The 56,857-nt window shown below is 55.3% G+C and carries 52 protein-coding genes, 1 tRNA gene and 3 pseudogenes (1 of these 56 cut by a window edge); 38 read left to right on the forward strand and 18 right to left on the reverse strand.

The genetic code is table 11. The annotated features are described in order from the left end of the window. From NQ012_RS10355 to NQ012_RS10405, 11 genes are all read left to right on the forward strand, one after another. Positions 1-575: EF-Tu C-terminal domain-related protein (locus NQ012_RS10355; protein WP_257067523.1), on the forward strand; the 575-nt coding region annotated here is incomplete at its 5' end. Between the two features lie 7 nt (positions 576-582). After that, a tRNA-Trp gene (locus NQ012_RS10360) sits at positions 583-658 on the forward strand. A 171-nt stretch (positions 659-829) separates the two neighbouring features. Then, positions 830-1,279: a preprotein translocase subunit SecE gene (secE, locus tag NQ012_RS10365; RefSeq protein ID WP_257067524.1), complete on the forward strand. Its 450-nt coding sequence runs from the start codon at positions 830-832 to the stop codon at positions 1,277-1,279. A gap of 2 nt (positions 1,280-1,281) precedes the next feature. Further along, positions 1,282-1,818, forward strand: coding sequence for a transcription termination/antitermination protein NusG (nusG, locus tag NQ012_RS10370; RefSeq protein ID WP_085366658.1), 537 nt, complete (start codon positions 1,282-1,284; stop codon positions 1,816-1,818). Positions 1,819-1,940: 122 nt separating this feature from the next. Beyond that, a complete protein-coding gene (rplK, locus tag NQ012_RS10375) occupies positions 1,941-2,372 on the forward strand; it encodes a 50S ribosomal protein L11 (RefSeq protein ID WP_085366660.1) in 432 nt (143 codons plus the stop codon). Further along, on the forward strand, positions 2,372-3,067 hold the full coding sequence (gene rplA / locus NQ012_RS10380; protein ID WP_257067525.1) for a 50S ribosomal protein L1: 696 nt from the start codon (positions 2,372-2,374) through the stop codon (positions 3,065-3,067). The genes rplK and rplA overlap by 1 nt, the downstream gene beginning before the upstream one ends. Before the next feature lie 232 nt (positions 3,068-3,299). Continuing rightward, a complete protein-coding gene (gene rplJ, locus NQ012_RS10385; protein WP_257067526.1) occupies positions 3,300-3,800 on the forward strand; it encodes a 50S ribosomal protein L10 in 501 nt (166 codons plus the stop codon). Between the two features lie 51 nt (positions 3,801-3,851). After that, positions 3,852-4,226 carry a 50S ribosomal protein L7/L12 gene (rplL, locus tag NQ012_RS10390; RefSeq protein ID WP_085366665.1) on the forward strand — a complete coding sequence of 125 codons (375 nt, stop codon included), beginning with the start codon at positions 3,852-3,854 and terminating at the stop codon, positions 4,224-4,226. A gap of 256 nt (positions 4,227-4,482) precedes the next feature. Then, positions 4,483-8,661 carry a DNA-directed RNA polymerase subunit beta gene (gene rpoB, locus NQ012_RS10395; protein WP_257067527.1) on the forward strand — a complete coding sequence of 1,393 codons (4,179 nt, stop codon included), beginning with the start codon at positions 4,483-4,485 and terminating at the stop codon, positions 8,659-8,661. A 214-nt stretch (positions 8,662-8,875) separates the two neighbouring features. After that, positions 8,876-13,051 (forward strand): DNA-directed RNA polymerase subunit beta', encoded by a 4,176-nt coding sequence (rpoC, locus tag NQ012_RS10400; RefSeq protein ID WP_257067528.1) that lies wholly within the window; start codon positions 8,876-8,878, stop codon positions 13,049-13,051. A 295-nt stretch (positions 13,052-13,346) separates the two neighbouring features. Further along, positions 13,347-14,687, forward strand: a complete 1,341-nt coding sequence (locus NQ012_RS10405; RefSeq protein ID WP_257067529.1) for an NCS2 family permease — start codon at positions 13,347-13,349, stop codon at positions 14,685-14,687. A gap of 108 nt (positions 14,688-14,795) precedes the next feature. On the opposite strand, the gene NQ012_RS10410 is transcribed toward NQ012_RS10405, so the two are convergent. Then, complete coding sequence (locus NQ012_RS10410; RefSeq protein ID WP_257067530.1) at positions 14,796-15,254, reverse strand: DoxX family protein; 459 nt, start codon at positions 15,252-15,254, stop codon at positions 14,796-14,798. A 153-nt stretch (positions 15,255-15,407) separates the two neighbouring features. On the opposite strand from NQ012_RS10410, the gene queA reads away from it, so the two are divergent. After that, positions 15,408-16,448: a tRNA preQ1(34) S-adenosylmethionine ribosyltransferase-isomerase QueA gene (gene queA, locus NQ012_RS10415; protein WP_257067531.1), complete on the forward strand. Its 1,041-nt coding sequence runs from the start codon at positions 15,408-15,410 to the stop codon at positions 16,446-16,448. A gap of 126 nt (positions 16,449-16,574) precedes the next feature. Then, positions 16,575-17,825 (forward strand): NAD(P)/FAD-dependent oxidoreductase, encoded by a 1,251-nt coding sequence (locus tag NQ012_RS10420; protein WP_257067532.1) that lies wholly within the window; start codon positions 16,575-16,577, stop codon positions 17,823-17,825. A gap of 214 nt (positions 17,826-18,039) precedes the next feature. Here NQ012_RS10420 and NQ012_RS10425 read toward each other — a convergent pair whose 3' ends face one another. Then, complete coding sequence (locus tag NQ012_RS10425) at positions 18,040-19,008, reverse strand: L-lactate dehydrogenase (RefSeq protein WP_257067533.1); 969 nt, start codon at positions 19,006-19,008, stop codon at positions 18,040-18,042. A gap of 151 nt (positions 19,009-19,159) precedes the next feature. Here NQ012_RS10425 and apbC point away from each other — a divergent pair, with 151 nt between their 5' ends. Next, a complete protein-coding gene (gene apbC, locus NQ012_RS10430) occupies positions 19,160-20,239 on the forward strand; it encodes an iron-sulfur cluster carrier protein ApbC (RefSeq protein ID WP_257067534.1) in 1,080 nt (359 codons plus the stop codon). A gap of 106 nt (positions 20,240-20,345) precedes the next feature. Here the strand turns inward: apbC and ygiD are convergent, their stop codons facing one another. After that, positions 20,346-21,164 (reverse strand): 4,5-DOPA dioxygenase extradiol, encoded by an 819-nt coding sequence (gene ygiD / locus NQ012_RS10435; protein WP_257067535.1) that lies wholly within the window; start codon positions 21,162-21,164, stop codon positions 20,346-20,348. Positions 21,165-21,338: 174 nt separating this feature from the next. Next, positions 21,339-21,665: an iron donor protein CyaY gene (gene cyaY / locus NQ012_RS10440; protein WP_257067569.1), complete on the reverse strand. Its 327-nt coding sequence runs from the start codon at positions 21,663-21,665 to the stop codon at positions 21,339-21,341. A 71-nt stretch (positions 21,666-21,736) separates the two neighbouring features. On the opposite strand from cyaY, the gene lptM reads away from it, so the two are divergent. The 3 genes from lptM (at position 21,737) to NQ012_RS10455 (ending at position 24,384) form a co-directional block, all read left to right on the forward strand. Further along, positions 21,737-21,910 carry an LPS translocon maturation chaperone LptM gene (lptM, locus tag NQ012_RS10445; RefSeq protein WP_257067536.1) on the forward strand — a complete coding sequence of 58 codons (174 nt, stop codon included), beginning with the start codon at positions 21,737-21,739 and terminating at the stop codon, positions 21,908-21,910. Beyond that, complete coding sequence (gene lysA / locus NQ012_RS10450) at positions 21,907-23,127, forward strand: diaminopimelate decarboxylase (protein ID WP_257067537.1); 1,221 nt, start codon at positions 21,907-21,909, stop codon at positions 23,125-23,127. Before lptM ends, lysA begins: the two co-directional genes overlap by 4 nt. 453 nt (positions 23,128-23,580) lie before the next feature. Beyond that, complete coding sequence (locus tag NQ012_RS10455) at positions 23,581-24,384, forward strand: ABC transporter ATP-binding protein (RefSeq protein ID WP_257067538.1); 804 nt, start codon at positions 23,581-23,583, stop codon at positions 24,382-24,384. Here the strand turns inward: NQ012_RS10455 and NQ012_RS10460 are convergent. Beyond that, positions 24,380-24,523 (reverse strand): annotated as a pseudogene (locus tag NQ012_RS10460) (lipoprotein signal peptidase); the annotation flags it as partial. The gene NQ012_RS10455 and the pseudogene NQ012_RS10460 overlap by 5 nt on opposite strands. Positions 24,524-24,657: 134 nt before the next feature. On the opposite strand from NQ012_RS10460, the gene mlaE reads away from it, so the two are divergent. Genes mlaE through NQ012_RS10485 form a run of 5 tightly spaced genes read left to right on the forward strand, consistent with a single transcriptional unit; the run spans position 24,658 to position 27,743 of the window. Beyond that, positions 24,658-25,434 (forward strand): lipid asymmetry maintenance ABC transporter permease subunit MlaE, encoded by a 777-nt coding sequence (gene mlaE, locus NQ012_RS10465; protein WP_257067539.1) that lies wholly within the window; start codon positions 24,658-24,660, stop codon positions 25,432-25,434. Between the two features lie 5 nt (positions 25,435-25,439). Further along, positions 25,440-25,949: an outer membrane lipid asymmetry maintenance protein MlaD gene (gene mlaD, locus NQ012_RS10470; RefSeq protein ID WP_257067540.1), complete on the forward strand. Its 510-nt coding sequence runs from the start codon at positions 25,440-25,442 to the stop codon at positions 25,947-25,949. Positions 25,950-25,998: 49 nt separating this feature from the next. Beyond that, on the forward strand, positions 25,999-26,598 hold the full coding sequence (locus tag NQ012_RS10475; RefSeq protein WP_257067541.1) for an MlaC/ttg2D family ABC transporter substrate-binding protein: 600 nt from the start codon (positions 25,999-26,001) through the stop codon (positions 26,596-26,598). Between the two features lie 3 nt (positions 26,599-26,601). Then, positions 26,602-26,880 (forward strand): STAS domain-containing protein, encoded by a 279-nt coding sequence (locus NQ012_RS10480; RefSeq protein ID WP_257067542.1) that lies wholly within the window; start codon positions 26,602-26,604, stop codon positions 26,878-26,880. After that, the gene (locus NQ012_RS10485; RefSeq protein ID WP_306440854.1) at positions 26,865-27,743 is read left to right on the forward strand and encodes an MlaA family lipoprotein; all 879 of its coding nucleotides are present in this window, start codon (positions 26,865-26,867) and stop codon (positions 27,741-27,743) included. The genes NQ012_RS10480 and NQ012_RS10485 overlap by 16 nt, the downstream gene beginning before the upstream one ends. A gap of 147 nt (positions 27,744-27,890) precedes the next feature. On the opposite strand, the gene NQ012_RS10490 is transcribed toward NQ012_RS10485, so the two are convergent. After that, positions 27,891-28,895, reverse strand: coding sequence for a quinone-dependent dihydroorotate dehydrogenase (locus NQ012_RS10490; RefSeq protein ID WP_257067543.1), 1,005 nt, complete (start codon positions 28,893-28,895; stop codon positions 27,891-27,893). Positions 28,896-29,146: 251 nt separating this feature from the next. Here NQ012_RS10490 and NQ012_RS10495 point away from each other — a divergent pair, with 251 nt between their 5' ends. From NQ012_RS10495 to NQ012_RS10510, 4 genes are all read left to right on the forward strand, one after another. After that, positions 29,147-29,809, forward strand: coding sequence for a histidine phosphatase family protein (locus tag NQ012_RS10495; RefSeq protein ID WP_257067544.1), 663 nt, complete (start codon positions 29,147-29,149; stop codon positions 29,807-29,809). Between the two features lie 455 nt (positions 29,810-30,264). Then, on the forward strand, positions 30,265-31,689 hold the full coding sequence (locus NQ012_RS10500; protein WP_257067545.1) for a YadA-like family protein: 1,425 nt from the start codon (positions 30,265-30,267) through the stop codon (positions 31,687-31,689). 71 nt (positions 31,690-31,760) lie between these two features. Next, a complete protein-coding gene (locus tag NQ012_RS10505; RefSeq protein ID WP_257067546.1) occupies positions 31,761-32,222 on the forward strand; it encodes an outer membrane protein assembly factor BamE in 462 nt (153 codons plus the stop codon). Positions 32,223-32,257: 35 nt separating this feature from the next. Next, a complete protein-coding gene (locus tag NQ012_RS10510) occupies positions 32,258-32,677 on the forward strand; it encodes a murein L,D-transpeptidase (protein WP_257067547.1) in 420 nt (139 codons plus the stop codon). An 89-nt stretch (positions 32,678-32,766) separates the two neighbouring features. Here NQ012_RS10510 and NQ012_RS10515 read toward each other — a convergent pair whose 3' ends face one another. Further along, positions 32,767-33,570 (reverse strand): carbon-nitrogen hydrolase family protein, encoded by an 804-nt coding sequence (locus tag NQ012_RS10515; RefSeq protein ID WP_257067548.1) that lies wholly within the window; start codon positions 33,568-33,570, stop codon positions 32,767-32,769. A 116-nt stretch (positions 33,571-33,686) separates the two neighbouring features. Here NQ012_RS10515 and NQ012_RS10520 point away from each other — a divergent pair, with 116 nt between their 5' ends. Continuing rightward, positions 33,687-34,004 (forward strand): porin, encoded by a 318-nt coding sequence (locus tag NQ012_RS10520; protein WP_257067549.1) that lies wholly within the window; start codon positions 33,687-33,689, stop codon positions 34,002-34,004. Between the two features lie 242 nt (positions 34,005-34,246). Here the strand turns inward: NQ012_RS10520 and betA are convergent, their stop codons facing one another. From betA to NQ012_RS10535, 3 genes and pseudogenes are all read right to left on the reverse strand, one after another. Next, positions 34,247-35,941 (reverse strand): choline dehydrogenase, encoded by a 1,695-nt coding sequence (gene betA, locus NQ012_RS10525; RefSeq protein ID WP_257067550.1) that lies wholly within the window; start codon positions 35,939-35,941, stop codon positions 34,247-34,249. Between the two features lie 450 nt (positions 35,942-36,391). Then, on the reverse strand, positions 36,392-37,855 hold the full coding sequence (gene betB / locus NQ012_RS10530) for a betaine-aldehyde dehydrogenase (RefSeq protein ID WP_257067551.1): 1,464 nt from the start codon (positions 37,853-37,855) through the stop codon (positions 36,392-36,394). 50 nt (positions 37,856-37,905) lie between these two features. Then, positions 37,906-38,121, reverse strand: a pseudogene (locus tag NQ012_RS10535) (lipoprotein signal peptidase). 88 nt (positions 38,122-38,209) lie between these two features. On the opposite strand from NQ012_RS10535, the gene NQ012_RS10540 reads away from it, so the two are divergent. From NQ012_RS10540 to NQ012_RS10565, 6 genes are all read left to right on the forward strand, one after another. Then, a complete protein-coding gene (locus NQ012_RS10540) occupies positions 38,210-38,893 on the forward strand; it encodes a 2,3-diphosphoglycerate-dependent phosphoglycerate mutase (RefSeq protein ID WP_085366961.1) in 684 nt (227 codons plus the stop codon). A 183-nt stretch (positions 38,894-39,076) separates the two neighbouring features. Then, on the forward strand, positions 39,077-39,598 hold the full coding sequence (locus tag NQ012_RS10545; RefSeq protein WP_257067552.1) for a PepSY domain-containing protein: 522 nt from the start codon (positions 39,077-39,079) through the stop codon (positions 39,596-39,598). Between the two features lie 136 nt (positions 39,599-39,734). Beyond that, positions 39,735-40,409: a response regulator transcription factor gene (locus NQ012_RS10550; protein WP_257067553.1), complete on the forward strand. Its 675-nt coding sequence runs from the start codon at positions 39,735-39,737 to the stop codon at positions 40,407-40,409. Between the two features lie 148 nt (positions 40,410-40,557). Continuing rightward, positions 40,558-41,877 (forward strand): sensor histidine kinase, encoded by a 1,320-nt coding sequence (locus NQ012_RS10555; RefSeq protein WP_257067554.1) that lies wholly within the window; start codon positions 40,558-40,560, stop codon positions 41,875-41,877. A gap of 277 nt (positions 41,878-42,154) precedes the next feature. Next, entirely contained in the window at positions 42,155-42,910 is a 756-nt protein-coding gene (locus NQ012_RS10560; RefSeq protein WP_257067555.1) for a J domain-containing protein, read from the forward strand. Positions 42,911-43,052: 142 nt separating this feature from the next. After that, positions 43,053-43,649, forward strand: coding sequence for a class I SAM-dependent methyltransferase (locus NQ012_RS10565; protein WP_257067556.1), 597 nt, complete (start codon positions 43,053-43,055; stop codon positions 43,647-43,649). A 517-nt stretch (positions 43,650-44,166) separates the two neighbouring features. Here the strand turns inward: NQ012_RS10565 and NQ012_RS10570 are convergent. Then, entirely contained in the window at positions 44,167-45,765 is a 1,599-nt protein-coding gene (locus NQ012_RS10570) for an isocitrate lyase (protein ID WP_257067557.1), read from the reverse strand. Positions 45,766-46,233: 468 nt separating this feature from the next. Then, positions 46,234-47,106, reverse strand: coding sequence for a lipid A biosynthesis lauroyl acyltransferase (locus tag NQ012_RS10575; protein WP_257067558.1), 873 nt, complete (start codon positions 47,104-47,106; stop codon positions 46,234-46,236). Between the two features lie 271 nt (positions 47,107-47,377). Between NQ012_RS10575 and NQ012_RS10580 the strand changes: the two genes are divergently transcribed. Continuing rightward, positions 47,378-49,156: an extracellular solute-binding protein gene (locus NQ012_RS10580; protein ID WP_257067559.1), complete on the forward strand. Its 1,779-nt coding sequence runs from the start codon at positions 47,378-47,380 to the stop codon at positions 49,154-49,156. A gap of 213 nt (positions 49,157-49,369) precedes the next feature. Further along, complete coding sequence (locus NQ012_RS10585; protein WP_257067560.1) at positions 49,370-49,819, forward strand: universal stress protein; 450 nt, start codon at positions 49,370-49,372, stop codon at positions 49,817-49,819. A gap of 310 nt (positions 49,820-50,129) precedes the next feature. Here NQ012_RS10585 and NQ012_RS10590 read toward each other — a convergent pair whose 3' ends face one another. The 5 genes from NQ012_RS10590 to minC form a co-directional block, all read right to left on the reverse strand. After that, positions 50,130-50,885 (reverse strand): ABC transporter permease, encoded by a 756-nt coding sequence (locus NQ012_RS10590; protein ID WP_257067561.1) that lies wholly within the window; start codon positions 50,883-50,885, stop codon positions 50,130-50,132. A gap of 267 nt (positions 50,886-51,152) precedes the next feature. Further along, positions 51,153-52,082, reverse strand: a complete 930-nt coding sequence (locus NQ012_RS10595) for a hydrogen peroxide-inducible genes activator (protein ID WP_085366805.1) — start codon at positions 52,080-52,082, stop codon at positions 51,153-51,155. Beyond that, on the reverse strand, positions 52,079-52,348 hold the full coding sequence (minE, locus tag NQ012_RS10600; RefSeq protein WP_085366804.1) for a cell division topological specificity factor MinE: 270 nt from the start codon (positions 52,346-52,348) through the stop codon (positions 52,079-52,081). Before minE ends, NQ012_RS10595 begins: the two co-directional genes overlap by 4 nt. A 2-nt stretch (positions 52,349-52,350) precedes the next feature. Continuing rightward, on the reverse strand, positions 52,351-53,163 hold the full coding sequence (gene minD, locus NQ012_RS10605; RefSeq protein ID WP_085366803.1) for a septum site-determining protein MinD: 813 nt from the start codon (positions 53,161-53,163) through the stop codon (positions 52,351-52,353). A 37-nt stretch (positions 53,164-53,200) separates the two neighbouring features. Then, positions 53,201-53,902 carry a septum site-determining protein MinC gene (gene minC, locus NQ012_RS10610; protein WP_257067562.1) on the reverse strand — a complete coding sequence of 234 codons (702 nt, stop codon included), beginning with the start codon at positions 53,900-53,902 and terminating at the stop codon, positions 53,201-53,203. 86 nt (positions 53,903-53,988) lie between these two features. Here minC and NQ012_RS10615 point away from each other — a divergent pair, with 86 nt between their 5' ends. The 3 genes and pseudogenes from NQ012_RS10615 to NQ012_RS10625 all read left to right on the forward strand — a co-directional run. Continuing rightward, the gene (locus NQ012_RS10615; RefSeq protein WP_257067563.1) at positions 53,989-54,852 is read left to right on the forward strand and encodes a Rossmann-like and DUF2520 domain-containing protein; all 864 of its coding nucleotides are present in this window, start codon (positions 53,989-53,991) and stop codon (positions 54,850-54,852) included. Between the two features lie 166 nt (positions 54,853-55,018). Next, positions 55,019-55,192: a transposase-like zinc-binding domain-containing protein gene (locus NQ012_RS13195; RefSeq protein WP_445013497.1), complete on the forward strand. Its 174-nt coding sequence runs from the start codon at positions 55,019-55,021 to the stop codon at positions 55,190-55,192. A gap of 21 nt (positions 55,193-55,213) precedes the next feature. Continuing rightward, a pseudogene (locus NQ012_RS10625) lies at positions 55,214-55,999 on the forward strand (IS256 family transposase, variant Zn-binding type); the annotation flags it as partial. Positions 56,000-56,054: 55 nt separating this feature from the next. Here the strand turns inward: NQ012_RS10625 and NQ012_RS10630 are convergent. Further along, positions 56,055-56,857, reverse strand: the 3' portion of a protein-coding gene (locus NQ012_RS10630; RefSeq protein WP_257067565.1) for a TerC family protein. The gene runs 181 nt beyond the window's last position; the window shows 803 of its 984 coding nt (coding positions 182-984); its start codon lies off the right edge, out of view — the gene reads right to left on this strand; the stop codon is at positions 56,055-56,057.

A 56,857-nucleotide genomic window follows, 5' to 3' on the forward strand; every position in this document is an offset into this window, starting at 1 on the left:
AGCGTGCCGTAGACAAACCCTTCCTGCTGCCGATTGAAGACGTATTCTCAATTTCCGGCCGCGGCACCGTGGTAACCGGCCGTGTAGAGCGCGGTATCATCAACGTAGGCGACGAGATCGAAATCGTTGGTCTGAAAGCCACCCAAAAAACCACCTGTACCGGTGTGGAAATGTTCCGCAAACTGCTGGACCAAGGCCAGGCCGGCGACAATGTAGGCGTACTGCTGCGCGGTACCAAACGTGAAGAAGTAGAGCGCGGCCAAGTATTGGCCAAGCCCGGTTCCATCACCCCGCACACCAAGTTCAAAGCCGAAGTGTACGTATTGAGCAAAGAAGAGGGCGGTCGTCACACCCCGTTCTTCGCGAACTACCGTCCGCAATTCTACTTCCGCACCACCGACGTTACCGGCGCGGTAACTTTGGAAGAAGGCGTGGAAATGGTCATGCCGGGTGAGAACGTAACCATCACCGTAGAACTGATTGCTCCGATTGCGATGGAAGACGGTTTGCGTTTTGCGATTCGCGAAGGCGGCCGCACCGTAGGTGCCGGCGTGGTATCTTCTATCATCGCTTAATTATTAGAGGCCAGTAGCTCAATTGGTAGAGTATCGGTCTCCAAAACCGAGGGTTGGGGGTTCGAGACCCTCCTGGCCTGCCAATAAAAAAATTAACCGGCCTTTGTGCTGGTTAATTTTTTACCGTTTGAAACAGGTCATTATTTTATAGCTGATACTTTCAGGCAAATAAATTTCATTGTTTATTTGTTCGGATTGCTGTTTGATGTAACGGAAGGTTGTGTTGCTGCCTTTCACTGAATATTGGAAAAGAGATGGCTGAAAATATACCGCAGGATAAGGAAGAAAAGCCCGGCCGGCTTGTGCGGACGGAAAGTAAGTTATCTGAGCGTAATCATGGTTCTGGTTCCAAGGGGCCTGATATTTTCAAGCTGGCAATCGCGGTCGCATTGGTTGCGGCGGGATTGTGGGCTTTTTATAGCGTGCAAAATTTGTCGGTATATGTGCGGGCGTTGTTCCCCGTGGCCGGTGTGATTGCAGGCTTGTTGATTGTATTTTATTGGTGTGACTTCGGCCGCCGTTTGATTGCTTATATACGCGATTCGGTTGCCGAGTTTAAAAAAGTTGTCTGGCCTCCCCGTAAAGATGCTGTTCGGACGACATTTTTTGTTGTGGTTTTTGTGGCTGTGTTGTCGTTGTTTATCTATGCGGTGGACAGTTTGATTTCATGGTTATTTTTTGATTTGTTGCTGAAGAGGGGATAAAAATGTCTAAACGTTGGTATGTTGTACAGGCTTATTCCGGCTTTGAAAAAAACGTGCAAAAAACTTTGAAAGAGCGTATTGCGCGTGAAAATATGGGTGACTACTTCGGGCAGATTCTTGTGCCGGTGGAAGAGGTGGTTGATATTAAAAACGGTCGCAAAACCATTAGTGAGCGTAAGTTTTTCCCCGGATATGTGTTAATTGAAATGGAAATGACCGATGATTCCTGGCATTTGGTAAAAAGTACGCCAAGGGTTTCCGGTTTTATCGGTGGAACCGCTAACCGCCCGATGCCGATTTCTCAAAAAGAAGTTGATGCTATTTTGCAACAAGTTCAAACCGGTGTAGAAAAGCCGAAACCTAAGGTTGAATTTGAAGTCGGGCAGCAGGTTCGAGTAAATGAAGGCCCGTTTGCCGACTTTAACGGTATTGTTGAAGAAGTAAATTACGAGCGTAACAAACTGCGTGTCTCGGTGCAGATTTTCGGTCGGGAAACACCTGTTGAGCTTGAATTTAACCAAGTGGAAAAAATCCAGTAGCAATCGGTTAAATTGTCGGTAAACAGATTGATATTATATTTTTTACAAAGTATAATGTTCGGTCTGTTTTTTGGGGAGCGAAGCTTTTTCGCGCTATACCCGTTTATTAGGAGCTATTTAAAGTGGCAAAGAAAATTATTGGTTACATCAAACTGCAGATTCCTGCAGGTAAAGCTAACCCCTCTCCTCCGGTTGGTCCGGCGTTGGGTCAGCGTGGCTTGAACATCATGGAGTTTTGTAAGGCATTTAATGCCGCGACTCAATCTATGGAGCCGGGTTTGCCGATTCCTGTGGTGATCACGGCATTTGCAGACAAATCATTCACATTTGTGATGAAAACTCCGCCTGCTACTATTTTGCTGAAAAAAGCAGCAGGTTTGCAAAAAGGCAGTTCAAATCCGTTAACCAACAAAGTGGGTAAAGTAACCCGCGCACAGTTGGAAGAAATTGCAAAAACCAAAGAACCCGATCTGACAGCTGCCGACTTAGATGCTGCTGTTCGCACGATTGCCGGTTCCGCCCGCTCTATGGGCTTGGATGTGGAGGGTGTGTAATGGCTAAGATTTCCAAACGTTTGAAAGCATTGCGTGCCTCCGTAGAAGCCAACAAGCTGTATGCGATTGATGAGGCGATTGCTTTGGTGAAGCAGGCTGCCACTGCGAAATTCGACGAGTCTGTTGACGTTTCTTTCAATTTGGGTGTGGATCCCCGTAAATCAGACCAAGTTATCCGTGGCTCGGTTGTATTGCCCAAAGGTACCGGTAAGGTAACTCGCGTTGCTGTATTTGCCCAAGGTGCGAATGCCGAAGCGGCTAAAGCGGCCGGTGCGGATGTAGTAGGCTTCGAAGATTTGGCCGAAGAGGTGAAAAAAGGCAATCTGAATTTCGACGTGGTGATTGCTTCTCCCGATGCTATGCGTATTGTCGGCCAGCTGGGTACGATTTTGGGTCCCCGTGGTTTGATGCCGAACCCGAAAGTGGGCACCGTAACGCCGAATGTGGCTGAGGCAGTAAAAAATGCCAAAGCAGGCCAAGTGCAATACCGTACTGATAAAGCAGGTATCGTGCACGCAACCATTGGCCGTGCTTCTTTTGCCGAGGCTGACTTGCGTGAAAACTTCGATGCTTTGTTGGATGCCATTGTGAAAGCCAAACCTGCCGCCGCCAAAGGCCAATATTTGCGTAAAGTGGCTGTGTCCAGCACCATGGGTTTAGGCGTGCGCGTTGATACTTCAAGCGTAAACAGCTAAAAATTTTCAGACGGCCTATGCGGCTGTTAGGGTGTAGGCCGTCTGAATTTGGGCTACTTAATTTTTAAGTAGATGTCCAAGACCGTAGGGATCGCAAGATTTAATCGTAACTGCCCTACGCAGACGGTAGTCCTGAATCGAATAATCAAGTATTTCTTGTGAAATGTCTTTTTAGGTTGCCGCGCTGGTGAAATACGATTGTATTTCTTTGTTTAACAGTGGGAGGTAGACCTTGAGTCTCAATATTGAAACCAAGAAGGTGGCCGTTGAAGAGATTGGTGCAGCGATTGCCAATGCACAAACTCTGGTGGTTGCCGAATATCGCGGTATCAGTGTTGCCAGCATGACAGAGCTTCGTGCCAATGCCCGTAAAGAAGGCGTGTATCTGCGCGTTCTGAAAAATACATTGGCCCGTCGCGCAGTAGAAGGTACTTCATTTGCCGGTTTGGCAGACCAAATGGTTGGTCCGCTGGTTTATGCCGCTTCTGAAGATGCCGTAGCTGCTGCAAAAGTGCTGCATCAATTCGCGAAAAAAGACGACAAAATCATTATCAAAGCCGGTTCTTACAATGGCGACGTGTTGAACGCCGCCCAAGTAGCCGAGTTGGCATCTATTCCGAGCCGCGAAGAGCTGTTGTCCAAACTGCTGTTCGTTATGCAGGCGCCTGTTTCAGGCTTTGCCCGCGCCTTGGCTGCCCTGGCTGAGAAAAAAGCTGCTGAAGAAGCCGCTTGAGCATTTTGTTTCGATTGAAATTTTTAATACAATATTTGGAGTTTAAATAGCATGGCTATTACTAAAGAAGACATTTTGGAAGCAGTTGGTTCTTTGACCGTGATGGAACTGAACGACTTGGTTAAAGCTTTTGAAGAAAAATTCGGCGTTTCTGCTGCTGCCGTTGCTGTTGCCGGTCCTGCCGGTGCCGCTGCCGGTGCTGCCGCTGAAGAGAAAACCGAATTTGACGTAATCTTGGCTTCTGCCGGCGACCAAAAAGTTGGCGTGATCAAAGTGGTTCGTGCAATCACCGGCTTGGGCTTGAAAGAAGCCAAAGACATGGTTGACGGCGCTCCCAAAACCGTTAAAGAAGGTGTTTCTAAAGCTGAAGCTGAAGACATCCAAAAACAACTGGAAGAAGCCGGCGCGAAAGTCGAAATCAAATAATCCCGTTGTGGCGAATAAAGGCTGGCAGATTCTGCCAGCCTTGTTTTGCTTTTTATTGGCGAAAGTTAAAATATTTACATTTATTAACATTAAATTCCTGCTTTTATTGAAAATAAATGTAAATATTTTAAGGTGCGGTGATTTTTGCAAAAAAAACAGCTTGAATACGCAACCGCCCCTATTTCCGAGTGCTGCCGGGCTTGCGGCAGCTTCAATATCTTGATTTTAAAAAGCCCTCCCTATCCTGGAGTTTTCTATGAGTTATTCTTTTACCGAGAAAAAACGTATCCGTAAGAGTTTTGCCAAGCGGGCCAATGTGTTGGACGTGCCGTTTTTGCTGGCAACTCAGCTGGATTCTTATTCCAAATTTTTGCAGTTGGACAAACCGTTCGACCAGCGCAACGATGACGGCCTTCAGGCGGCCTTCAACTCTATTTTCCCGATTGTGAGCCACAACGGTTATGCGCGTTTGGAGTTCGTGCACTACACCTTGGGCGAGCCGTTATTTGATATTCCCGAATGTCAGTTGCGCGGCATCACTTATGCCGCTCCGTTGCGCGCACGCATCCGTTTGGTGATTTTGGATAAGGAATCTTCCAAGCCCACGGTAAAAGAAGTGCGCGAAAACGAAGTGTATATGGGTGAAATCCCGTTGATGACGCCCAGCGGTTCGTTTGTGATCAACGGCACCGAACGTGTGATTGTGTCGCAGCTTCACCGTTCGCCGGGCGTGTTTTTCGAGCACGACCGCGGTAAAACACATTCTTCCGGCAAGTTGTTGTTTTCTGCGCGTATTATTCCCTACCGCGGCTCTTGGCTGGATTTTGAGTTCGATCCGAAAGACTTGCTGTATTTCCGTATCGACCGCCGCCGCAAGATGCCGGTAACCATTCTGCTGAAAGCCTTGGGCTATAACAACGAGCAGATTCTGGATACTTTCTACGACAAAGAAACTTTCTATCTTTCTAAAAACGGCGTGCAAACCGATTTGATCGCAGGCCGTCTGAAAGGCGAAACCGCCAAACTCGATATCGTTGATAAAGAAGGCAATGTATTGGTTGCCAAAGGCAAACGCATTACCGCCAAAAACATTCGCGATATCAGCAATGCCGGCCTGACCCGCTTGGACGTTGATCCCGAAAGCCTGTTGGGTAAAGTGTTGGCGACCGATTTAATCGTGCCCGACACAGGCGAAGTGTTGGCCGTGGCCAATGACGAAATCACCGAAGAGCTGTTGGCAAAATTCGATATCCACGGCATCGAGAAAATCGAAACCCTGTATATCAACGAATTGGATCAGGGCGGCTACATTTCCAACACCTTGCGTACCGACGAAACCGCCGACCAGCAAGCTGCGCGCGTGGCGATTTACCGCATGATGCGCCCGGGCGAGCCGCCCACCGAAGAGGCGGTGGAGCTGTTGTTCAACCGTTTGTTCTTCAATGAAGACAGCTACGATTTGTCGCGCGTAGGCCGTATGAAATTCAACACCCGCACCTACGAGCAGAAGCTGAGCGAAGCACAGGCCGAGTCATGGTATGGCCGTTTGCTGAACCAAACCTTTGCCGGCGCGGCTGAAAAAGGCGGCTATGTATTGAGCGTGGAAGACATCGTGGCTTCCATCGCCACCTTGGTCGAGCTGCGCAACGGCCACGGCGAAGTGGACGACATCGACCACTTGGGCAACCGCCGCGTACGTTCGGTAGGCGAACTGACCGAAAACCAGTTCCGCAGCGGCTTGGCGCGTGTGGAGCGTGCCGTGAAAGAGCGTTTGAACCAAGCGGAATCGGAAAACCTGATGCCGCACGATTTGATTAACGCCAAACCCGTTTCCGCTGCAATCAAAGAATTTTTCGGTTCCAGCCAGTTGAGCCAGTTTATGGACCAAACCAACCCGTTGTCGGAAATCACCCACAAACGCCGCGTATCGGCGCTCGGCCCGGGCGGTTTGACCCGCGAACGCGCAGGCTTCGAGGTGCGCGACGTACACCCGACCCACTACGGCCGCGTGTGTCCGATTGAAACGCCCGAAGGTCCGAACATCGGTTTGATCAACTCGCTGTCGGTATTTGCCCGTACCAACGAATACGGTTTCTTGGAAACCCCCTACCGCCGCGTGGTGGACGGCAAGGTTACCGACGAAATCGACTACTTGTCGGCCATTGAAGAAGGCCGTTATGTGATTGCACAGGCCAACGCCGAATTGGATTCAGACGGCCGTTTGACCGGCGACTTGATTACCTGCCGCGAAAAAGGCGAAACCATTATGGCCACCGCCGACCGCGTACAATATATGGACGTGGCAACCGGCCAGGTAGTGTCTGTGGCCGCTTCGCTGATTCCGTTTTTGGAACATGACGACGCCAACCGTGCCTTGATGGGTGCGAACATGCAACGTCAGGCCGTGCCGTGCCTGCGCCCCGAAAAACCGATGGTAGGTACCGGTATCGAGCGTTCGGTAGCCGTTGACTCGGCCACCGCCATCGTGGCCCGTCGCGGCGGTGTGGTGGAGTATGTGGATGCCAACCGTATCGTCGTGCGCGTGCATGATGACGAAGCCACCGCCGGCGAAGTGGGTGTGGACATCTACAATCTGGTGAAATTCACCCGCTCCAACCAATCGACCAACATCAACCAGCGCCCCGTGGTTAAAGCGGGCGACGTGCTGCAACGTGGCGACGTAGTGGCCGACGGCGCATCCACCGATCTGGGCGAACTGGCTTTGGGTCAGAACATGACCATCGCCTTTATGCCGTGGAACGGTTACAACTATGAAGACTCGATTCTGATTTCGGAAAAAGTGGCCGCCGACGACCGCTACACCTCCATCCACATCGAAGAGCTGAACGTGGTGGCGCGCGACACCAAATTGGGCGCGGAAGACATTACCCGCGATATTCCCAACCTGTCGGAGCGTATGCAAAACCGTTTGGACGAATCGGGCATCGTGTATATCGGTGCCGAAGTGGAGGCAGGCGACGTGCTGGTGGGTAAAGTGACCCCCAAAGGCGAAACCCAGCTTACCCCCGAAGAAAAACTGCTGCGCGCCATCTTCGGCGAAAAAGCATCCGACGTGAAAGACACCTCGCTGCGTATGCCCACCGGTATGAGCGGCACCGTAATCGACGTGCAGGTGTTTACCCGCGAAGGCATCCAGCGCGACAAACGCGCCCAGTCGATTATCGATGCCGAGCTGAAACGCTACCGCCAAGACTTGAGCGACCAGCTGCGTATTTTCGACAACGACGCTTTCAGCCGTATCGAGCGCATGATTGTCGGCCAAAAAGCCAACGGCGGCCCGTTGAAACTGGCCAAAGGCAGCGAAATCACCGCCGAATATCTGGCCTCCCTGCCGAGCAAGCACGATTGGTTCGACATCCGCATGAGCGACGAATCGCTGGCCAAACAGCTCGAACTGATTAAAGTCAGCTTGCAGCAAAAACGCGAAGAAGCCGACGAACTGTATGAAATCAAGAAGAAAAAGCTGACCCAGGGCGACGAGTTGCAACCCGGCGTGCAAAAAATGGTGAAAGTGTTTATTGCCATCAAACGCCGCCTGCAAGCCGGCGACAAAATGGCCGGCCGCCACGGTAACAAAGGCGTGGTATCGCGCATTCTGCCGGTGGAAGATATGCCATACATGGCCGACGGCCGCCCCGTGGACATCGTGTTGAACCCGTTGGGCGTACCGAGCCGTATGAATATCGGCCAGATTCTCGAAGTGCACTTGGGTTGGGCGGCGAAAGGCATCGGCGAGCGCATCGACCGTATGCTGGCCGAGCAGCGCCAAGTAGGCGAAATCCGTGCCTTCCTGAACCAGCTGTATAACGGCAGCGGCAAGCAGGAAAACCTCGACGAGTTGAGCGACGACGAAATTCTGTCATTGGCCGCCAACTTGAAACGCGGCGCCACCTTCGCCTCGCCGGTATTCGACGGTGCCAAAGAAAACGAAATTTACAGCATGTTGGATTTGGCCTACCCGAACGAAGACCCGGAAGTGCAGAAGCTCGGCTTTAACGACAGCAAAACCCAAATCACCCTCTACGACGGCCGTTCCGGTGAAGCGTTCGACCGCAAAGTTACCGTCGGCGTGATGCACTACCTGAAACTGCACCACTTGGTTGACGAGAAAATGCACGCCCGCTCGACCGGCCCGTACAGCCTCGTTACCCAGCAGCCGTTGGGCGGTAAGGCGCAGTTCGGCGGCCAGCGTTTCGGTGAGATGGAGGTGTGGGCGCTCGAAGCCTACGGCGCCGCCTACACGCTGCAAGAGATGCTGACCGTGAAGTCCGACGACGTAACCGGCCGTACCAAAATGTATGAAAACATTGTTAAAGGCGAGCACAAAATCGATGCCGGTATGCCCGAATCCTTCAACGTATTGGTTAAAGAGATCCGTTCGCTGGGCTTGGATATTGATTTGGAACGTTATTGAGCAACAGGTTTTCAGACGGCCTGAAAAGCACAGAGGCCGTCTGAAAACAGCACGCAGGCCAAACCGGGCCGAACCGGCAATTAACTATGCCGCATCGGCAAAACGGCGTGAAAAAGCCGTATGGGCGGTACAGGCCGTCTGAAAAGCCCGAGCGTGCAACCCGAATCAAAATATCCGTATTGCTGCAAAAAATACTTCCTTCTAAGGAGCCAAAATGAATTTAATGAACCTGTTCAATCCGCTGCAATCCGCCGGCATGGAAGAGGAATTCGACGCCATCAAAATCGGCATCGCCTCACCCGAAACCATCCGCTCGTGGTCTTACGGCGAAGTGAAAAAACCCGAAACCATCAACTACCGCACCTTCAAACCCGAGCGCGACGGTTTGTTCTGCGCCAAAATCTTCGGCCCGGTAAAAGATTACGAATGCTTGTGCGGCAAATACAAACGCCTGAAATTCAAAGGCGTAACCTGCGAAAAATGCGGCGTGGAAGTTACCCTTTCCAAAGTTCGCCGCGAACGCATGGGCCACATCGAACTGGCTGCCCCCGTTGCCCACATCTGGTTTTTGAAATCGCTGCCCTCGCGTTTGGGCATGGTGTTGGACATGACCCTGCGCGACATCGAGCGCGTGCTGTATTTTGAAGCCTATGTGGTTACCGACCCCGGCATGACCCCGCTGCAACGCGGCCAGCTGCTGACCGAAGACGACTATTACACCAAGCTCGAAGAATACGGCGACGATTTCGACGCCAAAATGGGTGCCGAAGGTATCCGCGAACTGTTGCGCACGCTGAATATCGCTTCGGAAGTGGAAATTCTGCGCCAAGAGCTGGAATCCACCGGTTCAGACACCAAAATCAAAAAAATCGCCAAACGCCTGAAAGTGTTGGAAGCCTTCCAGCGCAGCGGCATGAAGCTCGAATGGATGATTATGGATGTGTTGCCGGTGCTGCCGCCGGATTTGCGCCCGCTGGTGCCGCTCGACGGCGGCCGTTTCGCCACGTCTGATTTGAACGACTTATACCGCCGCGTCATCAACCGTAACAACCGCCTGAAACGCCTGTTGGAACTGCACGCGCCCGACATCATCGTGCGCAACGAAAAACGCATGCTGCAAGAAGCCGTCGACTCTCTGCTGGACAACGGCCGCCGCGGCAAAGCCATGACCGGCGCCAACAAGCGCCCGCTCAAATCGCTGGCCGACATGATCAAAGGTAAAGGCGGCCGCTTCCGTCAAAACCTGTTGGGTAAGCGTGTGGACTATTCCGGCCGTTCCGTGATTACCGTCGGCCCCTACCTGCGCCTGCACCAATGCGGCCTGCCCAAGAAAATGGCGCTGGAGCTGTTCAAACCGTTTATTTTCCACAAACTCGAAAAACAGGGTTTGGCTTCGACCGTGAAAGCCGCCAAAAAACTGGTGGAGCAAGAAGTGCCCGAGGTTTGGGACATCTTGGAAGAAGTGATCCGCGAGCACCCGATTATGCTCAACCGTGCGCCGACCCTGCACCGTTTGGGTATTCAGGCGTTCGAGCCGATTCTGATCGAAGGCAAAGCCATCCAGCTGCACCCCTTGGTGTGCGCCGCGTTCAACGCCGACTTCGACGGCGACCAAATGGCCGTTCACGTTCCGTTGAGCCTGGAAGCGCAAATGGAAGCGCGCACGCTGATGCTGGCTTCCAACAACGTATTGTCGCCCGCCAACGGCGAGCCGATTATCGTACCTTCGCAAGACATCGTATTGGGCCTGTATTACATGACCCGCGACCGCATCAACGGCAAAGGCGAAGGCAGCCTGTTTGCCGACGTGAAAGAAGTGCACCGCGCCTACCACACCAAACAGGTGGAGCTGGGCACCAAAATCACCGTGCGCCTGCGCGAATGGGAACGTAACGAACAAGGCGAGCTGGAGCCGGTGGTGAAACGCTACGAAACCACCGTGGGCCGTGCGTTGCTGAGTGAAATCCTGCCCAAGGGCTTGCCGTTTGAATATATTAACAAGGCTTTGAAGAAAAAAGAGATTTCCAAGCTGATTAACGCCTCGTTCCGCCTGTGCGGCCTGCGCGACACCGTGATTTTCGCCGACCACCTGATGTATACCGGTTTTGCCTATGCGGCCAAAGGCGGCATCTCCATCTGCGTGGACGATATGGAAATCCCGAAAGAAAAAGCCGCCCTGCTGGCCGAAGCGCAAGGCGAAGTGAAGGAAATCGAAGACCAATACCGCCAAGGTTTGGTAACCAACGGCGAGCGCTACAATAAAGTGGTCGATATCTGGGGCCGTGCCGGCGATAAAATCGCCAAAGCCATGATGGACAACCTTTCCAAACAGAAAGTCATCGACCGCGAAGGCAACGAAGTGGATCAAGAGTCGTTCAACTCCATCTACATGATGGCCGACTCGGGCGCCCGCGGTTCGGCAGCCCAGATCAAACAGCTTTCCGGTATGCGCGGCCTGATGGCGAAGCCCGACGGCTCGATTATCGAAACGCCGATTACTTCCAACTTCCGCGAAGGCCTGACCGTATTGCAATACTTTATCGCCACCCACGGTGCGCGTAAGGGTTTGGCCGATACCGCCTTGAAAACCGCCAACTCGGGTTACCTGACCCGCCGTCTGGTGGACGTTACCCAAGACTTGGTGGTGGTGGAAGACGACTGCGGCACTTCAGACGGCTTCGTGATGAAAGCCGTGGTACAGGGCGGCGATGTCATCGAACCGCTGCGCGACCGTATTCTTGGCCGCGTAACCGCTGCCGACGTGGTGGATTCTTCCGGTGAAACACTGGTGGAAGCCGGCACGCTCTTAAACGAGCAGTTGGTGGATTTAATCGACCAATCCGGTATCGACGAAGTGAAGGTGCGTACCCCGATTACCTGTAAAACCCGCTACGGCCTGTGCGCCCACTGCTACGGACGCGACTTGGCGCGCGGCAAACTGGTGAACACCGGCGAAGCCGTCGGCGTGATTGCCGCCCAGTCTATCGGCGAACCGGGTACCCAGCTGACCATGCGTACCTTCCACATCGGTGGTGCCGCATCGCGTGCCGCCGCCGCCAGCCAGGTGGAAGCCAAATCCAACGGCACCGCCCGCTTCAGCAGCCAGATGCGTTATGTGGCCAACAACAAAGGCGAGCTGGTGGTGATCGGCCGCTCTTGCGAAGTGGTGATTCACGACGAAATCGGCCGCGAGCGCGAGCGCCACAAAGTGCCTTACGGCGCCATCCTGCTGGTGCAGGACGGTGCGGCGGTGAAAGCCGGCCAAACGCTGGCCACCTGGGATCCGCACACCCGTCCGATGATTACCGAGCATGCCGGTTTGGTGAAATTCGAAAACGTGGAAGAGGGCGTAACCGTTGCCAAACAAACCGACGATGTAACCGGTTTGTCCACGCTGGTGGTGATTGACGGCAAACGCCGTTCGGCCTCTACTTCCAAACTGCTGCGCCCGACCGTGAAACTGCTCGACGAAAACGGCGAGGAAGTATGCATTCCCGGCACCAACACCGCCGTTTCGATGGCCTTCCCCGTGGGTGCGGTGATTACCGTGCGCGAAGGTCAGGAAGTGGGCAAGGGCGACGTGCTGGCGCGTATTCCGCAGGCTTCTTCCAAAACCCGCGATATTACCGGCGGTCTGCCGCGCGTGGCCGAGCTGTTTGAAGCCCGCGTACCCAAAGATGCCGGCATGCTGGCCGAAGTAACCGGCACCGTATCGTTCGGTAAGGAAACCAAAGGCAAACAGCGCCTGATTATCACCGATGTTGACGGCGTGGCTTACGAAACCCTGATTTCCAAAGAGAAACAGATTCTGGTGCACGACGGCCAAGTGGTGAACCGCGGCGAAACCATCGTCGATGGAGCGGTCGATCCCCACGACATCCTGCGCCTGCAAGGAATCGAAGCGCTGGCACGCTATATTGTGCAAGAGGTGCAGGAGGTTTACCGCCTGCAAGGTGTGAAGATTTCCGACAAACACATCGAGGTAATCATCCGCCAGATGCTGCGCCGCGTGAACATCGCCGATGCGGGCGAAACCGGCTTCATCACCGGCGAACAGGTAGAGCGCAGCGACGTTACCCTGGCCAACGAAAAAGCCGTTGCCGACGGTAAAGAGCCGGCACGCTACGAAAACGTGCTGCTGGGTATCACCAAAGCCTCGCTTTCGACCGACAGCTTCATTTCGGCCGCTTCGTTCCAAGAAACCACCCGCGTGCTTACCGAAGCCGCGATTATGGGCAAACAGGACGAACTGCGCGGTTTGAAAGAAAACGTGATTGTCGGCCGTCTGATTCCTGCGGGCACCGGCCTGACCTACCACCGCACCCGCCGTCAGGCATGGCAGGCGCACCACGAAGCCGAAGTGGCCGAACAGGTGAAAGAGGCCGAATAAGCCGTATCGAAACGCAGACACCGGTTGCGAAAGCAGCCGGTGTTTTTTTTATGGCGGAAAGGCCGTCTGAAATGCTTAAATCCCGTCATACCCGGGCTTAACCCGAATCTCTCAAGTTGCCGAAACCCAAGATATTCAGGCCAAGCCCGAATAAGCGGTTTAACCGCAACCACGCGGCAGCCGAACGGCGTTTTTGCCGCAGCAGCTCTAAAAATCTTTTCTATCCAGTCGCTTAAATCTTCGGGTAAATCCGTTATAATGCGCGCCTGTTTTACTTTTTTTAACCAGAACCATCATGAATACTTCGCAAAACGGCCTCTTGGAGCGCCTGTTCAAACTCAGCGAGCACGGCACCACCGTGCGCACCGAGCTGCTGGCCGGCCTGACCACTTTTCTGGCGATGTGCTACATTGTTATCGTCAACCCGCTGATTCTTTCGGAAACCGGCATGGATATGGGCGCGGTTTTCGTGGCCACCTGTATTTCCGCCGCCATCGGCTGCCTGATTATGGGGCTGCTGGCGAATTATCCGATTGCGCTGGCGCCCGGCATGGGCTTGAACGCTTATTTCACCTTCGCCGTGGTCAAAGGCATGGGCGTACCGTGGCAGGTTGCCCTCGGCGCCGTGTTTATGTCAGGCATCATCTTTATTTTGTTCAGTTTTTTCAAAGTGCGCGAAGCGATTGTGAACGCGCTGCCGATGAGCCTGAAAATGTCGATTGCCGCCGGTATCGGCCTGTTTCTTGCCCTGATTGCCTTAAAAGGTGCGGGCATCGTGGTGGACAGCCCGGCCACGTTGGTGAAAATGGGCAATTTCTATGTGGAGGAAAACGGCGCCAAGCTGCCCAACTGGCCGGTTTTGCTCACCTTTTTGGGTTTCGTGATGGTGATTGTGCTGGATTACTTTCGCGTGCGCGGCGCGATTATCCTCACCATCTTGGCGTTAACCGGCATTGCCGCCGCATTGGGTTTAACCGAGTTTAAAGGCGTGGTCGGCCAGATTCCGAGCATCGCGCCCACCTTTATGCAGATGGATTTCAACGGCTTGTTCAACATCAGCATGATCAGCGTGATTTTCGTGTTTTTCCTGGTGGATTTGTTTGACAGCACCGGCACGCTGGTAGGCGTTTCCCATCGTGCGGGGCTGCTGGTCAACGGCAAACTGCCGCGCCTGAAAAAAGCCCTGTTTGCCGACTCCACCGCCATTGTGGCGGGCGCGGCGCTGGGCACGTCGTCCACCACGCCCTATATCGAAAGCGCGGCGGGCGTGTCGGCGGGCGGGCGCACGGGCTTGACCGCCGTTACCGTGGGCGTGCTGATGCTGGCCTGCTTGTGGTTTTCGCCGTTGGTGCAGAGCGTGCCCGCGTTTGCCACCGCGCCCGCGCTGCTGTATGTGGGCGTGCACATGATGCGCAGCGCCACCGATATCGACTGGAACGACATCACCGAAGCCGCACCTGCGTTTCTCACCATTGTGTTCATGCCGTTTTCTTATTCGATTGCCGACGGCATCGCCATGGGCTTCATCAGCTACGCCGTTATCAAACTCTTGTGCGGCCGTGCCAAAGACGTGCCGCCGATGGTGTGGGTGGTGGCGCTGGCGTGGGCGGCCAAATTCTGGTTTTTGGGCGCATAAGCCCGTCGGCGACACGCTCTGGAAAAAAGGCGGAGGTTTCCGCCTTTTTTGCTTTTCAGACGGCCTCAAGGTATTTTTGCAAAGGTCTCGGCCTGTTCAGAACGGTGTTTACCGCCCTTTAACAATCAGCCGGTAAATCCAAACCACGATAAATACCTGTAACGGTGTGCGCACCAGCAGATAAACCGGTCCCCACGCATTGCCGCTCATCGGAATGCGCATCATGGCTGCATAAATATTGGCAGGAAAAAACGCAATCAAAACCGTAATGGCGGCAAAAGCGGCCAACCTGAGCGTGCGGGCGAAAAAGAAGCCGGCGGCAATCGCGAATTCCAACACGCCTGTTGCATAAACCAGCAAAGTACGCTGCGGCACCCATTCGGGCAGCATCCAAGTGAACTGTTCGGTTTGGATAAAATGCCCCGTGCCGGTGAAAACAAACAGAATACCCGCTCCCCAAGCCGCTGCGGCGCGGCTGTCAAACGGGCCGAAGCCTGCCGCAGCCGACAGGCGCAGCAGCAGATAGGGCGCGGTGAGCAGCGCCAGCATAATCAAAATATTCGTCATCGGTTTCTCCTTCCGTTGGCTTTGCCGGTATTTCTCCGTGTGAAGATTGGAAAGAGGGCGGGCAGATAAGTTTCGCGTGCCGCGGGTTTCAGGCCGTCTGAAACCAAAAGCGCGTATAATACCGCCCTTTGTTAATCAGGTTTGCCTACCCAAATGCACATTTCCGATTTCGACTTCGAGCTGCCCGAAGCCTTGATTGCCCAACAGCCCAGCGCCGAGCGCGGCGGCAGCCGCCTCTTGGTTGCGCTGCCCGGTATGCCGCCGGCCGACACGCTGTTTGCGGCGCTGCCCGAATATTTGAATGAGGGCGACGTTTTGGTGTTTAACAACACCAAAGTGATGAAGGCGCGGCTGTTCGGCGCCAAAGAGAGCGGCGGCAGAATCGAAGCCTTAATCGAGCGCGTGCTCGACGGCAGCAGCGCACTGGCGCACGTGCGCGCATCCAAATCGCCCAAAGCGGGCACGGTGCTGGTGTTCGACGGCGGCATCCGCGCGGTGATGGAAGCGCGCGAGGGCGAGCTGTTCCGCCTGCGCTTCGAGGGCGGTCGCAGCGTGTACGACATTCTCGAACAAACCGGCCGCCTGCCACTGCCGCCCTATATCGAACGCGCCGCCGACGATGGCGACGACGAACGCTACCAAACCGTGTATGCCAAACATCAGGGCGCGGTGGCCGCCCCCACCGCCGGCCTGCATTTTACCGACGCGCTCCTGCAAACCCTGCGCAACAAAGGCGTGCACACGGCCGAAGTTACCCTGCACGTCGGTGCGGGCACGTTCCAGCCCGTGCGGGTGGAAAATATCGCCGAACACAAAATGCACAGCGAATGGTTTGATGTGCCGCCCGAAACCGTGGCCGCCGTTGAAGCCGCGAAGCAGCGGGGCGGGCGCGTGTGGGCGGTGGGCACCACGTCGATGCGCGCGCTCGAATCGGCCGCCCGCGAAACAGGCCGTCTGAAAGCGGGCACGGGCGACACCGATATTTTCATCACCCCGGGCTACCGCTTCAATGTGGCCGACCTCCTGATTACCAACTTCCATCTGCCCAAATCCACCCTGCTGATGCTGGTGAGCGCGTTTTCGGGCACGGAGCACATCCGCAGCATCTACCGCCACGCCGTCGAGCAGCAATACCGCTTTTTCAGCTACGGCGACGCCATGCTGCTGGGGCGGCAGGAAGATGCACTTTCTTGAAACAAAAACACCCGCGCACGGCGCGGGTGTTTTTTATTTGTTTTCAGGCCGTCTGAAAAAGTTTCAGACGGCCAGTTCGGCTTTTGACTATATAATCCGCTTTTCCCCCGAACCGCACCCGCAACCATGATGCCGCAACGTTTTTTCCACACCCTGATTATCGGCGCAGGCGCCGCCGGCATGATGTGTGCGGCGCGCACCGGCCAAAAGGGGCGCAGCGTCGCCCTGATCGACCATGCCGTGAAAATCGGCGAAAAAATCCGCATTTCCGGCGGCGGCCGCTGCAATTTCACCAACCGCAACCTCAACGGCCGCGACGGCTCGCAATATTATGTGTCGCAACAGCCGCGCTTCGTTCGCCACGCCCTGTCGCGCTACACCGCGCAGGATTTTATGAACCTGCTCGACCGCCACGGCATCGCCTACCACGAAAAACACAAAGGCCAGATGTTTTGCGACCGCAGCGCGCAAGACATCATCGCCATGCTGCAAAACGAGTGCGCCCAGGGCGGCGTGAGCTGGCACACCGGCTGCGCCGTTGCGGCGGTGTGCGCGTTGCAGGCGGAGTCGGCGGAAGGCGCACGGTTTGAAGTTCGCACCGATCAGGGCGTTTTCCGCTGCCGCAATCTGGTGGTGGCCACCGGCGGCCTGGCCGTGCCTGCGGTGGGTGCCACACCGTTCGGCTACGAGCTGGCCAAGCAGTTCGGCCACAGCATTGTTCCGCCCGAAGCCGCGCTGGTGCCGCTGCGTTTCGAGCACTGGGCGCAGCAGGGCTTCGACAGTTTGGCCGGCATCGCGCTGCCCGTGCGCATTGCAACGGGCGAAGGCAGGCAGGCCGCCGTTTTTCATGAAGACCTGCTGTTCCGCCACAAAGGTTTGAGCGGCCCCGCCATTTTGCAGGTTTCCAGCTATTGGCAGCCCGGGCAGGCGCTGCACATCGATTTGGTGCCGGATACGCGGCTGGCGCAGGCTTTGTGCGACGGCAAGCACGGCCGGAAAATCCAGCTCAACACCGCACTGAAACAGCTCTGCCCCGCACTGCCCGAACGCCTGCTCGATTTCTGGCTCGCCCGCGCCGAATTTGCGCCGTTTGCCGCGCAGAAATGGGCCGATACGCCCAATGCCGTGTTGCAGAAGCTGGGCGACAGCCTGAATAACTGGACGCTGCTGCCCAGCGGTTCGGACGGCCATAAAAAAGCCGAAGCCACCCGCGGCGGGGTGAGCGTGAAGGAAATCGACCCGAAAACGATGCAGAGCAAGTTACAAAGCGGCCTTTATTTTATCGGTGAGGTAACGGACATCACCGGCTGGCTCGGCGGCTACAACTTCCATTGGGCGTGGGCTTCGGCGGTATGCGCGGCCGAAGCGGCCGATTAACGGCCAACCGGTTTAAGGAAAACTACATCCGTCATACTCGGGCTTGACCCGAGTATCTTAAATTACCGAAAAAAATAACAGATACTCGGGTCAAGCCCGAGTATGACGCAGATTTTTAATATGCTGAAATGAATTTCTTAAAGACGTGAGGCCGTCTGAACAACTGTTCAGACGGCCTCACGCATCAGATATCAATATTTTTTCAGATGTTTTTTCAGACGGCCTTAGCCGCTAAAAATTCGTCCACCTTCAGCTGGTAGCCTTTGAGCAGGCGGGCGGATTCGGCAAACAGCGCCGATTCGCTGCTGTCCAGCGGCTTGTTGATCACACGCACCGCGCCGCGGCGGTTGATCACGGCAGGCACGCCGATATAAACGCCGTGTTCGCCGAATTCGCCTTCGAGCAGCGTCGAAACGGTAAGCACCACGCTTTGGTTGTGCAAAATGGCGTTGGATATGCTGCTCAAACCCATGCCGATGCCGAGGCTGGTGGAGCCTTTGGCTTCGATGATTTCATAGGCGGCGTTGCGCACGTTGTTGTAGATTTTTTCCATATGGGCCTTGCCGTCGGCCTCTTGCTCGAGAATCTGTTTCAGGGGCATGCCGGCGATGTTGGCGGTGCTCCAAGCGGCAATCACGCTGTCGCCGTGTTCGCCGATCATCATGGCGTCTATGCTCACGGGTGCCACTTGGAATTCGTTGCCCAAACACACGCGCAGGCGGGCGGTGTCGAGAATGGTGCCGGAGCCGATTACGCGCTCTTTGGGCAGGCCGGAAAATTTCCAGGTGGCGTAGGAGAGCACGTCCACGGGGTTGGTGGCCACCAGAAAAATGCCGTTGAAGCCCGAAGCCATCACGGCGGTAACGATGCTGTGGAACACCTTGAGGTTGTTGTCGATGAGGTCGAGGCGGGTTTCGCCGGGGCGTTGCGGCAGGCCGGCGCAGATGCAGACGATGTCGGCGTCGGAGCAGTCGGCATAATCGCCCACCGAAATGCGCGTGGGGGTGAGCGCATAGGGCACGCCGTGGCGCAGGTCGCGCGCTTCGCCTTCGGCGCGCTTGCGGTTGAGGTCGATCAATATCATATCGTCGCAATGGCCTTGGTTGAGCATCGAATAGGCGTAGCTGATGCCCACCGCGCCGGTGCCGATAATCACCACTTTGTTACCTACTTTTTTGGTCATTTTTCTATCCTTTTTTGATGTGAAGCGGTTGTTATTATAAAGGAAAGCGCTTGCAGGGGGAGAAGGCCGTCTGAAACCGCCGTTTGCCGCGCCGAGTTCTGCTAAAATACCGCCCGTTATCTATTGCCGGAATATGGCCAAAGGCGCATACATGAATATTTCAGAAATCCGAGCCGCACTGGATGCGGTTGAAATCCCCCGCAGCACCCGCACGCTGGGCGGCGAAAAGGCCGTGCAGCAGGTAGAAGCGCGTTCAGACGGCCTGCATATCCGTTTGCAGTTCGGCTTTCCCGTTGCCCACATCGGGCAGGAGCTGGCCGAACGCGTTCAGACGGCCTTAACGCCGCTCACCGGCAGCACGCCCGTTCATTTGGGCATCGACGTGGTTATCGGCACCCACAAAGTGCAGCCCGGTGTGGCCACGATTAAGGGCGTGAAAAACATCATCGCCATCGCCTCGGGCAAGGGTGGCGTGGGCAAATCCACCACCACCGCCAACCTTGCCGCCGCCATGTCGCGCATGGGCGCGCGCGTGGGCGTGCTCGATGCCGACCTCTACGGCCCCAGCCAGCCGACCATGCTCGGCGTGGCCGACGGCAAGCCTTCGCAGGAAAACCAAAAGCTGGTGCCCGTGCAGGCCGAAGGCGGCATACAGGTGATGTCCATCGGCTTTTTGGTCGACACCGACCAAGCCGTGGTGTGGCGCGGCCCCATGCTCAGCCAGGCGTTGCAGCAGCTGCTGTTCCAAAGCGAGTGGGACGACGTGGACTACCTCTTCATCGACCTGCCGCCCGGCACCGGCGACATCCAGCTCACCCTGTCGCAGAAAATCCCCGTAACCGGCTCGGTGGTGGTAACCACCCCGCAAGACATCGCCTTAATCGACGCGCGCAAAGCGGTGGATATGTTCCAAAAAGTGAATATTCCGATTTTCGGCGTGTTGGAGAATATGTCGGTGCACATCTGCTCCAACTGCGGCCATGCCGAAGCCGTGTTCGGCAGCGACGGCGGCAAAAACCTGGCCGCCAAACTCGGCGTGCCGCTGCTCGGCCAACTGCCCCTGAGCCTGCCCGTGCGCGAAGCGATGGACAACGGCACCGCGTTTGCCATGCAGCAGGCGCAGCCCGCCATCGCCGGCATCTACACCGAAGCCGCCTGGCAGATTGCATTGGCGGTGGCCGACAAAGGCAAAGATTTCAGCGGCCGCTTCCCGAGAATTGTGGTGGAATAAAGGTTTGGAGCACACTCAGGCCGTCTGAAAAACTGTTTTCAGACGGCCTGATGTTTTGCGTAAAACCGAATCGGCTTCCGAACTTTTTACGTTACGGCAAAGCGCTTCACACCGCCTCAAACAGCGCATCGTGTCCGAACACCACCGAAGTCATGCTCAGTGATTTGCCGACGATGTCGTCGTTGAAAATCTGCAACGGTTCGTCTGCACCGGCGGCACCGGCGGCATACAGCAGCGGCCACCAATGCTCGGGCGTAGGCGCGGCCAGATGCAGCGCCGGCGGGTAGGCTGCCTCATCGGTGAGCGCCTGCGTGTCGCCGTTTTCCAGCCAGCCGTTCACCAAGCTGCGCGCGCTTTCCGCCCACTCGTAGGCGTTGCCGGCTTCGTCGGGCGCGCGCCAGTCCATCAGACGCAGGTTGTGGACGATGTCGCCGCTACCCACAATCAGCACGCCTTGTTCGCGCAGCGGTGCCAAACGGCGGGCAAGCGCGAAATGGGCAGGTGCGTCGAGATGCACATTCAAGCTCAGCTGCACCACGGGAATATCGGCTTCGGGAAACACATGGCACAACACGCTCCAAGTACCGTGGTCCAAGCCCCAACCGAAATCGGCGGCCACAGCGTGTCCGCCCAGCAGCGAGCGGATTTCGGCGGCCAGCCCGGGGCTGCCCGGCGCCGGATAGCGCACATCGAACAATTCCTGCGGAAAACCGCCGAAATCGTGGATGGTGCGCGGATTCGGCATGGCGGTTACGGCGGTGCCGTCGGTACACCAATGGGCGGAAACGGCCAGCACGGCGCGGATTTCGCCGCCGTAGCGCTGCCGCAACGCTTGGCCGAGCCGGTGCCAGTTGCGGCTGTAAGGCGTGTCGCGTACGGCGTTCATCGGGCTGCCGTGGCCGAGAAATAAAACGGGCAGTTTCATGGCAAAACCTTTCTGTATCATGGAATGGCAGCAGTATAATCTTTTGTGATTGTTTGATAAATATGATTTTTATTGATTTATCTTTTCTTTTTGGGAAATTTAATCCGGCATGATTTGAGGCCGTCTGAAAACTTTTCAGACGGCCTCAAACCTTCATAGAATCAAAAATAAACGCTAACCGAACGTTTCCACCCGCACGTCTTCGCCCGCTGCGGCGCTTAATGCCTGATTGAGCACGGCGAAAAACTCGCTGCCGTCGCGGGTGGCGAGCCAGCGGCCGTTGTTTTCGGCAAAATGATAGCCGCCGCTTTTGGCGGCAATCCACAGTTCCTGATTGGGCGTGTGGCGGTTAACGATAATCTGCGTGCCGTCGCCCGCCTCGATGGTGAGCACGTTGCCGCTCAACTGGCAATCGAAATCCCAGCCGCCTTCGTCGATTTGGTCTTCGATGTGGGCAAATAAAGCATCGGAATGCTGCAAAAATTCACTTTCGGTCATGATGGCTTTGTGCGTTAAAGCGTTTTTGTTTAAGATACCGAATCTTGCCACATTAACGTGCCGAACGAAAGATGATGATGAAACCCACCTTGTTATTGGCCGCCGCCGCCCTGCTGTTGGGCGGTTGCGGCTATAAAGGCGATTTATACCTGCCCAAAGAGGGCGACGACGCCCGCTTCGGCGTGATCCAAACCGGCCTCGAGCTGCCCCAAAAAGAACCTGCCGCACCCGTGAAACAACAACCATGACCCTACATTGCGAACAAATCCCCTACGGCCGCTTGGCTGAACAATTCGGCACGCCCTTGTATGTGTACAGCCAGGCGGCGCTCACCAACGCTTTTGCTGCCTACACCGATGCTTTTTCCGCGCTTAAGCCGTTGGTGTGTTATGCCGTGAAAGCCAACGGTAACCTGAGCATACTCAAACACTTCGCCGCGCTCGGCAGCGGTTTCGACATCGTTTCCGGCGGCGAATTGGCGCGCGTGCTGGCGGCTGGCGGCGATGCGGGCAAAACGATTTTCTCGGGCGTGGGCAAAAGCGAAGCCGAAATCGAATTCGCCCTCAACGCGGGCGTGTTGTGCTTTAACGTGGAAAGCCTGCCCGAACTCGACCGCATTCAGGCCGTGGCCGAACGCCTCGGCAAAACCGCGCCGGTTTCGCTGCGCATCAACCCCGATGTCGATGCCAAAACCCATCCTTATATTTCCACCGGCCTGAAAGCCAACAAATTCGGCATCGCCTACGCCGACGCGTTGGCCGCCTACCGTTACGCTGCGGGTTTGGGCCGTCTGAAAATCGTCGGCATCGACTGCCACATCGGCTCGCAGCTTACCGATTTAAGCCCGCTCACCGAAGCCTGCGAACGCATTCTGCTGCTGGTTGACCGGCTGGCCGAAGAAGGCATCGAGCTGGAACATATCGACTTGGGCGGCGGCATCGGCATCGTGTATCACAACGAAGACGCACCCGACCTTAACGCCTATGCCCAATCCGTCGCCCGCATGATGGCGGGGCGCGGGCAGAAGCTGGTGTTGGAACCCGGCCGCAGCCTAGTGGGTGATGCGGGCACGTTGTTAACGCGGGTGGAGTTTGTGAAGCAGGGCGAAGAGAAAAACTTCGTGATTGTCGATGCCGCCATGAACGATTTGATGCGCCCCGCACTTTACAACGCCTATCACCGCATCGAAGCCGTCGAGCCGAGCAATATCAAACCGTTTACCGCCGACGTGGTCGGCCCCGTGTGCGAAACCGGCGACTTTCTCGGCCAGCAGCGCGAGTTGGCCTGCGAGGCGGGCGATTTGCTGGTTGTGGCCGGTGCGGGTGCCTACGGCAGCAGCATGGCCAGCAACTACAACACCCGCAACAGGGCGGCAGAAGTGTTGGTAAACGGCGGCGAAGCCCGCCTAATCCGCCGGCGCGAAACGTGGGAACAGCAAATGGCCAACGAAACGGCGTGTTTGTAGCGGTTGGCAAAGGTACAGGCTGAAGCCTTTGCAAAATTCCTTTCAATATCTTGGAAAAACCTGCGACATGCTCGGGCTTTGCCCGAGCATCTTTTTGTTTCAAAAGAAATAACAAATACTCGGGTCAAGCCTGAGTATGACGGGATAAAAACATTTTCAGGAGTGAACCGGCTTTTTGCAAAAGTTTCAGGCCGTCTGAAATGAAGTTGTTCAGACGGCCTGAAACGTTTCCGGCGGGGCAGGGTGCGGATACCGTTTGTAGGATTATTACGCCTTTTGTTGGCGGCTTGGCTATTTTGTTGTATTTTTTATGGTTTTGACATGGTTGTGAAGTAGAATAATTTCAGTAATTTACATACATTCGTGTATTTTTTGCACGGAAAGGCCGTCTGAAAAATTGCCCGTGGCAGCCTAAGTTATTAAAATGCCAACATTTCAATTTCCCCCACGCGCATGAGCCTTCCTCCCTTTATCGAAATGAAAAACGTGGCGTTTGCCTACGGCGAGCGCCCGATTCTCCAAAACATCAATTTCACCATCGAACAAGGCAATTTTGCGGCCATTATGGGCGGCTCGGGCAGCGGCAAAACCACGCTGATGCGCCTGATAACCGGCCAAATCCGCCCGCAGCAGGGGCAGGTGTTGGTGGAAGGGCGCGATTTGGTGCGCCTGGGTGCGGGCGAACTTTACGAACACCGCCGCCGCATGGGCGTTCTGTTCCAGCACGGTGCGCTGTTTACCGATTTGTCGGTGTTCGACAACGTGGCGTTCCCCATGCGCGAGCTGACCAAACTGCCCGAAGCGGTTATCCGCGATTTGGTGGTGTTGAAACTGAACGCCGTCGGCCTGCGCGGTGTGGAAAACCTGATGCCGTCTGAATTGTCGGGCGGTATGGCGCGGCGGGTGGCGTTGGCGCGTACCATCGCGCTCGACCCGGAAATCATGCTTTACGACGAGCCGTTTACCGGCCTCGACCCCATTTCGCTGGGTGTGATTGCCCACTTAATCAGCCGCATCAACAAGGCGCTGCGCTCGACCAGCGTGATGGTTACCCACGATATCGAGCAGTCGCTCTCGATTGTGAACCAGGTGATTTTTCTGGCGCACGGCGAGATTGTGTTTTCGGGCACGCCCGAAGAGATGCGCAGGCAGAATTCGCCGTGGGTGCAGCAGTTCGTCGGCGGCCTGCCCAACGGCCCCGTGCCGTTCCGCTACCCCGCGCACACCAGTTTGCAGCAGGATTTGCTGGGCCGCTAGCCCGAGACCTTTGCAAAACCGTCAGATGTGGATGCAGTTCAAGGCGTAGCAGCGCAGCGAGCGCAGACATAACATGGAGTTAGGCAAGCGAGCGAGCAGCACACAACGCAGAAATGCGCCGCAGATGGCGGTTTTGCAAAGGTCTCAGCCTGGTTTTCAGACGGCCTTTGCAGCGGTTCCCCAGCAGGCCGTCTGAAAAAACGATTTTAAATATTTGGATAATGCAGGCAGAGGGTTTAGGCCGTCTGAAAAACACCCACATTAAAAGAAACCATGAATTTTATTCAAACCACAGGGGCGAAAACCCTGGACTTTATCCGCGCGCTCGGCAGCGTGTGTCTGTTTTTTTTGCAGATACTCGCCAAATCGGGCACGGCTTTGTCGCGCTTTCGGTTGAGCGTGCGCCAGATGTATTTTGCCGGCGTGCTCTCGGTGCTGATTGTGGCGGTGTCGGGCCTGTTTGTGGGCATGGTGCTGGGTTTGCAGGGCTATACGCAGCTTTCCAAATTCAAATCGGCCGATATTCTCGGCTATATGGTGGCCGCCAGCCTGCTGCGCGAGCTTGGCCCCGTGCTGGCGGCGATTCTGTTTGCCAGCAGCGCGGGCGGCGCGATGACCAGCGAAATCGGCCTGATGAAAACCACCGAGCAGCTCGAAGCGATGAACGTGATGGCGGTGAACCCCGTCGCCCGCGTGGTGGTGCCGCGTTTTTGGGCGGGCGTGGCGTCGATGCCGCTGCTGGCCTCGATTTTCAACGTGGCGGGCATTTACGGTGCCTATTTGATCGGCGTGCAATATCTGGGTTTGGACAGCGGCATTTTCTGGTCGCAGATGCAGAGCAATATTTCCATCCAATATGACGTGGTGAACGGCTTGATTAAATCGGCGGTGTTCGGTGTGGCGGTTACGCTGATTGCCGTGCACCAGGGTTTCCACTGCGTGCCCACGTCGGAAGGGATTCTGCGCGCCAGCACCCGCACGGTGGTGTCGTCGGCGCTTACCGTGCTGGCCATCGACTTTATTTTAACTGCATTGATGTTTACCGAGTAAAAGCCATGAAAAAGAGTGTTTTGGAATTTTGGGTCGGCTTGTTTGTCTTACTGGGCGTGGCCGCCGTAGGCTTTCTGGCCTTCCGCGTAGCGGGCGGTGCGGCGGTGGGCGGCGGCTCCGGCCAAACCTATACGGTGTATGCCGACTTTACCGACATCGGCGGCCTGAAAGTGAATGCTCCCGTGAAAGCGGCCGGCGTGCTGGTGGGGCGCGTGGGCGGCATACGGCTCGATCCGAAAAGCTATCAGGCCAAAGTGAGCCTCGATTTGAACAGCCAATACCGGTTCAGCACCGACGTATCGGCGCAGATTCTCACTTCCGGCCTGTTGGGCGAACAGTATATCGGCCTGCAACAGGGCGGTGATGAAGAAAATCTGGCCGCCGGCGACACCATCACCGTAACCGGTTCGGCTATGGTGCTGGAAAACTTAATCGGCAAGTTTATGACCAGTTTTGCCGAGAAAAACTCGGGCGGTTCGGAAACCGCAGCAGGCACTGAGCCTGCCGCCGAGTAATTTGTTTATTTAGATTAATTGATACGGAACTCCGATAGGAAAACCAACCATGAAAAAATCAGCCTTATTCAGCGCTTTGAGCATCGGCCTGTTGAGCATCAACCTTGCTTTCGCCACACCGGCCGAAGCGGTTAACCAAGTGCGCACCAATGCCACCCAAGTGTTGAACATCTTGAAAGAAGCCAACGGCAGCAACGATGCCGCCGTGCGCCGCAAAGCCGAAAGCTATGCCCTGCCCAACTTCGATTTCCAGCGCATGACCGCGCTGGCGGTGGGCAACCCGTGGCGGACCGCTACGCCCGCACAGAAACAGGCGCTGTCGAAAGAGTTTCAAACCCTGCTGATCCGCACTTATTCCGGCACCATGCTGAAATACAAAAACGCCAGCGTGGTGGTGAAAGACAATCCCGTGGTTAACCGCGGCGGCAAAGAAGTGGTGGTGCGTGCCGAAGTTACCCAGCCCGGCGGCAAACCCGTGGTGATGGACTTCACCACTTATCAAAGCGGCAGCAAATACCGTGCCTACAACGTGGCCATCGAAGGCGCGAGCCTGGTAACGGTGTACCGCAACCAATTCGGCGAAACCATTAAAAACAAAGGTATCGACGGTTTGATTGCCGAACTGAAATCGAAAAACGGCGGCAAATAAACCATGGAATCCGAAGTGCGCGACGGCGTGCTGTATGTGGGCGGCAACGTAACCGTAAAAACCGTTACGCAGGCCGTTTACAACCGTTTTGAGCAGCAATGCCGTCTGAAAGAAACCGCCGCCGTCGACTTTTCGGGTGTCAACCGTGCCGACTCGGCCTGTGTGTCGCTGCTGCTGACCGCCCTGCGCGCCAAGCCCGCCGCGCCGGTGTTGCGTGGCATTCCCGCTTCGGTCGAAGCCTTGGCCGAACTGTATGAAATCAACGAATGGGTGAACCCGTGAAAAAATCCGCCATTCCCCTGATTATGCTCGGCCTTGCCGCCGCCCAGCCCGCCTGGGCCGAACGCAATCCGGCAGACCCCTACGAGCGTTACAACCGGGTGATGTTCAAAGTAAACGACACCGCCGACAAATACGTTATCTCCCCCGTGGCCCGAGGCTACCGCGCCGTTACGCCCAAACCCGTGCGGATGGGCGTAACCAACTTTTTCGATAACCTGCGCGACGTGGTCAGCATGGGCAGCAACCTGCTGCGGCTGGACATCAAACGCGCCAGCGAAGACTTTGTGCGCGTGGGCATCAACTCCACCTTCGGTTTGGGCGGCTTGATCAATATCGCCGATGCGGGCGGCGTTCCCAACAACAAAAACACCTTGGGCGACACGTTCGCCTCTTGGGGCTGGAAAAACAGCAATTATTTCGTTTACCCGCTGATGGGGCCGTCCACCGTGCGCGACAGCGTCGGCGGCACCATCACTTACCTCTATCCGGTTAAAAACGTGATTTTCAAAACCGATTCGGTGCGCATCGGCGCCACCGCGCTCAGCGCGGTCAACACCCGCGAACAGTATCTGGATCTAACCGACAGTTTGGGCGATGCGGCCATCGACAAATATGCCTATACCCGCGATATCTTTATGAAAATGCGCGCCCGCCAAACCGGTGCCAGCCTGCCGCAGGGAGCCGATGAAGAAATCGATATCGACGATTTGGTTACCGACGAAAACGGTGCGCCGCCCGCACAGGAATATGCGCCTGTAACGGAACCTGCGGTTCCCGAAACCCAGCTGCCCGAAAGCAGCCTGGATGTGCCCGAGGCTCAAAACGAAGTGTTAACCTTATGGGAACCCGATAGTGTGCAATAAGGGTTGAGGCCGTCTGAAAAATAAAAAAGAGCAGAAACGCAACGCTGCTCTTTTTTTATTTTTCAGACGGCCTGAGCGAATTTTCAAGCCGCCGTATTTGCATAACTTTCGTTATATTCGGGCTGGAGCCTGATATCTTTTCTTGCCTTAAACGCAAGACTTCAAACAATCGCGCACCAAATCCGGGCCGCGGAAAACCATACCGCTGTAAAGCTGCACGGCGGCGGCGCCCAAACGCATTTTTTCCGCCGCATCTTCTCCGCTGAGAATCCCGCCCACGCCGATAACCGGCAGTTTGCCGTCGAGATGCCGCACCAGTTGCGAGAGCACCAGATTGCTTTTTTCACGCACGGGCCGGCCGCTCAAGCCGCCTTGTTCGTCGGCCAGCGCATGGTCGCCGAGGGCGGTTTTATCGATGGTGGTGTTGGTGGCGATGATGCCGTCGATTTCGGTTTGTTCGGCGATATGGGCAATATCGGCGATTTGCGCTTCGCTTAAATCGGGGGCGATTTTCACCGCCAGCGGCACATAACGGTTATGCACGGCAGCCAGGCGCGACTGTTTGTTTTTTAACGTGTAAAGCAGCCGGCTCAACTCGTCGCCGCCCTGCAAATCGCGCAGGTTTTTGGTGTTGGGCGAAGAAATATTCACCGTGATATAACCTGCATAAGCATAGGCTTTTTCCAAACAAATCAAATAATCGTCGGCCGCTTTTTCAATAGGCGTGTCGGCGTTTTTGCCGATATTGATGCCGAGAATGCCGTTATAGCGGCTGTTTTGAATGTTTTTCACCATCGCGTCGATGCCGTGGTTGTTGAACCCCATGCGGTTGATAACGGCTTCGTGTTCCGGCAGGCGGAACAGGCGCGGCTGCGGATTGCCGCTTTGCGGGCGCGGCGTTACCGTGCCTACTTCGATAAAACCGAAGCCCAGCGTGGCCAGCGCGTCGATATATTCCCCGTTTTTATCCATGCCCGCAGCCAGCCCCACGGGGTTGGGCAAGTCCAAGCCCATCAGGCGGGTAGGGCGGGTTTGGTTGTTTACCTTGGGCAGCAGGCCGAGCCGGTAGGCGGTGCCCAGAGCGGCCAAGGTGAAATGGTGTGCTTTTTCAGGATCGGTTTTGAATAAAAAGGGGCGTAAAAAAGAATACATAATGAATAAGCCGTTTAATAGTGATAAAAAGTATGCAAACGTTAACCAATGGTTATTTTACCTGAACGGTTTTATTTCGGGCAGCATCGGGCAGGAGTTTGAGATAGCGCAAACACAACGGAAATAGCGGTGCAGGCCAAAGCAAAGGGTGCAATCGCCGCCGTTTTGCCGGCGGGCTTTGTATTAAAATTACAAAAGCCGGCGCCTGTGCAACGCCACAGGCCGTCTGAAAAGAAAATTTAAGGAAAAACATGGAAATCACACTTTATTTGGTGCGCCACGGCAAAACCGTATTCAATGCGGTGGGCCGTCTGCAAGGTTGGAGCGATTCGCCGCTGATGCCGGAAGGCCGGGAGGCGGCGCTGGCGCTGGGAAGCAGTTTGCGGAGCGAGGCGGTGTTTGACGCTGCATTTGCCAGCAGCAGCCCGCGCGCCCTGGAAACCGCACGGCTGGTTTTACGGGCGGCGGGGCAGGAGGGGCTGCAAATCACTGCATTGGAAGCATTGCGCGAATATTGTTTCGGCGGTTTTGAAGGCGAGAAAACGCAAACCGTGTATGAAATGGCGGCAGCCCACCAAGGCGAGGCCGATGTGGAAACCTGGCTGCACCGCTACCGCCACGGCACACATAATATTTTGGCGGAAAGCGTCAGCGCCCTCGATCCTTTAAAACTGGCGGAAACCGAACGGCAGTTTGTCGGCCGTTTGCAAAAAGGGATGGCGCAATTGGTGGAAAGCGTGCCGGAAGGCGGCAACGTGCTGCTGGTTTCGCACGGAATGGCGATTACCGCGTTGCTGAAAAACATAGATTCAGCAGCGGTTCTATATAGAAGTGTAAAAAATGCAACAGTTTTGAAACTTCATTTCAACGGAGCCAAGTGGCGGATTTTAAGTGAAAATATTCAATATTCATAAATAAACAAATTGAATATTTCATAGATTAAGTTCAACCAAAGTCCATTTAATTAATGACACTTAAATAAAAAAATAAAAAAAATGTATTTTTTAGAGATTTTTGTTAAGTAAATGTAAATTTTATTATAAATATACATCAAAATAGTAAATTAGTACCTGTATGGCTATTTTCATTGGTTATTATTTTTATAATAAATATATCTAGCAATGGGTAAAAATGTAATAAAAACCAAGGTTTTCATTGTTAAATTTTACTTTGGTCAAATGTCGTTAAGTTATATTATTGAACCGAGAAACGGATAAGGCCGCCAAACAGTTTGATTGGTTTTCGGCTGGGTTTCAGTTAATTTTAACCGTATCGGGATGCTAGTTCTGCAAAGAAGCAGGATGCGGCTTTTGCGGCCGAGTCAGATATCAGGCTGGGACGATACTCTTCTTCATATCGGGAGATAACCATGAACCGTAAAAATGTTCAAACCAACGTAAAACCCCGTCTGCTGGCTGCCTCTGTTGCAGCCGGTTTGATGGCTGTAGCTGCTGGTGCGCAAGCCAATGTGGCTTATGTGGCAGGCACAACCACCGGCGTTAACTATATTAGCGTAAACGGTCCTATCGGCGGCACCGGCTCTAGCAACCGCAACAAAGACAGCCTGGGTGCTCAAGGCCGCTTCGCCGTTGCCATCGGTAACGGTGCCCAAGCCAATAATCAAAGCACGATTGCCATCGGTACGGGTGCGGTTGCTTCCGACTCGACTCCCAGCCAAGCCGGCTCAAGCGTGGCTATCGGTACTGAAGCACAAGCCACCAAAACTACTGCCTCAGCTTATGGTTATCAAGCCAAGGCTACTGAGGTGAATACTACTGCCATCGGCCGCCGCGCAGAAGCTACCGGGGGTTCTGCTACCGCAGTAGGAACAGATGCAAAAGCCAGCGCCAGCCGCAGTACTGCTTTCGGCAGCGCCACTCAAGCCAGCGGCAATTTAAGCTCTGCCTTCGGCAGCTTTGCCAAAGCCACCAATACCAGCGCCGTAGCAGTAGGCAATTCGTCTGAAGCCAGCGGCGTTTCGTCTGCTGCTGTGGGCGCAACTGCTAAAGCCAGCGGCCTTGGCTCGGTTGCTTTTGGTAATGCAGCCAATGCTTCCAACACGCAAAGTATTGCCATCGGCCGTAACGCTGCCGCTTCCGGTGAAAACAGCGTAGCCCAAGGTGCTGCGTCGAAAGCAACCGGCAGCAACGCTGCTGCATTCGGTTATGCTGCACAAGCTACTGCTGCTGATGCAGTTGCTTTGGGTAAAAATGCCCGTGCCGTTACCGCCAACTCTGTGGCGTTGGGTGCAAATTCCGTAACCTCTGCTGCCGTTGGCACCAACAGCGCAACCGTGGGCAACCTGACTTACGGCGGTTTTGCAGGCACTTCGCCGGTGGGCACCGTTAGCGTGGGTTCTTCAGGTGCCGAGCGCACGGTGAGCAATGTTGCCGCCGGCCGCATTAACGCCACCAGCACCGATGCTATCAACGGCAGCCAACTGTACAGCGTAGCGCAACAGGTGAACACCAACACCACCAACATCACCAACTTGGGTGACCAAATCAACAATATCAACAGCAACGTAAACAATGTTTACCAACACGTTGGCGATTTGGATAAAGACCTGCGTGCCGGTATCGCCGGTGCTACCGCCATCGGCTTTTTGCAACGCCCGAACGAGCCGGGCAAGAGCTTGGTGTCTGCCGCTGTGGGCGGTTACCGCAACCAACAGGCTTTGGCCGTGGGTTACGCGCATAACTCCGACAACAACAAATGGTCGACCAAATTCGGCGTGGGCGTGAACACCCGCAAAGATGTGAACTGGGGTGCAAGCTTGGGTTACCAGTGGTAATAACGGCAAAGGCCGTCTGAAAACGGCGGCCTTTCTCAAAGATTAGATTACATGATTGAAAGGAAATCATAATGAAACTGTCTGCATTGATTTTACCCGTAGCCGCCGCCCTTGCTCTGGCCGCCTGCGGCAACTTGAGCAAAGTAAGCAAAGAAGGTACCACCGACAGCCCCGTATGGCCGAACCCCGAAAAAACCACCTTCCGCCACAGCGGCAGCCAGCAAGGTTCTTGGCCCAACTGGGACAACGTGCGCCAAATCGAAGCGGGTATGAACAAAGACCAGATCTACAACCTGATCGGCCGCCCGCACTTCAACGAAGGCCAATATTTCGTGCGCGAGTGGGACTACCTGTTCAACTACCGTGAAAACGGCGAACACAAAACCTGCCAATACAAAATTTTGTTCGACAAGAAAATGAACGCGCAAAGCTTCTTCTGGCTGCCCGAAGGCTGCGGCCCGAAAGAGAAAGAACCCGTTCGCGAAGTGATTGTCCGCGAAGTGCAAACTTCTCCGCAGCGCATCCGCCAATAAGCAAACGCACATTGGCATAACAAGCAGAAACTGTGATGAAAAAACTTGCAGTCATTGCCATGCTGCTCGGCCTGAGCTTCGCTGCTCAGGCCGGCAGCATTCAGCATTTGAAGAAACGCAAAGCGGTGGTTTATACCGACCGCGCCGAGCTGTGTCTGGAAAACAACCGCTGTTATCCCGTTTTAATCGGCAAAACCACGCCCAAGGGCACGTTTGACCTGAATATCGTGAAAACCACCCAGCGCGGTTACGGCGGCGATGTGATGAAGTTTAAAGACGACGGTGACTTTATGTTTGCCATCCACCGCGTGTGGACGTTGAAACCAGAAGAGCGGCGCATGGAGCGCATTGCGTCTTCCCGCGTAAAAGACCGTGTGATGACCAACGGCTGCATCAATGTAACCGATGATTTATACGACAAGCTGAAAGCCTATTTTGTGTTGGAAGTGGTTTGATTCATTTGCCAAGCATTTTGTGAAAGCAAAGGCCGTCTGAAAATATATTCAGACGGCCTTTGCTTTTGCCAAAAATCCATATCGGCATCTTACAAACAACGATGCGCCAGCGCGGGCAGGCGCGTGCGCACGCTTTGCAGGCGGGCGGCATCGAGTTCGGCCATCACTACGCCTTCGCCTTCGGGCAAAACGTCGAGAATATCGCCCCACGGGTCGATAATCATGCTGTGGCCGAAGGTGCGCCGCCCGCTTTCGTGCGTGCCGCCCTGTGCCGAGGCAACCACATAGCATTGGTTTTCAACGGCGCGGGTGCGCAGCAGCAGCTCCCAATGCGCTTTGCCGGTGGTGTAGGTGAAGGCGGCGGGCAGCATCATCACGTCGAACGGCAGCTGGGCGCGGAAAAATTCGGGAAAGCGCAAATCGTAACACACGCCCGCGGCCACATTGATGCCGTCGGCGCTGAAATGCGGCACGCTTGCGCCTGCCAGAATGGTGTCGGCCTCGGCATAGCGTTCGCCCAAGCCCGAATAGCCGAACAGGTGCATTTTGTTATAAGCGCCGATACATTCGCCGCTGCGGCCGTAAACCTGCATGGTGTTGAGCACTTTGCTTTTATCGGGGCTTTGTAGCGGAACCGTGCCGCCGAAGAGCACCACGCCGTTTTGCTTGGCGGTTTCGCTTAAGGCCGTCTGAAAAGCCCCGCTGCCCAAAGGCTCGGCAACGGCCAGTTTGTCGGTGTCGTTGGTGCCCATCAGCGGCCAGTATTCGGGCAGCAAAACCCAAGCGGCTCCGGCGGCGGCGGCTTTTTCCACCAGGCGCTGCATGGTGCGGATGTTTTCTTCGGGGCGGGTGCCGGAAACCATTTGAACGGCGGCGGCGCGTAGGGTGTGCATGGGGTTCTCCTGTTTCAGACGGCCTTGGTGCGGCCTGAATCTTTGCTTTCATTATGATTTATTTACCGCATATCTGTTACACTTTTTGCATTCGGTAACCCAATAACGGTGCAATCATGAACAGAACAACGGTTTGGCTGCTGGCGGCGCTGCTGCCTGCGGTGGCGGCGGCGGAAGTGCGGCTTTACGGCAATATACGCAGCGGTGTGGAAGTGTCGCAAACCAAAATCGGCGGCGAGCGGCACAGCCGCACTTCGGTAAGCGATTTCGGCAGCTATATCGGCTTGAGCGGTTCGCACCCGATAGGCGGGGGCGGAACCAATGCGGTGTGGCGGTTTGAGGAAGATGTTCCGGTGGGGCGCAGCAGCAGCGGCTCGATGCACGATTATTTCCGCGAAAAGAAAGCAAACGGGACGGTGCGCCTGCCGGATTGAGCGGCGCGGCAAACCGTTGCGGTATGATTTTAAATCAGGCCGTCTGAAAACTTTTCAGACGGCCTGAAACCTTTGCAAAATTCTTTTCGATGCCTTAAACACTTGCGTCATGCTCGGGCTTGACCCGAGCATCTTGTCGTTTTAAAGGGATAACAGATACTCGGGTCAAGCCCGAGTATGACGAAATATAAATAAATTCAGCATTAAAATGGATTTTTGCAAAAGCCTCGGCCTGTTTGCGTTTATGAACCGCGTTTCGGCTCGCCGCGCACCGGTGCGCCGCCGGCAACGTAATAAGGCGCGTCGGACTTGGGCAGCGGGGTGCGGCCGCGGATTTTGTCGGCGATTTTCTCGGCCAGCATAATGGTGGTGGCGTTGAGGTTGCCGGTGATGATGTCGGGCATAATCGAGGCATCGATCACGCGCAGGCCGGTTATGCCGTGCACGCGGCCTTCGCCGTCGGTTACCGCGTCGTTGCCTTCGCCCATCGCGCAGGTGCAGGAAGGGTGGTAGGCGGTTTCGGCGTGGTTGCGCACATATTCGTCTAACTCGGCATCGCTTTGCAGGTTTTCAGACGGCGTGATCGCTGCGCCCCGGTAACGGTCGAGCGCGGGCTGGTTCATGATTTCGCGGGTGATGCGGATGGCGGCGCGGAATTCTTCCCAATCCTGCTCGTGGCTCATGTAGTTGAAGAGTATGCTCGGGTGTTCGGCGGGATTGGCCGATTTGAGTTTCACGCGGCCGCGGCTGGGCGAGCGCATCGAGCCGACGTGTGCCTGAAAGCTGTGGGCTTTGCTGGCGTTGCGGCCGTCGTAGCGCACGGCGATGGGCAGAAAGTGGTATTGGATATTCGGCCAGGCGAATTTTTCGTGGCTGCGGATAAAGCCGCCGCCTTCAAAGTGGTTGGTGGCGCCCAAGCCGGTGCCGCAAAACAGCCATTCGGCGCCGATGGCGGGTTTGTTCCACCAATTGGTTGCGGGGGCGATGGAAACCGGCTCTTTGCATTCGTATTGCATGTATAGCTCGAGATGGTCTTGCAGGTTGTTGCCCACGCCGGGCAAATCGAGCACTTCGGCCACGCCCGCTTCTTTGAGCCATGCGCCGGGGCCGATGCCGCTGCGTTGCAGAAGCTGCGGCGAGGCGATGGCGCCGGCGCACACAATCACTTCGCGCTGCGCTTCAACCGTTTTCAGACGGCCTTGGTGTTCGAAGCGCACGCCGCGTGCGCGTTTGCCGTCGAACAGCACCACATCGGTTAATGCGCCGGTGAGAATGGTGAGCCGCTCGCGGTGGCGCGCCATATCGAGATAACCGCGGGCGGTGGAGGCGCGGCGGCCGTTGGGGGTAACGAAGCGGTCCATCGGGCCGAAGCCTTCCTGTTGGTAGCCGTTCAAATCGTCGGTGCGCGGGTAGCCCGCATCCGTGCCGGCCTGAATCATGGCTTCAAACAAAGGATTCGCGCCCGGTTTGGCGGTGGTAACGTGTATCGGCCCGCTGCCGCCGTGATAGGCGTTTTCGCCCGCATCGCGGTGTTCGGCTTTTTTGAAGTAGGGCAGGCAGTTCAGATATGCCCAATCCGCCAGGCCGGGTTTTTGCGCCCAATGGTCGAAATCGAGCGCGTTGCCGCGGATATAGCACATGCCGTTAATCAGCGACGAGCCACCCAAACCTTTGCCGCGCCCGCAATCCATAATGCGGTTGTTCATAAACGGCTCGGGGTCGGTTTTGTAGCCCCAGTTGTAGGTGGTGCCTTGCAGCGGCATCGCCAGCGCGGCGGGCATTTGGGTGCGGAAGTCGAGACGGTAGTCGGGCAGGCCGGCTTCCAAGAGCAGCACGGACACGTTTTCGTCTTCGGTCAGGCGTGCGGCCAGCACGTTGCCCGCGCTGCCGGCGCCGATGATGATGTAGTCGTAGGCGGGTTTTAATGATTTGGTCATAGATTATCCTTTGCTGTTTTCAGACGGCCTTTCGGTGCGTGATGCAAGCTGCCAATCAAAACGTTTGAATTTCTGTTTCTGCCGGAGCCGGTGCACTTAATCTGCTGCAACAGCCGAACACGGCGTGATTTTGGCGGATAAAGGCGTGCGCTTGTCCGAGCAACGCGCAGCGTTGTGAGTTCGCACGCCCCGACAAAATCACGTTGTGTGAGGGTAGTTCGCGCAGCGAACCTGTTGCCGCAGTCGCCTTTTTTTGCCTACTTTTTTTGGCGAAGCAAAAAAAGTAGGTCGCCACCCGCGGCGATAGAGCGGGCCGGTTAATATTCCACCTCACCCGAGCATCTCATTGTTCCGAAAGAAATACTAGATACTCGGGTCAAGCCCGAGTATGACGGTGTTTGGGTATTTTCAGACGGCCTTTCGGTGTTTCAGGCTGCTTTTCAGACGGCCTTAAAACACCGATTGGTAATCCCCCAATTCAACCAGCACCGATTTGGTTTGCGTGTAGTGCATCAGAGTTTGCACACCGTTTTCGCGGCCGATGCCGGATTGTTTGTAACCGCCCACCGGCATTTGTGCGGGCGATTCGCCCCAGGCGTTGATCCAGCAGATGCCGGCCTGCAATTTGCCGATGATGCGGTGGGCGCGTTTGAGATCGGACGACACCACGCCGGCGGCCAGCCCGTAGCCGGTGTGATTTGCGCGCACCACCACTTCTTCTTCGGTGGTGTAGGCCAGAATGCTCATCACCGGCCCGAAAATTTCTTCGCGGCAGATGGCCATCTCGTCGGTGCAGTCGGTAAATACGGTGGGCGCGACATAGGCGCCGTTTGCCAAGCCGTTTTCTTTCAGACGGCCGCCGCCCGCAATCAGGCGCGCTCCTTCTCGTTTGCCGCTTTCAATGTAGGCGAGCACTTTTTCCATATGGGGAAAGCTGGCGAGCGGGCCGAAATTCACGTTTTCGTCCAGCGGGTCGCCCGCGCGGATGCGCGCCACCCGTTCGAGTACGGCGGCTTCGAAATCGGCTTTCAGCTTGGCGGGCACAAACACGCGCGTGCCGTTGGTGCACACTTGGCCGGAGCTGTAAAAATTCGCCATCAGCGCGATGTCTGCCGCCAAACCTAAGTCGGCATCTTCGCAGATAATCAGCGGCGATTTGCCGCCCAGCTCCATGGTTACGTCTTTCAAAGAAGACGATGCGGCCTGCGCCATCACTTTTTTGCCGGTGACCACGCCGCCGGTGAACGACACTTTGGCGATTTCGGGGTGGCTGCTCAAAGCCTCACCCACGCGCCAATCGCCTTGAACCACGTTGAACACGCCGTCGGGCAGGCCGGCTTCGGTGAAGATTTCCGCCAGTTTCAGTGCGCCCATCGGCGTGATTTCGCTGGGTTTGAACACCATCGCATTGCCTGCGGCCAGCGCGGGCGCGGCTTTCCACATGGCGATTTGAATCGGGTAGTTCCATGCGCCGATGCCCGCCACCACGCCCAACGGCTCTTGGCGCGTGTAGGCAAACGCGGTTTCGCGCAGCGGAATCTGGCGGCCTTCGATGGCTTGCGCCAAACCGGCGTAATATTCGATGACGTCGGCACCGGTAACGATGTCCACATACAGGGTTTCGCTCAAGGGTTTGCCGGTGTCGAGCGTTTCGATGCGCGCCAGTTCGTCATTGCGTTCACGCAGTATCGCCACGGCGTTTAAAAGAATACGGCTGCGTTCCGCCGCCGTCATCGCCGCCCAAATTTTCTGCCCCGTCGCGGCGGAGGCCACCGCCGCTTCGATTTCTTCGGCCGTGCTCTGTTGCACGAGGGCAAGGGTTTCGCCGTTGGCGGGGTTGATATCGGCAAAGGTTTCGGCGGCGGGGTTTTCGGCGGCGTAGGCGCCGTTGATGTAGGCGGTGAGTGTGGGCATGGGCATCCTGATCCTTGATAACAACATGAAAAAGGGTTTGATTTTTTAAGCTAACATATTTTCAGACGGCCTGCACGGCAAAAAGGTTCAGGCTGAGACCTTTGCAAAACCCCCAGATGCGGATGCAGTTCAAGGCGTAGCAGCGCAGCGAGCGCAGACATAACATGGAGTTAGGCAAGCAAGCGAGCAGCGCACAACGCAGAAATGCGCCGCAGATGGGGGTTTTGCAAAGGCCTCAAGGCCGTCTGAACGGGGCAGACTTTAATATCGGTCAAACCGGCGGCCGCTATGCGCAACGGCGGCGGCAAAATATGTTATAAAGCAGGTTTTCAAAACCCGTATTGGAGCAAGCACATGGAATTAGTATTTATCCGCCACGGCCAAAGCGAATGGAACGCCAAAAACCTGTTTACCGGCTGGCGCGACGTGAAACTGAGCGAGCAGGGTCTGGCCGAAGCCGCCGCAGCGGGCAAAAAGCTGAAAGAGAAGGGTTATCTGTTTGACATCGCCTTCACTTCGGTGTTAACCCGCGCCATCAAAACCTGCAACATCGTGCTGGAAGAGAGCGACCAGCTGTGGGTGCCGCAAGTGAAAAGCTGGCGTTTGAACGAGCGCCACTACGGCCAGTTGCAGGGTTTGGATAAAAAACAAACCGCCGAAAAATACGGCGACGAGCAGGTGCACATCTGGCGCCGCAGCTACGACACCCTGCCACCGCTGCTCGACCCGAGCGACGAATTTTCGGCCCACAACGACCGCCGCTACGCCAACCTGCCGGCCGATGTGGTGCCCGACGGCGAAAACCTGAAAGTTACCCTCGAGCGCGTGCTGCCTTTCTGGGAAGACCAAATCGCCCCCGCCATTTTGAGCGGCAAACGCGTGCTGGTGGCTGCCCACGGCAACTCGCTGCGCGCACTGGCCAAGCATATCGAAGGCATTTCCGACGACGACATCATGGGCCTGGAAATCCCCACCGGCCAGCCCTTGGTGTATAAGCTCGACGATAACTTGAAAGTGGTTGAAAAGTTCTATCTGTAAGCTTGAACGCCAATAAAGAAAAAGGCCGTCTGAAAATATTATTTTTCAGACGGCCTTTTTCTTTACACAATTTAAACCACGCCTAATTTTGGCATAAATATCGCCCTCTACAATGCGCTGCATCGGAAAGCCGGCAACTGCGGATTCCATCTTTTTATCCCGATATTTTTTAGGAGTGCGATTATGAAAACACGCTTCAACACTTTGGCCGCCGCCGGCTTGGCTTCTTTGCTGGCCGTCAGCGGTTATGCTTTGGCCGATAATGGCCGGCAAAAAATCGCCGCCGTGGCGCAAACCCAGGTAACGCCCGCGCAGGCCATTGCCGCCGCACAGAAACAGGCCGGCGGCCAAGCCACCGAAATCCAGCTGAAAGGCAAATACGGCACGCCCGTTTACCATGTGGAAGTGCGCAACGGCCAGCAGGAGCACACCGTTTATGTTGACGCCGTCAGCGGCAAGGTTGTCGGCAGCAAAGCCGAAACCGAATGGAAGCCCGCCCGCAAAGCCGCCGTGTCGCTGGAGCGCGCCATCCAAGCCGCCCAAAGCACCGTTCAAGGCCGCGTGATGGAGGCCGAACGCGACAGCAACCGCGGCCAACTGGTGTATAAGGTTGATATCCTCGGCACCGACAATGTGCCGCACAAAGTGATTGTGGACGCCAACAGCGGCAAAGTGCTGAATTCTTTTGTGGATTACGACGATTAAGCGGCAAAGGGATACAATAGTCGAGGCCGTCTGAAACCTGCGCGGTCTGATTTTTCAGACGGCCAAACAACGGATATGCAACCCAATCATCAAGCCGCAGCGATGATTGGGTTTGCCGCCGTTAAAGGGAAGAGCCATGAGAATTTTATTGATAGAAGACGACAACATGATCGGCCGTGCGGTGGAGGGCAGCCTGAAAGACAGCCGCTACACCGTCGATTGGGTGCGCGACGGCAAAGCCGCCGTCGATACGCTGGCCGCCCAGCCCTACGATGCCGTGCTGCTCGATTTGGGCCTGCCGTATAAAGACGGCCTGCAAGTGCTGCACGACATCCGCTCGCGCGGCCTGACCCTGCCCGTGCTGATACTTACCGCCCGCGACGACATCACCAGCCGCCTGCAAGGCTTGGACAACGGCGCCGACGACTACATCATCAAACCTTTCGAAATGTCGGAAGTGCTCGCCCGCATCCGCGCCGTGATGCGCCGCACCGGCGGCAGCGCCGTCAACACGCTCGACAACGGCGTGCTCACGCTCGACCCTGCCACCTATTACGCCAAACGCCACGACAGCGGCGAAAACGTGCCCCTATCAAACCGCGAATTCGCCATACTGCACGCGCTGATGCTGCACCCGGGCACCATACTTTCGCGCAGCGATTTGGAAGACAAAGTGTATGCCTGGGGCGAAGAACCCGAAAGCAACGCCATCGACTACCTGATTCACGCCCTGCGCAAAAAACTCGGCCACGACAGCATCAAAAACGTGCGCGGCGTCGGCTGGCTGGTGTCGAAAAAAAGCGAAGATTAACCGGCGCGGTTCCCGTTTGCTTTCAGACGTTCTGCAACTTTTGCCAAAAGGCGTGCGAACCGTTATAAACCGTTTTTTATTTCCCGCTACGGCTCGAGCGCTTGGCAGGCCGTCTGAAAACACTCATTCCGAAAGGTTTTACCGTTTTATGTCCCGCCATCCCTCGATACAGGCCCGCCTTTCCGTATTCCTCACCCTGATTATCCTGCTTACCGCCGTGGTTTCGGGGATTTCCACCTTCTACACCATGTTTGAAGAAGCGCAGGAGCTGCAAGACGACCTGCTCAGACAGGCGGCAATGCTCACGCAGAAAAACGAGCTGGCGGGCGATACCGGCTACACCGAAATCGATAACGACACCCGCATCTACATCCAGCCCCTGAGCGACAACAGCCGCTTCAACCTGCCAGCAGGCGAGCAAGAAGGCTTTTCCGACATCACCGACAAACAAAAAGGCAAACCCTACCGCGCCTATATCCACCACTATCCCGACGGCAGCCGCTTCGCCTTTATTCAGGAAACCGAATTCCGCGACGACGTAGCGTTCGACAGCGCCTGGCACGCCGTGCTGCCCCTGCTGGTGCTCGCCCCCGTGGCCGTGCTGTTGAGTATGCTGATTATCCACATCACCCTGCGGCCGGTGGCCGAATTGTCGAAACAGGCCGAAATGCGTAACGAAAACGACCTCTCGCCGCTTACCGCCGCCAATATCCCGCAGGAAATCTACGGCTTCACCGAAGCCATCAACCACCTGCTGCGGCGCGTGGGGGAGGGCGTTTACCGCCAGCAGCGCTTTATCGCCGATGCCGCCCACGAACTGCGCTCGCCGATGACCGCGCTCTCGCTTCAGGCCGAACGCCTGAACACCCGCGGCCTGCCCGCAGACACCGCGCAGCTGGTTAACGAACTGCGCGAAGGCATACGCCGCAACCGCCGCCTGCTCGAACAGCTGCTGTCGATGGCAAGGGCGCAGTCCGACGAAAAACGGGTGCAGCAAACCATACAGGTCAGCCGCACCTGCCGGCGGCTGATACAGGATTTATACCCGCTGGCCGAAGCCAAAAACATCGATTTGGGCGCAGGCTGCAACGACGAAACCGAGCTTTTCGGCGACGAAACCGAAATCTATACCCTGCTTAAAACCCTAACCGAAAACGCCATTTCCTACACGCCCGAAAACGGCAGAATCGACGTGAGCGCCAAAGCGCACAACGGCGGCTGCCTGATAGAAGTGGAAGACAACGGCCCCGGCATCCCGCCCGAAGAGCGCGAACGCGTGTTCGACCCGTTTTACCGTATTTTGGGCAGCAACACCGAAGGCAGCGGCCTGGGGCTGTCGATTGCCAAAACCATCACCGAACGCTACGGCGGCCGCATCACGCTGGCCGATGCCGAACAGTTCGACCACGGCCTGAAAGTGAGCGTGTGGCTGCCGCGCGGGAATATTCAGAAAGAATCAGGAAAGTAAGGTAGAAACCTTTGCAAAAACCCTGCCCTATCCTGAAAAATATTTTTACCCCGTCATACCTGTGCCCAACCCGGGTATCTGTGATTTCTCTTGAAACAAAGAGATGCTTGGGTCAAGCCCGAGCATAACGCAGAGGGTTTAAGATGTTGGAAGGTATTTTTGCAAAGGCATCAGGCCGTCTGAAAAGTTTTTTTCAGACGGCCTGATAATGCAGAAAAACCTATTTTTACAGAAGATTGAATATAATCGCAGTTTTCCATTCAACACGGCGGCCACGATGGCAAAACGCATACGCACCCATTACGACAACCTCAAAGTCGCGCAAGATGCGCCGATTGAAGTGATCCGTGCCGCCTACCGCTCGCTGTGCAAAAAATACCACCCCGACCAAAACCGCGACAACCCCGATGCCGAACGCATCATGAGCCTGGTCAACCGCTCTTATGCCGTGCTTTCCGACCCCGAGCAGCGCCGTGCCCACGACGAATGGATAGCCGCCCAAGGCGCGGCTGAAAAACCGGTTTCTTCACCCATGCCGAAAAACCGCGAACCCGAACCCGGCCTATTTGCCCAAGCCCTGTATGCGCGGCGTTTGTGGTTGGGATTGCTGTTTTTCGCCGCCTTAATCGGCGCGCTGTTTTGGCTGGCCGGCCAACAGCGGGAGGCTGCCGCCGATATGCCCGTTGCCCGGGCCGACACCGCACCGGCGAGCTATCCCGAATTCGCACAATATATGGCAGGCTATCCCGTGCTGGCCGAAACCGGCAACGGCATGGTGAAAATCGACAATCAGGCCAACCGCTCAGCCGTGTTGGCGCAGATTTACCCAGAAAGCGGCAATACTGCCCTGCGTACCATCTATATCCCCCCGCGCGCCGACTTTACCGCATTCAAATTGCCCTCGGGCAGCTACCGCATCAGCTACCGCCAGCTTGCCGACGGCAGCCGGGAAAACACCGTTTTCACGCTTTCAGACGGCCAAACCCAAGCAACGGTGGTGCAGCTGGAAAGCGCCCGCGCCGGCGTACCTTAAGGCCGTCTGAAATGTTAGATTCAGCCATTATCGGGCTTGAACCGATAATCCGGCATGTGCCATTCAGGCGAAAAGCGAATGTTTTCAGACGGCCTCAAGGTATTTTTGCAAAGATCTCAAATAATCAGATAGGAGACACACCATGTCGAAATGGGACGAACGCTACCAGCCCGAAGAATATGTGTTCGGCACCGAGCCAAACGAATTTATCGCCCGTATCCGCCCCTATCTGCCTGCGCAGGGCAGGGCATTGGATTTGGCCACCGGCGAAGGGCGCAACGGCATTTTTCTGGCGCAGCTCGGTTTGGAAGCCGAAGGTGTGGATATGTCGGCCAGAGGGCTGGAAAAAGCGCAAAAACTGGCGCAGCAAAAAGGCGTGCGGTTTGCCACCCGCTTGGCCAACATCTCCGAAATGGATTTACCGACCGACCATTATGCCGTGATTACCTCGGTATTCTGCCACTTTGCCGAACCCGAGCGCAGCCGCACCCTGCAACGCATGATAACCGCACTGCAAAGCGGCGGCCTATTTGCCGGTGTGTTCTACCACCCCGACCAAATCGGCCGCGGCACCGGCGGCCCGTCCGACCCCGCCATGCTCGGCACGCTGGAAGAAATGCAGCAGGCGCTGCACGGTTTGGAATGGCTGGTGGCCGAACACAGCTTGCGCGATATGAGCGAAGGCAGCCGCCATCAAGGCGTCAGCTCGGTGATTTACCTGCTGGGGCGCAAGCCGTGACAAGGGTAAGGTCTTGCAAAAATCAAACTGCCCCCTAAACAAGCCTGGATACCGTTGTTCCCGCCTGCGCGGAAATAACGGTATTTAAACATTTCAGACGGCCGTAAGGTATTTTGCAAAGGCCCCGGGGTTTCAAAAAATGCCGTTTGTATAGTGGATTGAATTACTTCGATACAAGGCGGCAAGCCGCAGACAGTGCAAGTAGTGCGGAACCGATTCCGTTGCCGCCTTAGCGGCTTACAAAACCGTTCTCTTTGAGCTAAGGCGCAGCAACGCCGTAGCGAAAGCTAAGTTAATCCACTATATCTGTATGCAGAAGATGATTCAGTAAGCTGTTCGGTTTGCAGGCAAAAAAAGCGGGCAACCCTTGCGGATTGCCCGAATACCTCAAATCAGAGATTTACGCTTCACAAACAATACAGGCTTGCGCCTGCACTTTATCCGCACAGCTCAACTCTATGCAGATAAAGAGGTCAGTTTCAGACGGCCTTTCGTTGAGGCCGTCTGAAACGGTCTCTTACGAGAATTGGTTCATGGTGTTGTCTTTACCGCCCGCTTTCAGTGCGGCTTCGCCGGCAAAGTATTCTTTGTGGTTGTCGCCAATGTCGGAACCGGCCATGTTTTGGTGTTTCACGGTGGCGATACCTTGGCGGATTTCTTCACGCTGAACGCCCTTCACATAAGCCAGCATGCCTTGGTCGGCAAAGTAGCCTTTGGCCAGATTGTCGGTTGACAAGGCGGCGGTATGGTAAGTGGGCAGGGTAATCAGGTGGTGGAAGATACCGGCTTGGGCAGACGCATCTTTTTGGAACGTGCGGATGCGTTCGTCGGCTTCTTTGGCCAAATCGGTATCGTCGTAATCCACGCTCATCAGTTTGGCGCGGTCGTAGGCAGATACGTCTTTGCCGGCCTGCTGCCATGCGTCGAACACTTGCTGGCGGAAATTCAGCGTCCAGTTGAACGAGGGGCTGTTGTTATACACCAGTTTGGCGTTCGGAATGGTTTCGCGGATTTTGTCCACCATTTCTTTAATCTGGCCGATGTGCGGTTTTTCGGTTTCGATCCACAGCAAGTCGGCGCCGTTTTGCAGCGAGGTTACGCAGTCAAGCACCACACGGTCGATGCCAGTGCCTTTGCGGAACTGGAACAGGTTGCTCGGCAGGCGCACGGGCTTGATGGTTTTGCCGTTGGTGTTCACAATCACGTCGCCCGGTTTGATTTGGCTCAGGTCGGTGATTTCTTCGCCGTCTAAGAAGCTGTTGTATTGATCGCCCAAATCGCCCGGCTGCAATGAGTAGGCAATCTGTTTGGTTAAGCCGGCGCCCAAAGAGTCGGTGCGGGCGACAATCACGCCGTCGTCCACGCCCAATTCCAAGAATGCGTAGCGGACGGCGTTGATTTTCGCCAAGAAATCAACGTGCGGAACGGTTACTTTGCCGTCTTGGTGGCCGCATTGTTTTTCATCGGAAACTTGGTTTTCGATTTGGATACAGCAGGCGCCTGCTTCAATCATTTTCTTGGCCAAGAGATAGGTGGCCTCGGCGTTGCCGAAACCGGCGTCGATATCGGCGATAATCGGCACAACGTGGGTTTCGAAGTTGTCGATTTGGTTTTGGATTTCCTGTTCTTTGGCTTTGTCGCCGGCGGCGCGGGCGGCATCCAGCGCGGTGAACAGCAGGTCAAGCTCGCGGGCGTCGGCCTGTTTCAGGAAGGTGTACAGCTCTTCAATCAAAGCCGGAACGCTGGTTTTTTCGTGCATGGATTGGTCGGGCAGCGGGCCGAATTCGGAACGCATGCCGGCCACCATCCAGCCGGAGAGATACAGGTAGCGTTTGTTGGTGGTTTTTTGGTGTTTTTTAATCGAAATCAGTTTTTGCTGGCCGACAAAACCGTGCCAGCAGCCGAGCGATTGGGTGTAGTTTGCGGGGTCGGCGTCGTATTCGGCCATGTCGCGGCGCATAATGGCGGCGGTGTATTTGGCGATATCCAAGCCTGTTTTGAAGCGGTTTTGCAGCCGCATACGGGCAACGTATTCGGGGGTAATCGCGCTCCAGCCCGAACCCATCTGCTGCTTCAGCTCTGCTGCTTGTTTGATTTCGTTTTGGTAATTTGCCATCTCTGTTAACTCCTTTGTTCTCGCTTGATTTTTGGAATACCGTTTACACGTTATTGATTTCGTGTAGTGGGGCGTAGTCGGAATTTACCCGCTTTTTGCCGTCTTGCCAAGCCCTTGTTGCAAAGTTTTTGATTTTTATGCAGGTTTTGAATGATTGGCAGTTGGTGTTTTTGGAATTTTATGGCTGTTGTTTGGCAGTTTTCTATATTTTTTGGGGAAATCTGCTGTTTTTGAGATATTTATTATCAGGATTTGAGGTGTCGCATTATTGTTTTCCAACAACGGCAATAGTGTAGTGGTTTGAATTTCAGGGGTTTATTTTGGACGGTGTTGCTGCCGTACAATATCGGCTATGCCGAAAGATTAATAAGTAGCGGCGTGTAATCCGGTGTTCGGCAATAAAAAATGCCGCCTTTCTTTAATACGTTAAGAAAGGCGGCTTGTATTGTTTAAAGGCCGTCTGAAACGTTAGCCGTAAAAGCCCGGCTCGCCTTCGGGGCGGGTTTTGAAACGTTTGTGCAGCCAGAAATATTGTTCGGGGTGTTCGCGTGCGCGCGCTTCGATAAAGTCGTTCATGCGCTGCGTGTCGGCCTCCGCACTCTCGGTGGGAAAGTTTTCCCAGGCGGGATAAAAACGCAGCGTTACGGTGTTGTCGGCTTCACGGGTGGGGATAGCGGGGATAACTCTGGCACCGGTTAAGCCTGCGATGCGGCTCAATCCGGCAATGGTGGCGGTGGGAATGCCGAAAAAGTTGACGAAAATCGAGTCGTTGCGGCCGAAATCTTGGTCGGGCAGGTAGAGAAAGGGGGTGCCGCTTTTGCGGATTTGTTTGATAATCGCCCGCAAACCTTCGGTGCGGCCGATTAAAAACACGTTGTTGTAGCGGTGGCGGCCTTTGAGAATCTGCTCGTCCATCGCCCGGTTTTTCTGGTGGGAATACATGCTGGTAAGCGGCACGTCTTGGTTGAGGGTGTAAACGGCCATTTCAAACGCGGTGAAGTGGGGGTAGAGCAGAATCACTTTTTCGCCCGCTGCCAGCGCGTCGTCGAGATGGTGTTTGTCTTGATAGCGAACGAAGCGGCGCAGGCGTTCGGCGGGGGCATACCAATAAAGGCCGTATTCGAACATCAGTTTGGCCATGTGTTGGAAATGGCGTTTCAGCACGGCGGTGCGTTCGGTTTCGCTCCACTCGGGAAAGCATTTCCGTAAATTGGTTTCGCCCACTTTGCGGCGCGGTTTGACGGCGTAATAAGCCAAAAAGCCGACAAAGTCGGCCAGTTTGTGAATCAGGCAAAACGGCAGCAGTTGAATTAAATATAAGATAAAGAAAGCGAATTTCATTTGTCGGCTGTCGGGTTGGGCGGGTGGCCGTATTATAGACGCGAACGCTGCTTTTTTATACAAACCTTTTCGGGTTGGGCAGGGTTATTGAGCAGCATGGCGGGTCGGTGTGCAAATACGGGCTTCCGGTTTTCAGACGGCCTGAGCAGATTTTGTCAAGGTTCCGGCTTGTTATCATCTGCTCAGCAAATGGTTTAACTCTAAAACGGTGTTTGGGCAATTCTGCCGATAGGCTACAATAAGCTCCGCATTTTTTGTTAAGCGTTTTGAGATGAAAACTTTTTCCGCCCTGCTGCTGTTTTGCGCCGCCGCCCACGCCCACGCCGCCCACGGTTTGGCTTTGGGCCAGCCCGTGCTGCACCCTGCCGGCTTCAAATCGTTCGGTTATGTCAACCCCGATGCGCCCAAAGGCGGCACGTTTACGCTGCCTGCGCCCGGCAGCTTCGATACGCTCAACCCGTTTACGCTCAAAGGCGACCATGAGGCGGGCACCGTTATGCTCACGCTCGACACGCTGGCCGAAAAAGGCAAAGACGAGCCGTTTGCCATGTACGGCCTGCTGGCGGAAGACATTTCTCCGGCTTCAGACGGCCTTTCCGTAACCTTCAAACTCAACCCCAAAGCACGCTTTCACAACGGCGACCCCGTGTTGGCCAAAGACGTGGCCGCCTCGTTCAACACCCTCACCCGCGACAAAGCCGCCGCGCCCATGTACCGTTTTTATTGGGCAGACGTGGCGCGCGTAGAAACCCCTGATGAGCGCACGGCGGTGTTCCGCTTCAAAAAGCGCAACGCTGAACTGCACATGACTTTGGGCGAGCTGCCCGTGTTTTCGCATAAAAGCTATCCCAAAGGCCTCGCCGCCGCAGCCAACACCCCGCCTATCGGCTCCGGCCCCTACCGCCTGCACAAAACCGACGCAGGCCGCCTGAGCGAATTCGTGCGCGACAAAAACTATTGGGCGCAAAACCTGCCCGTGCGCAAAGGCATGTATAACTTCGACACCGTGCGCTTCAAATATTACAAAGACGACAGCGTGCGCATCGAAGGCATCAAAGGCGGGCAATACGATTTCGTGCAGGAAAACATCGCCCGCAACTGGGCGCGCGCCTATCCCGATGCCGTGTTGGCGAAACGCAAACTGCACAAACACGAATGGCGGCACAACAACACCGCCGGCATGCAGGGTTTCGTGATGAACCTGCGCCGCAAGCCTTTCGACGATATCCGCGTGCGGCAGGCGCTGGTGGAAAGTTTCGATTTTGAAAACACCAACACACGCCTGTTTTACAGCACCTACCGACGCAGCAACAGCTTCTTCACCAACGGAGAAACCGCCGCACGCGGCAAACCTGCCGGTGCAGAATTGGCCTTGCTCAACGGCGTGAAACAGCATCTGCCCGCCGCCGTGTTCACCCAAAACGTGCCCGAACCGCCCAAAACCGACCCCGTGCTCGGCGTGCGCCCCAACCTGCTCAAAGCCCGCGCCCTGCTCGAACAGGCAGGCTACCGCTACCGCAACGGCATCTTGGTCAACCCGCAGGGCAGGCCGCTGGTGATTGAGTTTCTCAGCCCCAACAAAACCTATGAGCGCGTAACTGCAAAATGGCGCAACGATTTGGCCAAAATCGGTGTGCTGATGAACGTGCGCGTGGCCGACCCCGCCGTTTACCAAAAGCGGCTCAACAGCTTCGATTTCGATATGACCATCACGGTGTATGCCAACAGCGAAAGCCCTGGCAACGAACAGTTCGACTACTTCAGCTGCGCTGCCGCTAAAACCGACGGCAGCCGCAACTGGGCGGGTGTGTGCCATCCCGCCGTAGAGGCCCTGCTCAAACATTTCGAGAGTTTCACCAACCGTGCCGAATTGGTGGCCGCTTCCCGTGCGCTCGACCGCGTCTTGCGCCACCAATACATCATCGTGCCCAACTGGTATGCCGACCGCCACCGCGTGGTGTACCGCGACACATTGGGCATACCCGCCAACCGCCCCAAGTACTATTCTCCCGTAGAGTGGGCGCTGAGCACGGGTTGGGTGAAACGGTAGTGCGGGCAATGGAAAACAAAGGCTTCAGGCCGTCTGAAAACCGGCGGTCGGTTTGCCTTGACGTTCAGACGGCCCACTAACTTGATACAAAACAAAAAGCCTTTTCGGCCAAGCAACTTAAAATACCCATAGCGGTCTATCTCATATAAACTGAAAACACAAACCGCCCCAAAAAAGCAGACCAACCGTTACCACAAACCGAGGAGGTGCATCATGTATCAACGTATTCTGGTTCCCGTAGACGACAGCACAGCAGCCCTGCATGCCCTGAGAGAAGCCTGCCAGCTGGCCAAACAGCTTGATGCCGCCATTTTGGCCGTACACGTGGTGGACGTTGCCCAGTTCGATTGGGGCGCGCCGACCTTTAACGATGCCGCCGCCTTGCGCAAAGCCGTGGAAGCCACCGGCGTTAAAGTGCTTGAAAAAAGCCAAGCCGAGCTGGAGGCCGCAGGTGTGCGCTACGACAGCCTGATTATGGAAAGCGCGGGCGACAAAATAGCCGATTTGTTAATCGAACAGGCCGAAGCGGAAAACTGCGACTTAATCGTGATGGGCACACACGGCTTCTCCGGCCTGATGCACCTGCTGATGGGTTCCGTTGCAGAAGGCGTAGTGCGCAAATCCGATGTGCCGGTGCTGCTGGTGCGCCGTAAAGACGATTAAACGTCCGAACCAACCGCCGAAGGTTTCGGTTTGAAAACACAAATAGGGCTTTGCAAAACCCCTTGATAAAACAGCCGGTGTTGTTTAATGCAACACCGGCTGTTTGGTATCTTGATTCTCTAACGGATTGAGCCTTTGCAAAATTTGCAGAGGCCGAGACCTGTACAAAAACCAGAAAAAGTTTATTGGCCGTCATTCCCGCGCGGGCGGTAATGACGGGATTTGAGCACTTCAGGCCGTCTGAAAACACCTGCCTGCTGTTTTCCGGCCTGTGCAAGAAAGAACAACATGCTTAAGATGCTGTTGTTCCCTAGCTGCGCAGCTTCCAGCCCGACTTCAAAATGCCCAATACCAACACGGCCAGCCCTATGGTAAACCCGCCGACCACGCCGAACGACAGCCACGGCGATGTGTCGCTTACCCCGAAAAAGCCGTAGCGGAAGCCGTCGATCATATAAAAAACCGGATTCAGGTGGCTCACGCCGCGCCAAAATTCGGGCAGGCTGTTGATCGAATAAAACACGCCCGATAAAAAAGTGAGCGGCATAATCAGGAAATTTTGAAACACTGCCAATTGATCGAATTTTTCGGCCACAATGCCCGCCAACAGCCCCAACATACCCATAATCATGCAGCCCAGCAGCGCAAAAACGAGTATCCATGCCGTATTGTGCGGCATCGGCAGGCCGAACGGGGCGGTAACGGCCACCACGCCCGCGCCGACCAGCAGGCCGCGTACTACCGATGCGCCGACATAGGCCGAGAAAAAGGCCGGGGTGGAAATGGGCGGCAGCAGGATAAACACTAAATTGCCGGTGATGCGCGATTGAATCAGGCTGCTGGATGCGTTGGCAAATGCATTCTGCGTCATACTCATCATTGCCAAGCCGGGAATCAGAAAGGCGTGATACGGCACATTGGGCAGTGCTTCCACATATCTGCCGACAGCGTGCGAGAAAATCAGTTGGTAGAGCAGCGCGGTCAGCATTGGGGCGGCTACGGTTTGTATGCCTACCCGCCAAAAGCGCAGAATTTCTTTTTTAAACAGAGTGAAAAATCCGGTCATTTTGGTATGCGGTATGGTAGTGGTTGGGGGCCGTCTGAAAGCACCGGTTAATGTTTCAGACGGCCTGAAATTTATATTTATCCAGTTAGGAATGATACGGCGTCGGGCTGTCGGGGTTGTCGTGCGAAAATCGGGGTAGGGGATTTTACTGTTTCGTATCTCAGTCAGTTTTCCGCTATATCAAGCTGTAAATGTTAAGTTGCTTTCGGAAGCAAAACGGCTGCTCTGGAGCAGGCAGCCGTTTGCAGTTTGCGGGAGCAGCCGGTTTCAGGCGGCCTGGGTTTCTACGAAGCTCACGCCGTTTAGCTGCGATGCCAGCACGGCATTGCGCAGTGCCGACAAGGCTTTGGGGCGCACGAAGTTGCGGCGGTAGGCCAATACCACGCGGCGGTGCGGGGCGCTGCCCTCAAACGGAATGATGCTGAACAGCATATGATCGTTTTCGGTGAGGGCGGTAGCGGGCAGTACGCTGATGGAAAGGCCGCTGGCAACCATGTGGCGGATGGTGTTGATGGAGCTGCCTTGCAAGGTGTTGGTCAGCCCCTGTATTTTTTGGCGGGAGGCCAGTTCGGAGCAGCTTGCCAAAACCTGATCGCGCATACAGTTGCCTTCGGTAAGCAGCAGCACCTGTTCTTCGGCCAGCATGGCGGGGGTAACGGTGTCCAGCTCTTCGAAATGATGCCCTTTGGGTACGATTACGAAAAACGGTTCGTCGTATAACGGCTCGGTAACGATGCCCGGTTCGTGATAAGGCTCGGCCACGATAATGGCGTCCAAATCGCCGCGCTTGAGGGATTCGGTGAGAATCTGGGTATAGTTTTCTTCAAGCATCAGCGGCATATTCGGAGCACTCTGGCGCAACGACATAATCAGTTTGGGCAGCAGATAGGGGGCAACGGTGAAAATCAGGCCGAGTTTGAACGCACCGTCCAATTCGTTCTGTTCTTCATTGGCCAGATGCTTGATCAAATCGGCCTCTTCCAGCACCCGGCGGGCTTGGGCGATGATGCGCTCGCCCGCTTCGGTGGTGATGATGTCGTTGCTGCTCCGGTCAAACAGCGATACGGCCAGCTCTTCTTCCAATTTTTTAATGGCAATCGAAAGGGTGGGCTGGCTGACGAAGCAGCGGCGGGCGGCGCGTCCGAAATGGCGCTCCTGCGCCACTGCAACGATGTAGCGCAATTCGGTTAAGGTCATGCTTCTTCGGCCTTCTTCTGCTCCGGCAAGGTAATGTTCAGTTCAAGCACGTCCAAGCCGTTCTGTTTTTCTTGGGAAATGCGAATGTCTTCCAAAGATACATGCACATATTTAGACAACACTTCCAGCAGTTCTTTTTGCAGGGTGGGCAGGTAGTCGGGAGCCTGCTCTTTGGCACGCTCTTGGGCGATGATGATCTGCAGGCGGTCGCGCGCAACGGCGGCGGTTTTGTTTTTTCTGCCGAACAGTAAATCAATCAATGACATGATCAACCTCCGAACAGGCGTTTGAAGAAGCCTTTTTTCTCGGCTTCCAGATAACGCATTTCGCGGTTTTCGCCCAACAGGCGGGATACCACGTCTTTATAGGCTTCGGCGGCGGCCACGTCGTTTTGGTGGATAACGGGGGCGCCTGAGTTGGAGGCCTGCAACACGTTTTGCGATTCGGGAATCACGCCGATTAGCGGGATACGCAGAATGTCGCAGATATCCTGCACCGACAGCATTTCGCCTTTTTCAACACGCTCGGGCGAGTAGCGGGTGATCAGCAGGTGCTCTTTCACGGTTTCGCCTTTTTCGGCTTTGAGCGATTTGCTTTGCAGAATGCCCAAGATACGGTCGGAGTCGCGTACGCTGGACACTTCGGGGTTGGTGGTGATGATGGCTTCGTCGGCGTAATACAGAGCCATCAGCGCGCCCTGCTCGATACCTGCGGGTGAGTCGCAGATAACGTATTCGAAGTTCATTTCGTCGGTCAGCTCTTTGAGCACGCGGCCTACGCCGTCTCGGTCGAGGGCGTCTTTGTCGCGGGTTTGCGAAGCAGGCAGGATAAAGAGGTTGTCGCAGTGTTTGTCTTTAATCAGAGCCTGGGTTAACGAGGCTTCGCCTTGGATTACGTTGATCAGGTCGTACACCACGCGGCGTTCGCAACCCATAATCAGGTCGAGGTTGCGCAAGCCTACGTCGAAATCGATAACGGCGGTTTTGTGGCCGCGGATGGCCAAGCCTGAAGCGATGCTGGCACTGGAGGTGGTTTTGCCTACGCCGCCTTTACCTGAAGTTACTACAATAATTTTTGCCACGATGTTTCCTTTTAAAAATCGTTTAAAACCAAAACGGTCAGTCTCCGTCGATGGCGCTGATAACCAGACGGTTTTCTTGAAGCGATACCTGCACGGCCTTTTTGTTGAGGTGTGCCGGCAGGCTTTGTTCGAAGTTGCGGTAAATACCCGCTACCGACACCAGCTCCGCCTGCATGGAGTGGATGAATATCCGCGCGTTGCGGTTGCCGGTTGCGCCGGCCAGCGCGCGGCCGCGCATGGCGCCGTAAACGTGGATATTGCCGTCGGCAATGATTTCCGCCCCTTCGTTCACGATGCCGGTTACGATAAGGTCGGCGTTTTCGGCATACACCTGCTGGCCGGTGCGGATGGGGGTGTTTATCAGCACGGTCGGTTTGCTGATTACGGTGGCCACCGGATCGGGGGCCGGCGCTTGTTTGGCCGGGGCTTCCGGTTTCGGGTCGTTGCGGCTGAACGTCAAATGGTAGGCCTCGGCGTGCGCCGCCCATGCTTCGTTTTCATGGCGCAGGCCGATGATTTGCAGGCCGTAACGGGCAAACAGCGACACGATGGCGGCGATGCTCAATTCGCCGGGGTTGGCGAATTCTTGCAGGTCCAATAAAAACAGCATGCTGCCCAGCTCTTTGTGCTGGCTCACGCGCTGTTGTAAAAATTCTTCCAATTCCCCTAAATCAGCAGTATGCAACTGCACCGAAAGCACGTCTAAGCGTGCCGATTTCACATCAAAAGCTGGTTTCATTTTTGGTAAGACAGTCATAAAAAAATTTAATGGGGCTAAGTTTACCGTGTTAATCTTAGCTATTCAATCCGTTAAGGCCGTCTGAAATGAAAAAAAGCTTCCACATAATCGGTTTGGGGCGCGTGGGGCAGACTTTTGCAACCGTAATACCACAAAGCGGCCGCTGGCGTTTGGCTTGCGCGGTGTCGCGAAGCGGCGGCGGTGTGCGGGAAGACAATGTTGTCTGCCCGATAGTTCCCCGTATCGGCTTGCTGCCGCGTGCCGACGCGGTGCTGGTGTGCACGCCCGACAATGCCATTGAAGAGGCGGCGGCGGAATTGGCGCGGCTGCCGTGGCTTTCTGCACAAACTTTGGTGGTGCATTTCAGCGGTGCGAAAACAATAGGCGCATTAAATGCCGTTGTCAAATGCGGTGCGACAATCGGCAGTTTGCACCCTGTTTTCGCATTTGCCGATGTGGCGCAGTCGGTGCGGTCGCTGCGCGGGAATTTGTGTGCGTTGGAGGCGGGCGGTGCGGCGGCGATGGCGGTTTTGCACGATTTGGCCGATGCGGCGGGCCTGCGGGCGTTTGAAATACCGTCGGCACAAAAGGCGCGTTACCATGCGGCGCTGTCGGCGGCTTCCAATTTTTCGGTAACGCTGGCGGCATTCGCCCAAGATTTGCTGCGGCCTTTAAATCTGCCCGAACCGCTGGCGCGTGATTTGGTTTGTAATCTGTTGCGGCAGAGTGTGGAAAACCTCTCGCACCTGCCGCCGGTGCAGGCGCTGACCGGCCCGGTGGTGCGCGGCGATGATTCTACCGTGGCGGCGCACTTGGCTGCGCTGTCGGGCGACGAGCGGCAGTTATACCGTATGTTTGCGCTATCCACGTTGGCATTGGCGGCGCCGAGGCTGGGGGCGGAGGCGCAGGAGGCGCTGCGTTCGGTTTTGACTGATGGCGGGCCGTTATAACTGTTCAAATATCAAAGGTTGCAGCCGCCAATGCGGTGTTTTTCTTTTTCAGACGGCCTGAAACCTGCGAAAATAAAAAAGCAGATGTTTCAACACATCTGCTTTTTTGTTCGGACGCAAGGCCGGTTAGGAGGCTTTGCCGTTTTCGGCGTAAGGGACAAAATGGGTGCTAAAAATCCTTGAAAGCCTTATCCTGAAAGGATTTCAAGGATTCAAAGGTTTTGAACACAAAAAATGCCCTTTTTGCACCTCTCGAAGCATTAAACGTAACGGCACCAGAAACGGTAAGCAGCGCTATCAATGTAAAGCCTGTCTGAAGCGCTTTGATGGTGGCAGATGACTTAATCCCGACGAATTATGGCGGCTCTACACCGACGGCAAACAAACCTCGCAACAACTTGCCGAACACTTCCGTTGCAGCCGCAAAACCATCAGCCGCCATCTCAAAAAAGCTACCGCAAAAAACCGGTTTGCCGCCCCCGATGCCGTCAACCTCATCATGGATACCACCTATTTCGGCAGAAGTTTCGGCATCATGGTTCTGTATGACAGCATCAGCAATCAGGCATTGTCGGTAGACGAAGTCAAATATGAAACCAATGCGCTATATCTTGAAGCAGTCTGCAAACTCGAGCAAAAAGGCATAACAATACAAAGTATTACCTGCGACGGCAGGCAAGGTTTGATGCAGATGTTTCCCAACATACCGATACAACTGTGCCAGTTTCATCAACTGAAAACCATCAACCGCTATCTGACCCGCAGACCGAAAACAGCAGCCGCCCGAGATTTGAAAGCCATTGTGCGCACTTTGAAAAACAGCACCCGCAGGCAATTTGAAAGTGCGTTAACGTGCTGGTTGAATCGGCATAAACACTTCCTGAACGAGCGTACCGTCAACCTTGAAACAGGTAAATCGCATTACACGCATAAGCGGTTGAGAAGCGCGTTTCACAGCCTGAAGCGGAATTTGAATTACTTGTTTACTTTCGAGCAGTTTGCCGAATTGAATATCCCTCAAACAAGCAATTTGCTTGAGGGTCGCTTTAGCGATATGAAGCGGAAATTGCGCTGCCATCAAGGCATGAAAAAAGATAATAAGATTAGGTTTATTAAAGATTATTTCTCTATTCGGCAGCCTGAATAGCACCCAAAATGTCCCTTAGAGAGATGCTACTCCAAAATAGCACCCATTTTGTCCCTTACGCCCCGTTTTCTTTGCGGCGGTTATACATCAGCGAAATCAGTATCGACACGCCCAGTGCGCCGAACACCACCGAAAGCGATACGCCCACGGGGATATGCACCCAGTGCATAATCAGCATTTTGATGCCGATAAAGCTCAACACGAAAGCCAGGCCGAATTTCAAAAACACGAAGCGGTCGGCAATGTCGGCCAGCAGGAAATACATGGCGCGCAGGCCGAGAATGGCGAAAATGTTAGATGTGAGCACGATAAACGGATCAGTGGTTACGGCAAAAATCGCCGGAATGCTGTCCACCGCAAAAATCACATCGCTCATTTCAATCATCATTAAAACCAGCAGCATGGGGGTGGCGATGCGTTTGCCGTTTTCAACGGTGAAGAATTTTTCGCCGTGGAAATTTTCGCTCACCCGAATGTGGCCTTTCACCCAGTTGAGCAGTTTGTTGTTCGACAAATCCTCCTCTTCTTCGCCTTCGCCGCCCGAGCGGATCATCTTCACGCCCGTGTATAGCAAAAATGCGCCGAACACATACAAAACCCACTCGAAGCGGCTCACCAGCGCCGCGCCGATAAAAATCATGATCATACGCAGCACGATGGCGCCGAACACGCCGTAAAGCAACACGCGGTGCTGATATTGCGGCTGCACTTTGAAATAAGAAAAAATCATTAGAAACACGAAGATATTATCTACCGCCAATGATTTTTCCAAAATATAGCCGGTGAAAAACTCCAGCGTTTTCTGTTTGGCGACGGCATGACCGTAGAGCGGATTGCCTGCCAGCTCGAAATACAGCC

The organism is Neisseria dentiae (assembly GCF_024580525.1).
In the GTDB taxonomy this organism is placed as follows: domain Bacteria; phylum Pseudomonadota; class Gammaproteobacteria; order Burkholderiales; family Neisseriaceae; genus Neisseria; species Neisseria dentiae_A.

Excerpts from the sequence above, each read along its gene's own strand:
- NQ012_RS10475 (WP_257067541.1), top strand. The coding sequence starts at position 25,999 with ATGAAAAAATCAGCCTTATTCAGCGCTTTGAGCATCGGCCTGTTGAGC.
- rplL (WP_085366665.1), top strand. The coding sequence starts at position 3,852 with ATGGCTATTACTAAAGAAGACATTTTGGAAGCAGTTGGTTCTTTGACC.
- NQ012_RS10510 (WP_257067547.1), top strand. The coding sequence starts at position 32,258 with ATGAAAAAACTTGCAGTCATTGCCATGCTGCTCGGCCTGAGCTTCGCT.
- NQ012_RS10585 (WP_257067560.1), top strand. The coding sequence starts at position 49,370 with ATGTATCAACGTATTCTGGTTCCCGTAGACGACAGCACAGCAGCCCTG.
- NQ012_RS10410 (WP_257067530.1), bottom strand. The coding sequence starts at position 15,254 with ATGACGAATATTTTGATTATGCTGGCGCTGCTCACCGCGCCCTATCTG.
- NQ012_RS10480 (WP_257067542.1), top strand. The coding sequence starts at position 26,602 with ATGGAATCCGAAGTGCGCGACGGCGTGCTGTATGTGGGCGGCAACGTA.
- NQ012_RS10590 (WP_257067561.1), bottom strand. The coding sequence starts at position 50,885 with ATGACCGGATTTTTCACTCTGTTTAAAAAAGAAATTCTGCGCTTTTGG.
- NQ012_RS10420 (WP_257067532.1), top strand. The coding sequence starts at position 16,575 with ATGATGCCGCAACGTTTTTTCCACACCCTGATTATCGGCGCAGGCGCC.
- secE (WP_257067524.1), top strand. The coding sequence starts at position 830 with ATGGCTGAAAATATACCGCAGGATAAGGAAGAAAAGCCCGGCCGGCTT.
- NQ012_RS10540 (WP_085366961.1), top strand. The coding sequence starts at position 38,210 with ATGGAATTAGTATTTATCCGCCACGGCCAAAGCGAATGGAACGCCAAA.
- NQ012_RS10490 (WP_257067543.1), bottom strand. The coding sequence starts at position 28,895 with ATGTATTCTTTTTTACGCCCCTTTTTATTCAAAACCGATCCTGAAAAA.
- NQ012_RS10505 (WP_257067546.1), top strand. The coding sequence starts at position 31,761 with ATGAAACTGTCTGCATTGATTTTACCCGTAGCCGCCGCCCTTGCTCTG.
- NQ012_RS10500 (WP_257067545.1), top strand. The coding sequence starts at position 30,265 with ATGAACCGTAAAAATGTTCAAACCAACGTAAAACCCCGTCTGCTGGCT.
- NQ012_RS10520 (WP_257067549.1), top strand. The coding sequence starts at position 33,687 with ATGAACAGAACAACGGTTTGGCTGCTGGCGGCGCTGCTGCCTGCGGTG.
- apbC (WP_257067534.1), top strand. The coding sequence starts at position 19,160 with ATGAATATTTCAGAAATCCGAGCCGCACTGGATGCGGTTGAAATCCCC.
- NQ012_RS10545 (WP_257067552.1), top strand. The coding sequence starts at position 39,077 with ATGAAAACACGCTTCAACACTTTGGCCGCCGCCGGCTTGGCTTCTTTG.
- NQ012_RS10405 (WP_257067529.1), top strand. The coding sequence starts at position 13,347 with ATGAATACTTCGCAAAACGGCCTCTTGGAGCGCCTGTTCAAACTCAGC.
- lptM (WP_257067536.1), top strand. The coding sequence starts at position 21,737 with ATGATGAAACCCACCTTGTTATTGGCCGCCGCCGCCCTGCTGTTGGGC.
- mlaE (WP_257067539.1), top strand. The coding sequence starts at position 24,658 with ATGAATTTTATTCAAACCACAGGGGCGAAAACCCTGGACTTTATCCGC.
- lysA (WP_257067537.1), top strand. The coding sequence starts at position 21,907 with ATGACCCTACATTGCGAACAAATCCCCTACGGCCGCTTGGCTGAACAA.
- NQ012_RS10570 (WP_257067557.1), bottom strand. The coding sequence starts at position 45,765 with ATGGCAAATTACCAAAACGAAATCAAACAAGCAGCAGAGCTGAAGCAG.
- queA (WP_257067531.1), top strand. The coding sequence starts at position 15,408 with ATGCACATTTCCGATTTCGACTTCGAGCTGCCCGAAGCCTTGATTGCC.
- NQ012_RS10595 (WP_085366805.1), bottom strand. The coding sequence starts at position 52,082 with ATGACCTTAACCGAATTGCGCTACATCGTTGCAGTGGCGCAGGAGCGC.
- NQ012_RS10425 (WP_257067533.1), bottom strand. The coding sequence starts at position 19,008 with ATGACCAAAAAAGTAGGTAACAAAGTGGTGATTATCGGCACCGGCGCG.
- ygiD (WP_257067535.1), bottom strand. The coding sequence starts at position 21,164 with ATGAAACTGCCCGTTTTATTTCTCGGCCACGGCAGCCCGATGAACGCC.
- rpoC (WP_257067528.1), top strand. The coding sequence starts at position 8,876 with ATGAATTTAATGAACCTGTTCAATCCGCTGCAATCCGCCGGCATGGAA.
- NQ012_RS10495 (WP_257067544.1), top strand. The coding sequence starts at position 29,147 with ATGGAAATCACACTTTATTTGGTGCGCCACGGCAAAACCGTATTCAAT.
- NQ012_RS10565 (WP_257067556.1), top strand. The coding sequence starts at position 43,053 with ATGTCGAAATGGGACGAACGCTACCAGCCCGAAGAATATGTGTTCGGC.
- NQ012_RS10580 (WP_257067559.1), top strand. The coding sequence starts at position 47,378 with ATGAAAACTTTTTCCGCCCTGCTGCTGTTTTGCGCCGCCGCCCACGCC.
- betA (WP_257067550.1), bottom strand. The coding sequence starts at position 35,941 with ATGACCAAATCATTAAAACCCGCCTACGACTACATCATCATCGGCGCC.
- NQ012_RS10560 (WP_257067555.1), top strand. The coding sequence starts at position 42,155 with ATGGCAAAACGCATACGCACCCATTACGACAACCTCAAAGTCGCGCAA.
- betB (WP_257067551.1), bottom strand. The coding sequence starts at position 37,855 with ATGCCCACACTCACCGCCTACATCAACGGCGCCTACGCCGCCGAAAAC.
- NQ012_RS10575 (WP_257067558.1), bottom strand. The coding sequence starts at position 47,106 with ATGAAATTCGCTTTCTTTATCTTATATTTAATTCAACTGCTGCCGTTT.
- rpoB (WP_257067527.1), top strand. The coding sequence starts at position 4,483 with ATGAGTTATTCTTTTACCGAGAAAAAACGTATCCGTAAGAGTTTTGCC.
- NQ012_RS10455 (WP_257067538.1), top strand. The coding sequence starts at position 23,581 with ATGAGCCTTCCTCCCTTTATCGAAATGAAAAACGTGGCGTTTGCCTAC.
- rplA (WP_257067525.1), top strand. The coding sequence starts at position 2,372 with ATGGCTAAGATTTCCAAACGTTTGAAAGCATTGCGTGCCTCCGTAGAA.
- nusG (WP_085366658.1), top strand. The coding sequence starts at position 1,282 with ATGTCTAAACGTTGGTATGTTGTACAGGCTTATTCCGGCTTTGAAAAA.
- minE (WP_085366804.1), bottom strand. The coding sequence starts at position 52,348 with ATGTCATTGATTGATTTACTGTTCGGCAGAAAAAACAAAACCGCCGCC.
- mlaD (WP_257067540.1), top strand. The coding sequence starts at position 25,440 with ATGAAAAAGAGTGTTTTGGAATTTTGGGTCGGCTTGTTTGTCTTACTG.
- NQ012_RS10515 (WP_257067548.1), bottom strand. The coding sequence starts at position 33,570 with ATGCACACCCTACGCGCCGCCGCCGTTCAAATGGTTTCCGGCACCCGC.
- NQ012_RS10550 (WP_257067553.1), top strand. The coding sequence starts at position 39,735 with ATGAGAATTTTATTGATAGAAGACGACAACATGATCGGCCGTGCGGTG.
- NQ012_RS10485 (WP_306440854.1), top strand. The coding sequence starts at position 26,865 with ATGGGTGAACCCGTGAAAAAATCCGCCATTCCCCTGATTATGCTCGGC.
- NQ012_RS10615 (WP_257067563.1), top strand. The coding sequence starts at position 53,989 with ATGAAAAAAAGCTTCCACATAATCGGTTTGGGGCGCGTGGGGCAGACT.
- NQ012_RS10555 (WP_257067554.1), top strand. The coding sequence starts at position 40,558 with ATGTCCCGCCATCCCTCGATACAGGCCCGCCTTTCCGTATTCCTCACC.
- minC (WP_257067562.1), bottom strand. The coding sequence starts at position 53,902 with ATGAAACCAGCTTTTGATGTGAAATCGGCACGCTTAGACGTGCTTTCG.